53 protein-coding genes and 2 pseudogenes (1 of these 55 only partly in view) are annotated in these 51,580 nt (G+C 60.9%); 28 read left to right on the top strand and 27 right to left on the bottom strand.

The features are described from left to right. From AC07XM_RS11475 to AC07XM_RS11440, 8 genes are all read left to right on the top strand, one after another. On the top strand, positions 1-1,140 hold a 1,140-nt coding region (locus tag AC07XM_RS11475), incomplete at its 5' end, for a phage tail tip fiber protein (protein ID WP_495044706.1). After that, a complete protein-coding gene (locus AC07XM_RS11470) occupies positions 1,137-1,496 on the top strand; it encodes a hypothetical protein (protein ID WP_102690325.1) in 360 nt (119 codons plus the stop codon). The genes AC07XM_RS11475 and AC07XM_RS11470, both read left to right, overlap by 4 nt. A gap of 60 nt (positions 1,497-1,556) precedes the next feature. Beyond that, positions 1,557-1,772, top strand: coding sequence for a hypothetical protein (locus AC07XM_RS11465; protein ID WP_102689096.1), 216 nt, complete (start codon positions 1,557-1,559; stop codon positions 1,770-1,772). A gap of 58 nt (positions 1,773-1,830) precedes the next feature. Continuing rightward, a complete protein-coding gene (locus AC07XM_RS11460; RefSeq protein ID WP_102689095.1) occupies positions 1,831-2,265 on the top strand; it encodes a structural protein P5 in 435 nt (144 codons plus the stop codon). Beyond that, positions 2,262-2,792, top strand: a complete 531-nt coding sequence (locus tag AC07XM_RS11455; RefSeq protein ID WP_102689094.1) for a DUF2514 family protein — start codon at positions 2,262-2,264, stop codon at positions 2,790-2,792. Before AC07XM_RS11460 ends, AC07XM_RS11455 begins: the two co-directional genes overlap by 4 nt. A gap of 13 nt (positions 2,793-2,805) precedes the next feature. Then, positions 2,806-3,030, top strand: coding sequence for a hypothetical protein (locus tag AC07XM_RS11450; protein WP_060516456.1), 225 nt, complete (start codon positions 2,806-2,808; stop codon positions 3,028-3,030). A 73-nt stretch (positions 3,031-3,103) separates the two neighbouring features. Further along, positions 3,104-3,397, top strand: coding sequence for a hypothetical protein (locus AC07XM_RS11445; RefSeq protein ID WP_102689093.1), 294 nt, complete (start codon positions 3,104-3,106; stop codon positions 3,395-3,397). Next, positions 3,394-3,699, top strand: a complete 306-nt coding sequence (locus AC07XM_RS11440) for a hypothetical protein (RefSeq protein ID WP_102689092.1) — start codon at positions 3,394-3,396, stop codon at positions 3,697-3,699. Before AC07XM_RS11445 ends, AC07XM_RS11440 begins: the two co-directional genes overlap by 4 nt. Here AC07XM_RS11440 and AC07XM_RS11435 read toward each other — a convergent pair. Then, on the bottom strand, positions 3,618-3,869 hold the full coding sequence (locus tag AC07XM_RS11435) for a hypothetical protein (protein ID WP_158248155.1): 252 nt from the start codon (positions 3,867-3,869) through the stop codon (positions 3,618-3,620). The two genes, AC07XM_RS11440 and AC07XM_RS11435, sit on opposite strands and share 82 nt — an antisense overlap. A 184-nt stretch (positions 3,870-4,053) precedes the next feature. On the opposite strand from AC07XM_RS11435, the gene AC07XM_RS11430 reads away from it, so the two are divergent. Together AC07XM_RS11430 and AC07XM_RS11425 are read left to right on the top strand one after the other, a co-directional pair. Further along, positions 4,054-4,386, top strand: coding sequence for a type II toxin-antitoxin system HigB family toxin (locus AC07XM_RS11430; RefSeq protein WP_102689101.1), 333 nt, complete (start codon positions 4,054-4,056; stop codon positions 4,384-4,386). Continuing rightward, the gene (locus AC07XM_RS11425; RefSeq protein WP_102689091.1) at positions 4,383-5,048 is read left to right on the top strand and encodes a helix-turn-helix domain-containing protein; all 666 of its coding nucleotides are present in this window, start codon (positions 4,383-4,385) and stop codon (positions 5,046-5,048) included. The genes AC07XM_RS11430 and AC07XM_RS11425 overlap by 4 nt, the downstream gene beginning before the upstream one ends. 301 nt (positions 5,049-5,349) lie before the next feature. Here AC07XM_RS11425 and AC07XM_RS11420 read toward each other — a convergent pair whose 3' ends face one another. Further along, entirely contained in the window at positions 5,350-6,156 is an 807-nt protein-coding gene (locus AC07XM_RS11420) for an NYN domain-containing protein (protein WP_102689090.1), read from the bottom strand. Positions 6,157-6,405: 249 nt separating this feature from the next. Continuing rightward, positions 6,406-6,755, bottom strand: a pseudogene (locus tag AC07XM_RS11415) (site-specific integrase). A 101-nt stretch (positions 6,756-6,856) separates the two neighbouring features. Between AC07XM_RS11415 and trbK the strand changes: the two are divergent. The 4 genes and pseudogenes from trbK to AC07XM_RS11395 all read left to right on the top strand — a co-directional run bounded on the left by trbK (position 6,857) and on the right by AC07XM_RS11395 (position 9,336). Beyond that, entirely contained in the window at positions 6,857-7,081 is a 225-nt protein-coding gene (trbK, locus tag AC07XM_RS11410) for an entry exclusion lipoprotein TrbK (RefSeq protein WP_016486673.1), read from the top strand. A 131-nt stretch (positions 7,082-7,212) separates the two neighbouring features. Further along, the gene (locus AC07XM_RS11405; protein ID WP_016486674.1) at positions 7,213-7,410 is read left to right on the top strand and encodes a hypothetical protein; all 198 of its coding nucleotides are present in this window, start codon (positions 7,213-7,215) and stop codon (positions 7,408-7,410) included. A 612-nt stretch (positions 7,411-8,022) separates the two neighbouring features. Then, a pseudogene (locus tag AC07XM_RS11400) lies at positions 8,023-8,799 on the top strand (PAS domain-containing protein); the annotation flags it as partial. Next, the gene (locus AC07XM_RS11395) at positions 8,782-9,336 is read left to right on the top strand and encodes a methyl-accepting chemotaxis protein (protein WP_371262263.1); all 555 of its coding nucleotides are present in this window, start codon (positions 8,782-8,784) and stop codon (positions 9,334-9,336) included. The pseudogene AC07XM_RS11400 and the gene AC07XM_RS11395, both read left to right, overlap by 18 nt. Before the next feature lie 40 nt (positions 9,337-9,376). On the opposite strand, the gene AC07XM_RS11390 is transcribed toward AC07XM_RS11395, so the two are convergent. Further along, positions 9,377-9,943: a DUF1003 domain-containing protein gene (locus AC07XM_RS11390; RefSeq protein ID WP_016486677.1), complete on the bottom strand. Its 567-nt coding sequence runs from the start codon at positions 9,941-9,943 to the stop codon at positions 9,377-9,379. A gap of 122 nt (positions 9,944-10,065) precedes the next feature. Here AC07XM_RS11390 and AC07XM_RS11385 point away from each other — a divergent pair, with 122 nt between their 5' ends. The 3 genes from AC07XM_RS11385 to AC07XM_RS11375 all read left to right on the top strand — a co-directional run bounded on the left by AC07XM_RS11385 (position 10,066) and on the right by AC07XM_RS11375 (position 11,747). Then, positions 10,066-10,356 (top strand): hypothetical protein, encoded by a 291-nt coding sequence (locus AC07XM_RS11385; RefSeq protein WP_016486678.1) that lies wholly within the window; start codon positions 10,066-10,068, stop codon positions 10,354-10,356. A 519-nt stretch (positions 10,357-10,875) separates the two neighbouring features. Continuing rightward, positions 10,876-11,244: a hypothetical protein gene (locus AC07XM_RS11380; RefSeq protein ID WP_024717649.1), complete on the top strand. Its 369-nt coding sequence runs from the start codon at positions 10,876-10,878 to the stop codon at positions 11,242-11,244. A 194-nt stretch (positions 11,245-11,438) separates the two neighbouring features. Next, positions 11,439-11,747 carry a hypothetical protein gene (locus AC07XM_RS11375; RefSeq protein ID WP_102689089.1) on the top strand — a complete coding sequence of 103 codons (309 nt, stop codon included), beginning with the start codon at positions 11,439-11,441 and terminating at the stop codon, positions 11,745-11,747. On the opposite strand, the gene AC07XM_RS11370 is transcribed toward AC07XM_RS11375, so the two are convergent. The 3 genes from AC07XM_RS11370 to AC07XM_RS11360 all read right to left on the bottom strand — a co-directional run bounded on the left by AC07XM_RS11370 (position 11,734) and on the right by AC07XM_RS11360 (position 12,752). Beyond that, the gene (locus tag AC07XM_RS11370; RefSeq protein WP_096426955.1) at positions 11,734-11,964 is read right to left on the bottom strand and encodes a hypothetical protein; all 231 of its coding nucleotides are present in this window, start codon (positions 11,962-11,964) and stop codon (positions 11,734-11,736) included. The two genes, AC07XM_RS11375 and AC07XM_RS11370, sit on opposite strands and share 14 nt — an antisense overlap. 158 nt (positions 11,965-12,122) lie before the next feature. Then, a complete protein-coding gene (locus tag AC07XM_RS11365; protein ID WP_023048166.1) occupies positions 12,123-12,323 on the bottom strand; it encodes a hypothetical protein in 201 nt (66 codons plus the stop codon). Positions 12,324-12,437: 114 nt separating this feature from the next. Next, entirely contained in the window at positions 12,438-12,752 is a 315-nt protein-coding gene (locus AC07XM_RS11360; protein WP_016486684.1) for a hypothetical protein, read from the bottom strand. A gap of 231 nt (positions 12,753-12,983) precedes the next feature. On the opposite strand from AC07XM_RS11360, the gene AC07XM_RS11355 reads away from it, so the two are divergent. Next, positions 12,984-13,343 carry a hypothetical protein gene (locus AC07XM_RS11355; RefSeq protein WP_016486685.1) on the top strand — a complete coding sequence of 120 codons (360 nt, stop codon included), beginning with the start codon at positions 12,984-12,986 and terminating at the stop codon, positions 13,341-13,343. A gap of 85 nt (positions 13,344-13,428) precedes the next feature. Here the strand turns inward: AC07XM_RS11355 and AC07XM_RS11350 are convergent, their stop codons facing one another. From AC07XM_RS11350 to AC07XM_RS11340, 3 genes are all read right to left on the bottom strand, one after another. After that, the gene (locus AC07XM_RS11350) at positions 13,429-14,610 is read right to left on the bottom strand and encodes a DUF8534 domain-containing protein (RefSeq protein ID WP_016486686.1); all 1,182 of its coding nucleotides are present in this window, start codon (positions 14,608-14,610) and stop codon (positions 13,429-13,431) included. 51 nt (positions 14,611-14,661) lie between these two features. Next, positions 14,662-15,141: a VOC family protein gene (locus AC07XM_RS11345; protein WP_016486687.1), complete on the bottom strand. Its 480-nt coding sequence runs from the start codon at positions 15,139-15,141 to the stop codon at positions 14,662-14,664. A gap of 110 nt (positions 15,142-15,251) precedes the next feature. Continuing rightward, positions 15,252-16,871 (bottom strand): NADP-dependent glyceraldehyde-3-phosphate dehydrogenase, encoded by a 1,620-nt coding sequence (locus AC07XM_RS11340; protein WP_023048165.1) that lies wholly within the window; start codon positions 16,869-16,871, stop codon positions 15,252-15,254. Positions 16,872-17,350: 479 nt separating this feature from the next. Here AC07XM_RS11340 and AC07XM_RS11335 point away from each other — a divergent pair, with 479 nt between their 5' ends. The 3 genes from AC07XM_RS11335 to AC07XM_RS11325 all read left to right on the top strand — a co-directional run bounded on the left by AC07XM_RS11335 (position 17,351) and on the right by AC07XM_RS11325 (position 20,528). Continuing rightward, positions 17,351-18,505 carry a GNAT family N-acetyltransferase gene (locus tag AC07XM_RS11335; protein ID WP_102689088.1) on the top strand — a complete coding sequence of 385 codons (1,155 nt, stop codon included), beginning with the start codon at positions 17,351-17,353 and terminating at the stop codon, positions 18,503-18,505. 73 nt (positions 18,506-18,578) lie between these two features. Next, the gene (locus AC07XM_RS11330) at positions 18,579-19,697 is read left to right on the top strand and encodes a glycosyltransferase 61 family protein (RefSeq protein WP_016486690.1); all 1,119 of its coding nucleotides are present in this window, start codon (positions 18,579-18,581) and stop codon (positions 19,695-19,697) included. Between the two features lie 42 nt (positions 19,698-19,739). Next, on the top strand, positions 19,740-20,528 hold the full coding sequence (locus AC07XM_RS11325; RefSeq protein ID WP_102689087.1) for an AraC family transcriptional regulator: 789 nt from the start codon (positions 19,740-19,742) through the stop codon (positions 20,526-20,528). Here the strand turns inward: AC07XM_RS11325 and AC07XM_RS11320 are convergent. Next, entirely contained in the window at positions 20,521-21,102 is a 582-nt protein-coding gene (locus AC07XM_RS11320) for a LysE family translocator (RefSeq protein ID WP_016486692.1), read from the bottom strand. The genes AC07XM_RS11325 and AC07XM_RS11320 overlap by 8 nt on opposite strands. A 271-nt stretch (positions 21,103-21,373) precedes the next feature. Between AC07XM_RS11320 and AC07XM_RS11315 the strand changes: the two genes are divergently transcribed. Then, the gene (locus AC07XM_RS11315; protein ID WP_023048161.1) at positions 21,374-22,945 is read left to right on the top strand and encodes a TerC family protein; all 1,572 of its coding nucleotides are present in this window, start codon (positions 21,374-21,376) and stop codon (positions 22,943-22,945) included. Here AC07XM_RS11315 and rarD read toward each other — a convergent pair. Together rarD and AC07XM_RS11305 are read right to left on the bottom strand one after the other, a co-directional pair. Continuing rightward, positions 22,908-23,795: an EamA family transporter RarD gene (rarD, locus tag AC07XM_RS11310; protein WP_024717647.1), complete on the bottom strand. Its 888-nt coding sequence runs from the start codon at positions 23,793-23,795 to the stop codon at positions 22,908-22,910. The two genes, AC07XM_RS11315 and rarD, sit on opposite strands and share 38 nt — an antisense overlap. Positions 23,796-23,828: 33 nt before the next feature. Then, entirely contained in the window at positions 23,829-25,415 is a 1,587-nt protein-coding gene (locus tag AC07XM_RS11305) for an EAL domain-containing protein (RefSeq protein WP_102689086.1), read from the bottom strand. Between the two features lie 299 nt (positions 25,416-25,714). Between AC07XM_RS11305 and hppD the strand changes: the two genes are divergently transcribed. Then, positions 25,715-26,791, top strand: a complete 1,077-nt coding sequence (hppD, locus tag AC07XM_RS11300) for a 4-hydroxyphenylpyruvate dioxygenase (RefSeq protein WP_016486696.1) — start codon at positions 25,715-25,717, stop codon at positions 26,789-26,791. 22 nt (positions 26,792-26,813) lie between these two features. Here the strand turns inward: hppD and AC07XM_RS11295 are convergent, their stop codons facing one another. Both AC07XM_RS11295 and AC07XM_RS11290 read right to left on the bottom strand, forming a co-directional pair. Then, entirely contained in the window at positions 26,814-27,620 is an 807-nt protein-coding gene (locus AC07XM_RS11295; RefSeq protein ID WP_016486697.1) for a CSS-motif domain-containing protein, read from the bottom strand. 132 nt (positions 27,621-27,752) lie between these two features. Then, on the bottom strand, positions 27,753-28,439 hold the full coding sequence (locus tag AC07XM_RS11290; RefSeq protein WP_016486698.1) for a type 1 glutamine amidotransferase domain-containing protein: 687 nt from the start codon (positions 28,437-28,439) through the stop codon (positions 27,753-27,755). 182 nt (positions 28,440-28,621) lie between these two features. On the opposite strand from AC07XM_RS11290, the gene AC07XM_RS11285 reads away from it, so the two are divergent. Further along, positions 28,622-30,685 (top strand): ATP-binding protein, encoded by a 2,064-nt coding sequence (locus tag AC07XM_RS11285; RefSeq protein WP_102689085.1) that lies wholly within the window; start codon positions 28,622-28,624, stop codon positions 30,683-30,685. A 6-nt stretch (positions 30,686-30,691) separates the two neighbouring features. On the opposite strand, the gene AC07XM_RS11280 is transcribed toward AC07XM_RS11285, so the two are convergent. The 10 genes from AC07XM_RS11280 to AC07XM_RS11235 form a co-directional block, all read right to left on the bottom strand. After that, positions 30,692-32,305 carry a response regulator gene (locus tag AC07XM_RS11280; protein WP_102689084.1) on the bottom strand — a complete coding sequence of 538 codons (1,614 nt, stop codon included), beginning with the start codon at positions 32,303-32,305 and terminating at the stop codon, positions 30,692-30,694. Between the two features lie 80 nt (positions 32,306-32,385). Further along, positions 32,386-33,441 carry a HEAT repeat domain-containing protein gene (locus AC07XM_RS11275; protein WP_102689083.1) on the bottom strand — a complete coding sequence of 352 codons (1,056 nt, stop codon included), beginning with the start codon at positions 33,439-33,441 and terminating at the stop codon, positions 32,386-32,388. Positions 33,442-33,718: 277 nt separating this feature from the next. Next, on the bottom strand, positions 33,719-35,134 hold the full coding sequence (locus tag AC07XM_RS11270) for an efflux transporter outer membrane subunit (protein ID WP_016486702.1): 1,416 nt from the start codon (positions 35,132-35,134) through the stop codon (positions 33,719-33,721). Beyond that, complete coding sequence (locus tag AC07XM_RS11265; RefSeq protein ID WP_016486703.1) at positions 35,131-38,310, bottom strand: efflux RND transporter permease subunit; 3,180 nt, start codon at positions 38,308-38,310, stop codon at positions 35,131-35,133. The genes AC07XM_RS11270 and AC07XM_RS11265 overlap by 4 nt, the downstream gene beginning before the upstream one ends. Positions 38,311-38,322: 12 nt before the next feature. Beyond that, on the bottom strand, positions 38,323-39,564 hold the full coding sequence (mexE, locus tag AC07XM_RS11260) for a multidrug efflux RND transporter periplasmic adaptor subunit MexE (RefSeq protein ID WP_016486704.1): 1,242 nt from the start codon (positions 39,562-39,564) through the stop codon (positions 38,323-38,325). Between the two features lie 167 nt (positions 39,565-39,731). Next, the gene (locus tag AC07XM_RS11255) at positions 39,732-42,158 is read right to left on the bottom strand and encodes a TonB-dependent siderophore receptor (RefSeq protein WP_102689082.1); all 2,427 of its coding nucleotides are present in this window, start codon (positions 42,156-42,158) and stop codon (positions 39,732-39,734) included. A gap of 86 nt (positions 42,159-42,244) precedes the next feature. Continuing rightward, positions 42,245-43,207, bottom strand: coding sequence for a FecR domain-containing protein (locus AC07XM_RS11250; RefSeq protein WP_016486706.1), 963 nt, complete (start codon positions 43,205-43,207; stop codon positions 42,245-42,247). Further along, positions 43,204-43,734 (bottom strand): sigma-70 family RNA polymerase sigma factor, encoded by a 531-nt coding sequence (locus tag AC07XM_RS11245; protein WP_023048544.1) that lies wholly within the window; start codon positions 43,732-43,734, stop codon positions 43,204-43,206. The genes AC07XM_RS11250 and AC07XM_RS11245 overlap by 4 nt, the downstream gene beginning before the upstream one ends. A 158-nt stretch (positions 43,735-43,892) precedes the next feature. Then, a complete protein-coding gene (locus AC07XM_RS11240) occupies positions 43,893-45,479 on the bottom strand; it encodes a rhodanese-related sulfurtransferase (RefSeq protein ID WP_102689081.1) in 1,587 nt (528 codons plus the stop codon). After that, complete coding sequence (locus AC07XM_RS11235; RefSeq protein ID WP_016486709.1) at positions 45,476-46,084, bottom strand: cysteine dioxygenase family protein; 609 nt, start codon at positions 46,082-46,084, stop codon at positions 45,476-45,478. The genes AC07XM_RS11240 and AC07XM_RS11235 overlap by 4 nt, the downstream gene beginning before the upstream one ends. A 302-nt stretch (positions 46,085-46,386) precedes the next feature. Between AC07XM_RS11235 and AC07XM_RS11230 the strand changes: the two genes are divergently transcribed. Continuing rightward, positions 46,387-47,322, top strand: a complete 936-nt coding sequence (locus AC07XM_RS11230) for an ABC transporter substrate-binding protein (RefSeq protein WP_102689080.1) — start codon at positions 46,387-46,389, stop codon at positions 47,320-47,322. A gap of 139 nt (positions 47,323-47,461) precedes the next feature. Continuing rightward, on the top strand, positions 47,462-48,769 hold the full coding sequence (locus AC07XM_RS11225; protein ID WP_016486711.1) for an LLM class flavin-dependent oxidoreductase: 1,308 nt from the start codon (positions 47,462-47,464) through the stop codon (positions 48,767-48,769). On the opposite strand, the gene AC07XM_RS11220 is transcribed toward AC07XM_RS11225, so the two are convergent. Next, positions 48,763-49,953, bottom strand: coding sequence for a type II secretion system F family protein (locus AC07XM_RS11220; RefSeq protein ID WP_102689079.1), 1,191 nt, complete (start codon positions 49,951-49,953; stop codon positions 48,763-48,765). The two genes, AC07XM_RS11225 and AC07XM_RS11220, sit on opposite strands and share 7 nt — an antisense overlap. Before the next feature lie 11 nt (positions 49,954-49,964). Beyond that, on the bottom strand, positions 49,965-50,390 hold the full coding sequence (gene gspG, locus AC07XM_RS11215) for a type II secretion system major pseudopilin GspG (protein ID WP_024717645.1): 426 nt from the start codon (positions 50,388-50,390) through the stop codon (positions 49,965-49,967). A 184-nt stretch (positions 50,391-50,574) separates the two neighbouring features. Here gspG and AC07XM_RS11210 point away from each other — a divergent pair, with 184 nt between their 5' ends. Both AC07XM_RS11210 and AC07XM_RS11205 read left to right on the top strand, forming a co-directional pair. Then, positions 50,575-51,153 carry a lytic transglycosylase domain-containing protein gene (locus AC07XM_RS11210; protein ID WP_016486714.1) on the top strand — a complete coding sequence of 193 codons (579 nt, stop codon included), beginning with the start codon at positions 50,575-50,577 and terminating at the stop codon, positions 51,151-51,153. Positions 51,154-51,243: 90 nt separating this feature from the next. Then, a protein-coding gene (locus AC07XM_RS11205) for a sensor histidine kinase (protein WP_102689078.1) crosses the window boundary here: on the top strand, positions 51,244-51,580 show its beginning. Its footprint extends 1,121 nt past the window's final position; only the first 337 of its 1,458 coding nucleotides appear in the window; it begins with the start codon at positions 51,244-51,246; its stop codon lies beyond the right edge, outside the window.

Genomic DNA, 51,580 nt, shown 5'->3' with positions numbered 1-51,580 from the left:
TCGGCCGATATCTTCGCGGGCTACATGACCAGCGGGCAGATTGCCCGGATGCAAATGCAGTTCTTCGACAAGGCCGGTGCGGCCATCAGCTACTTGGACGCCTTTGCGGTGGTGTCTGGGCTTAGTTCTTTCAAAGCCTATGCCGGTCGGATCACCGCCCCGGCCGGCGCCGTATCGGCACGGTTCGTGACCCGCCTGGAACCTTCGGACGGCAGCGGCCGGGCGCTGTGGTGCAATATCGTGGCGCGCCGGGTATCGGAGGCCGAAGCCGCCACGGCGAACGCCGTCAGCAGCGTGACCAGCACCGTCAACCAGCAGGGTGAAAAGCTCACTGCCGAAACGCAGCGAATCGATGTGTTGTCCGCATCGGTAGGCAGCGCTCAGGCAGCGATTCAGAACGAGATCACGGCACGAACCAACGCCGACTCGGCGCTGAGCCAGCAACTGCAGACCACGCAGTCGACCCTGGGCGAGACGACTGCATCTGTACAGCGAGTGAGCTCGACGCTGACTCAGCTTAATGGCGTGGCAAATGCGTCAGAGGTCGTGAAGGTTCAGATGACCGCCAACGGTATTCGGCACGTCGCCGGGTTCGGCCTGAGCATCGACAACTCCAAGGGTGCTGTGCAGTCGACGTTTGCGATCCTCGCTGGCCGGTTTGCGATTCTCAACCCGTCAGGGGATGCGATCTCAAGCCCGTTTGCTGTGTACGGCAACCAGACGTTCATCAGTGATGCGTATATCCGCGATGCCAGCATAACGAACGCCAAGATCGCCAACGCTGCCATTACGGCGGCGAAGATCGGGGAGGCGGAGGTGGACACGCTGCGTATTCGAGGTAACGCAGTAACCATTCCTGTAGGCGCATTCGCATCTGCCAGCTCCGTCAGCGTGACCGTAACGCTCGACGGCAACTACCCGGTGTTTTTGCTCGGATCGCTCACGCAAACCTATTACTCGGACATCTCGATGACCAGGAACGGAGTTGCGCTGTGGGTTGAGCGACCGCAAGGGAGCAGCATCGCCAGCCGCGGAGTGATGGACTACCCAGGGCCAGGCACGCACACCTACACCCTTTCCTCAAACCACGCCGGTAACACTAACGGCGCCTCAATTCTTGCGGTGGTATGCAAACGATGAACAGATTGTCTTTGGATGGGGACGATCCGTATGAGGTCGTCTCGTACTTTGTTACAGACCAGCAGAATGTGGTTATTCAGTCGGGCACTTCCCAGCGCCTGCACCTGAATGACCATGCCCTGGACGGCGTATTGCACCTTGGCACGGCGCCGCAAGGACGCTTCAAGTATATCGACGGCGAGTTTGAGCCCTACGCACCCGATGTCAGTTATGACCTGGCGCGCCGGGACGGGTACCCGCCTGTTGAGGAGCAATTGGACATGCTTTGGCACGCCATGGATCAAGGCGCGATGCCCAAGGCTGAGCCTTTCTACACGACCCTGCAGAGGGTCAAACAGCAACACCCCAAAGCCTGAAGGTTTCACAAAACCCCATGCCCGCCGTTGAGCGGGCTTCTTTTTATCTGGAGAAAACCCATGCCATTTGTCGCCATCAACCTGAGCAATGACTACGAAGTCGCCAACAAAATCCGCTACGCCACCCAGGAGGAGGCTGACGCCCGTGCACGCGAGATCCTGACCCAGTTTCCGGCCGCCCAGGTCTGTGTCGCGCAGGTGCTGAAGGACTACAGCGCCAAGGTCACGGTAACCGTAAAAGATCCAGCCGAGCCGGCAACGGTCCCCGCGGCCTGACATAGCTGACCAATCCAAGCCCGCCTAGCGCGGGCTTTTTTTCGACTGGAGAAACCCCATGACCGCACGCGGTGTCCGCAACAAAAACCCCGGCAATATCGATTACAACCCCCGCAACGACTGGCAGGGCCAGATCGGCAAGGAGCCCGGCGGCCGCTTCGCCGTCTTCGACACCCCGGAAAACGGCATCCGCGCCCTGGGCAAGCTGCTGATCAACTACCGCGGTAAAGACGGCATGCCTGGTGTGGGCGGGAAGGGTATCGACACCGTGCTCGAAACCATCAATCGCTGGGCGCCCAGCAACGAGAACGACACCCAGGCCTACGCCTCGACCGTGGCCAAGCGCCTGGGCGTGCGTACCACCGACCCGATCAATATCAAGGACCCGGCCACGCTGCGCGGCATGGTGGTCAGCATCATCATCCACGAGAACGGCGGTAACCCATACGCGCCGACGATCATTGATGAAGGCGTTCGGCGGGCGCTGGCATGACCTGGCGGGCCGCGGTGCCCACCTGGTGCTGGTGGTTGATTGCCTTGGCTATGGTGGCTGGAGGCCAGGAAATCCGCGTGGGAGCGGGAAAGGCTGAGGCGGCCGCCGCCCGCGGTGAAACCGCATCTGCGCGCGCGGAGCTTTCCGACTACCGCCTTGAGGTATCCGAGCGCGACCGGCGCACTGCCGCCCAAGCCAGAGCAGTAGAACAGCGCCGCCAGGCTTTGGCGGACGAGGAGGGTGAGAGTGCACGACAGAAACTGGAACTGGCCCAAGGCCGCGCCGCTGCTGCTGAGTCTGCTGCTGGCGGGCTGCGCGGGGAAATCGCTCGACTGCGCGCCGGCCGAGCAGCAACCTGCGACACCATCGCTGCCCAGCAGCGCCAGGCAGGAACCTCTGCCGTCGTGGTGCTCGGGGGATTGCTTGAAGAGTCTGACCGAATGGCGGGAGACCTCGCGGCAGCGCTTGAGCGAAGCCGAATAGCCGGGCTGGCGTGTGAGTCGATCTATAATGGCCTGACCAAGTGAGCAGGGCTTCGAAGTGGACAAGCGGACGTTTATCGGAATGGTCGAGGCTGGCGAGCCGCTGATTCAGCAGGCGATCGACGCCATGCGGGAGTATCACCAGGCGCAAGATCGCGGAGCGCCGGCCGAAGAGATCGAGCGGTTGCGCCTATTGGCCGAGTCGCTGTTCCAGGTGGTGTCCGATTACCAGCTTCGCGTGATTGCCACGATGCGCGGCAAGGAACTTCCACCGCTGCACTGATCCGCTGACCGGCGATTGCCCGGCGCGAACTCCGCCTATACGATACTGTATCGATATACAGTATTGGTGCCCTATGTATTTCCTTCTTGTGCGCCGCCGCGCAAATGGCGTGGCTATCCCTTCAAATCAGCTTGAGAAGATCACGCCTCTGCGGGCCGACATCCACATCGGCGACCACCACAGCGCGCCCCTGGGCCGGATAGCCACCCAGGCTTGGGTGTTCAACCCGACCCCAGGACCGGACATCATCCCGCGGCTTCACGATGCCAAGGTCAACGGCATGGCTCAGCTCGGGATGAACATTAACGGGGTAGAGGAGGTCGACGGCGTGCTGTACGCGCAGTCTTGGTGGTGCAGGGCAGAATGATGGCCGGGATACCGCAGGCTTGGCTGGATGAGCTAAATGACCACACCGCCCTGGTAAATGATCCAGATGGCCGAGCACTGGTGCTTTCGGAGATGGCGTTTGCTGCGTACCGTCGGCGCGAGGTCGACTCGGATCAGCTTTCAGAGATGCTTGAATTTGCTGAAGCCGCCAGGTACTGGGCGCTCAATGAACATGAGGAGGCGTGGCACCTTGGCCTTTTTTACTTCCGGTCAGCGGATGAATGGGAAAGGGACGAGCCAGGACGGATCGTCGTAGGCAGAACGCCTGGGTGGGGGTGTTGAGGCTGTCTAAAACTAGTCGAAGCCTTATCGGTTTTATTCAGCGAAAGTAGCTGACCGATGAAGATGATCGAGCCGAAGGCCAGAACGATGCCGCGCGTGTGACGAGGGTCGATAACCCAGACGACGTACCAGGCCAATGCCAGAACGGCGAGGATGATGATACCGCTCATGCTTACTCCTTATCCGAGTGGCCTGACGCCGAGTTTTGACAAGACGGAAATTCGTGCAGCGGATTGCTCGCCAGTGGTGCCTCTTGGAGGCAGGCCCCACAGAGGGAGCGGCAGGTGCTGATAGGGTAGGGTTGTCAAAAATGACAACTTCGAGTATGCTTGACCGTAAAGATTAGGAATGCCCATGGACGTATTGATCAAACAGAAGTTTTTGGATGCGGCCGATCGATACCCTAACGATCGCAGCGGATTGGAGCGCTGCCTCAGGCTGTTGTTGGCAGCGACACCCCAGAGCTACAACGAATTGCAGGGCATTTTTGGGAATAACATCGACCTGTTTAAGCACCGCGCTGCCGAGGGATGGGTAGCAATTGACATTGGCGGGAACAATCTCAGACTGATAGCAGGCGTCAACTACCAGCGGCAGAAGATCTACGTGAAGCATATTTACACTCATGCTGACTACGACATCGCTACTGCGTGGTACGCCAGTAACAAGAGAGGAACAAAACCATGACCACTGTTCTTGAAAATTCGCAGAGCGTGCGCGCCGCGCTGGAAAATCTTCAAATGCTTCTGGAGCAGTTGCGCGGGCAATACGTGAACGGCATTGAGGGGCCAGAGGATTACGCTCGAGCCACTGTGCTGCTTGATGAGTTGACCGATGGGCATGACCTCAACAAATATGAGGAGCAAATCCTTATCGAGCTGGAAGACGCCATTTCGGCTTACGAACAGAAAGGCCAACAGCTCAAAGCATTTAACGATTCGATCAAGGCCAACACCACACCGGTGCAACTGATCAAAGACTTGATGCAAACGCTGGGGCTTACCGGCTCGGATCTGCCCGAAATTGGCGACAAATTCGTGGTGTCCAAAGTTCTCAATGGCGATAGAGCAATCAGCTCTAGAATGGCTTTCGCTTTGGCCAAGCGCTTCCATATGGACCCGAAATCATTTGTTTCTGATACGGCTAGACCCTCCGGAAGACCTTCGCTAAAAGTCCACACCACGCCCGGTAAATCGGAATGTAAATCTAAATCAAAGATGTCTTACAAGATGGTTGTAAAACGGCCGCCCGTAAATTTCGTATATACCGTTCACCCGATGTCTGATGACCAGAGATTAGCTGCATCGTCAAAACGGGCCCCGGCCACACCGAGGCCTTCCAAAAGTTGATAAGGTAGGCCTTCGCCGATAACTGTCCTTTGGGGGCGATCCGAAGTTGAGCCAAGCCAGTGCTGCGGCTGTCCATGGCGCCTTCGTGCAGCGCTGCAAGCGCGGGCAAAAGGGGTTCGAAATCAGTTCCAAAACTGAAACGGCGACCCTTATAGAATGCGGGTTTCAGCCCGGCAGATCGCGCTTCGTTTTGGAACTCATTTGCGCTTTAATCCCGCATTAACCGGAGATTCTTGGATCGGATTGCAAATCCGTAACTACATAAGCATTCAAGTTCCATTGAGGCTCGGGCGGCAGCGCGCTATTTGCCATAGCTAGCTGGCTCTGGCTCTCCGTCCTTGGCTGCGATACCAACCATCCAGTGACCACCTGGCTCCATGACTGAAGTCAGGAGGTCGTACGTTTTGATCATATCAACCAAGCCAGAGTGTCCGTACAAGCTCGGTGAGAAAGCAGGATCAGTACGCTTCAAATAGGCGCCCAACATGCTTGCAGCGATCATTCCTTCAGTTGCGCCACTTGCCAACAAGGACACTGCCTCGACGACGAACCTTGGTCTGCGCTTGACCGTGACAGGTGTCATCTCCTGCTTAGATGCCCCTGCTGGAGGGACACAGTCTGGATGAGCAGTTTTGGTGTTGGAATCCTGGTGCGTTACGGCAGGAGCAGGTCGAGTCCACTCGAAGAACTGATCACTAGCGTTTCTCAGCGCGTCAGGGGTCTTAGCTTCACCGACAATGCATACAGATGCCCCGCGCTCACGGAGTTTGCGGCATAGGTAGGCGAAGTCCGAATCACTCGTCACTAGGCAGAACATGTCTGCCCTATTGTCGAAAAGCGCTTCTTGTGCATCGAGCGCCAGGGCGATATCAGAGGTGTTTTTACCGGATGCGTACTGGTATTGAAGGCAGGGAGTGAAGGCCAGGCGCACTAAGGCCTCCTGCCATTTGTTGGCTAGAGTGCTGTGGTTGCCATAAGCCCGCCGCAGCACGATCCGGCCAAATTGTGCAACGACCCTAAGAGCGTGCTCCAACACCTCTGGCGAGACATTATCGCAATCCACAAGCATGGCGACGCGCACATCCAAAGCGTGTAGTTGATTGGGCATTCTAAGCATCCTTGATGAAGATCCGATTCCTTTGCGAGAGCCATTACCCTACGCGATGTTTGGACGTCGGGCCATCGTCAAATCGCGATACCAATTCTGATACCAATGATGGGGAATCGAGGGGGAATGCAGGGGCGTTTGGACCAATAAAATCAACCCTTTGTAACCGCCAAACACCGCCAAGAAACCGCATGGTGATGTTAGCGGTAGAAATCAAGTGCTTGTCCTGCGGGGGTTCCAGAGGTGTATTTAGGCCCTCGCGTCAGGTTTGGGCCAATTTTGGGCCAATTCGACTCGGGGCGGCAGCTTCTCCAGCTCCCTCCAGTCCGAGGAGGAGCTGATCCATTTCGCGTAAGTAGAGAGCAACATCTCGACGCTGTGGCGAGCTGGTTCGCAATGAACGCGGGGTTCATACCAGGCATCAGGCACAGGGTCGCATAGGTGTGGCGGGTGTCGTACTGGCGGCGCTCACGGATGTTCAGCGCGTTGAGCGCCGATTTGAAGTGGCGGATTGTAACACTTGGTTCGTTGATCCACAGCCCAACTTTGCTCGGCTGGAACACAAAGGGGCTGACCGGGTGCAGGGATTTGGACGCCATGCACCGGAGTGTGCCCGTTCGCTGGACCTGGGTGAGGGGCGTTCTTTGCGATGCTGGTCGAGGTTTGCTATAACGCCCGACCACTTCAAAGGAATGAGCTCATGTCACGCAAAGCATTGGTTTTCTTCTCTGCCGCCGCGTTCTCTGCAGTGGTTCTGGCGGGCTGCAAAGAAGATGCCGTCGACACAGCAGCCTACGAGCCGACTGGCGAACACTGTCAGCCCGACTATCTGAAAACGCTTCCAGACAACAAGGCGCGCGAAGACCTGGTCGAAAAGTGCATGACCAGTGGCGCTTACAAGAAGTCAGAGCCGAAGACCTGGTAACGTCCGTGCTTCAGTCAACGCCGCCTCATCAGGCGGCGTTTTGGTTTGAGGAAGTGCTGGCGGGCAGCGAGGTGTGGGTACATGCGGCAGGCAGCTGATATGCTTCGTCGCCTACCAAAAGGAGAGTGGTGATGCATTTGGGTGAGAGGCTTCGGGCGTTCCAGCGATGGTTCAACCCGAGGCGCAGGCGGTGGGCTGGCGTGACGCTGATCGCGCTTGGGGTGGTCGGAATGTTTCTCAACCCGGCAAGCCGGTGGACCATGGTGCTAGGAACTGGGATCTACTGGTTCTTCACCGCCTTGCCGCCCGTCCTCGGCGGCAAGCGTTGAGGCGCTGGCGGGCAGCGCCAGAGGGTGAGGCGGCTACTGCGTTTTCCAACATCGGTCCTTTGAGTCGTCCAATCACGGGGGCGAATCTGCGATAAGGCATGCGGCCGCTGGGGTTTGATGTCATATTGATTACACAGGAACATCGGCCCGTGTCCACGAGCCAGTCCTTCAGGCCTTACCTCCAGATGCCAAGCAACGTTGATTTTCGCTTCACGGCTCATCGGCAGCTCCTTGATCTGGAAGCCTGTACATCAAGGCTCATGTACCTGGTTGCTGCGGGTGAGATCCACGGCGCTATCTGGGATGATGCCGTGGTCTGCCAGATGAAATCGCATGATGCCTGGCTTCAGTTCTTGAGCCAGAGATCTCAGCCTTCGCTACCCGCGTGATCCAGAATCGCAGAGGAATCTGTGATTTTCAGCAGTGTCCCTAAACACCTGCAATGTTGTGCGTTCAGCCGCGCGTCCAAGCCTGTAGCAATTTATCTGCTGGCCTGGAATTTTTCATCACCCCGCCCGTATACCCATCATGCTGCAATTAAAAATTGACTGGATGCTCTAGAACAATGGGCCCATCTCGATAATTGCTTACCCAGCACACTTGGAGCCTGTCATGTTCAACCGCAATCTCAAAAAAATGCTGCAAGAGCAGAGCGCGGAGCTGCATCAGTTACGTCAGCAGGTCGAGCAGATGGACAGAGGCATGCTCACCATAAGGCTGGATGCACAGTTTCGTATCTGCGCATTTAACCGACAGTTCTCGGAAACCTTGGGGTATTCTGAGGAGCGCCTGCTGGGGCGCCCGCTCGCGGAGATCGTGCCGCCGTACGTTAAAGACCTGCCTTGTTTTCACGCGTTCAATCAAGCTGTAGCGCGTTTTGAACCCGTCAATGACGAATATCGCTACCTTCGCGCGGACGGCACGCTTGCTTGGTTGAAAATCTATTGGCTCCCTATTCGAGACCACGACGCGAGCCTTGGCCATGTCCAGGGTTACGGCAGTGAAATCACCCGTACCGTGGAGCAGGCGAAGGAAAATGAAGCGCTGATCCAGGCGCTGGTTCGGTCCACTGCCGTCATTGAATTTAACCTGGATGGCACCGTCATCACAGCCAACAAGCAGTTTCTCGATGCCATGAGCTACTCATTAGGCCAAATTGCAGGAAAACATCATCGTTTGTTCTGCCCTGCCGAAGAAGCGGCATCGCCCCAGTATGAAAGTTTCTGGAAGACGCTCAACCGTGGCGAGTACGTTGCAGACCGATTCAAACGCGTCGATGGCCGTGGAAGTGTTATCTGGCTCGAGGCCACTTATAACCCTGTACATGACACTGAGGGCAAGCTGTCTAAAGTTGTGAAGTTTGCGAGTGTCGTGACGGACCAGGTCGCACGCGAGCAAGAGGTAAAGGATGCAGCGGGTGTCGCGTACGCCATATCCCGGCAAACGGATTCGAGCGCGGAGCGTGGCGCTGTGGTCGTGACGCGAACGGTGGAGACCATGCGCAGTATCGCTGAACAAATGAACGCGGCAACCGAGAGCATCGAAGCGCTTGGCAAACAGTCTGCGTTGATCAGTTCTATCGTTAAAACCATTGGCGGAATTGCTTCGCAGACGAATCTGCTAGCACTGAATGCAGCTATCGAAGCCGCGCGTGCGGGTGAGCAAGGTCGAGGCTTCGCTGTGGTTGCTGATGAGGTGCGCAAACTCGCTGGTCACACCAGTTCGGCCACCGAGGAAATCGTTAGCGTGGTCCAACAAAACCAGGCGCTTGCGGATCAAGCCGTTAGCGAAATATTCAGCAGCCGGGCAAAAGCTGAGGAAGGCTTGGCATTGGCTAATGAAGCCGGCACCGTCATCCTGGAAATTCAAAGCGGCGCTAAACAAGTGGTCGGGGCAGTTGGCCGCTTTGCGAATGAGGTGAGGTAGGACGAAACAGCGCTCCGCAGGCAACTGCAGGGGTAAGGGATTAATCGTTATTACCCAAAGGCGCATGCACTGAGGACGCAAGCAAATGCGCGTGCATCTGCGATGTAAGGAGCTCAATCCGTTCACTCATTTGCTTTGTGACTTCTGTGAGGTGTGTGTTTTGCTCCAGCAACTGCAGAAGCTGCTTGCTTTGCATCTCCGCGTCCCGTTGACGTCGTTGATTGGCCATGGCAATCGCCTCTCGATGTCGCGCATCTGCTTCGGCTGTTGCTTTGTCACGGTCGGCTTGGCGGGTTTGAGCCAGAAGAATCAGAGGGGCCGCGTAGGCCGCCTGCAGACTAAACGCCAGATTCAATAGAATGAAGGGATAGGGATCGAACGCTGACAGCCCCGATAGGCTGATCCCCATCCATATCAGAACCACCAGTGACTGAGACCCTAGAAACAACGGCGTGCCAAAGAAGCGCGCGAAAGCTTCCGCCCTGCGGGCAAAAGCATCGTTACCAAACGGGTGGTGCATATGTTCATGGGCGCGGTGAAACCTGAGATGGTCAACATCTTCAAGACCTTCATGAGGGACAGGCTGCGCAGAGATTGACGGTTGCATCTGCTGGCTCCGTGGTGGATGGCCATTTCAGTCTAGACTAGCCCGCGAGCGCATACTGCAGAGGGTTGCTATGATGGCCCTCTATTGCTTTTGTCACGATCAATTCACTTAAGGAGCGTGAGATGACACGTTTATTGCTGGCTGCCTTGATGCTGGCATCGGGCGCGGCCCAGGCCGGGATTCCACTGCTGAACGCAACGTGCCCCGGCAACATTGAGGTCCATGCGGACAAAGGTGGGCCGATCTATATCAATGGCAAGGAAGGGAAGCTGAAGAAGTTCAACGATAACTACTTCGAAGCCAAAGGCAGCGGGGTGACTGTTTCATTGTCGATCAACCCCGACGGTTCGCCCGACGTATCGTATACCGGCAAGAACAAAGCCAACGGCGTATGCCAGGTAAAGGCATCGTAGAAGATCGCCACGTTTGAGCGCAGTGGCAGCCGTTGGCTGGGCATCGGTGCTGGAACGGTAATTGCTTTGCTCCTGAGACATTGATCACGCGGAGAGCGCCGACATGACTCAGGATGACCGCTATTACATGGTTTTCGTTGTGGCAACTGTACTGGTCCTGGACCTGGTGGCAACCTTGGTCTTTCTCAAGGCCATTGCCTGACCCCGAGAGTGGGTACGGTAATACTCGGGGTTGGGGGCATTTGTAGTTGCTTATGCCTATGCGACGCCAGCCGTCCTGAACCTCAGATAAAACTGCAGGCGGGGAGCGCGGCGCCCAAACTTGCAGACCTGGCGGACGCAGGACAAGCTGTAGAAGAGGACATTTATTGCGCCGCCAATGCAGCCTGAACCCATATAGCAAATGAACCTATGGCATGGCTGTCATTGAGCAGTAATATGGCTCACGACAACTAAAAAATGGCGTGCTACTTGGCAACACTTTCCTAAGTTCTCGAGGGGGCAGCAGGGGCGTGTCGCGTGAAGAGCTCAATATCGGTAGCAGGTGCATTACTCGTTTCCACGTTCGCCACATTGTTCACGGCCGGTTGCGCACAAAACCCCGACGTGCGTGATGGGCATGACTCTACCTCTGGCAGCACCGCTAAGAGCCCACCCGCGTATCTGGGGTGCGTGAAGGGTGAACTGCCCGGGAATGTGAAAACCTACGAGGTTGATGGCGATAACTCGGTGAGACTGTTCATCGAAAGCACCGACCCCAGCAAGGCAGATGGCCTTGTGGAGTTGCGCAGCACAGCAGGCCAGCATCAGTTCACAGCCTATCAACGTGATGCCTGGTACGACCATGGGAGGTTGCTGGATGCCGCGTTGATGTGTTCAAAAGCATGATCATCTAACCGCCAGAGACAAAATGCCCGCCGTCGAGAGCGGGCTTTTTGCTGGTGGGCCCTGCCGCCGTTCTAATTCGAACGTGGCAGTCCTGAACTGGGCAGTGCTGGTTTTGCATTTGCCTGCCGTGCCCGCGATAATCCACGCATTTGGATGGAGAACACTGGGTGGAAGCAAGAAGCGCAGTCGCCGAAATGTTCATTGGGATCCCGACGCATTTCTGGGTGTTGCCCGTTGCCGGCCTGGTTGCGTACTACGGGCTGAAGGGTGCCGCCAGGTTCAGCAATCGTAGCACCCTGCTGCTAACATCGACTTACCTGCTATTGTTGGCCTTGGCGGTGCTGCCCAACGGCTTTTATGCCTTGTTCCCACCCACGCCCGACCCGGATGTGCTGTTGAATCACGCGCCATTGCCCAACTACGCGGGGCGTTTCTACCTGGATGCGTTCTACGTCTTCAGTGGCTGGGCGCTGAGCAAAGTGGTGAAGCTCAGGTTGAGCTGAAGCTAGCACCTCCAATGTCGTCGATTTTTGCAGCGACAGCGCGCAACTCGTCTGCTACCACATTGATGGACCTGATGTGCGCCGTGACATCAATCTCGCTCTGCGAACTGGCACGCGCCTCCATGAACCTGGCGTGGCCACTCATGGCCTGACTGAGCTTTTCCAGATGATCGGCTGTTCTGACCAGATCGGACTTGATGCTGAGAAGCGTTTCCATGGTGCTAAAGGCCTTCCGTGTCTGTTGCTTCAACCGTTCCATGAGCATCGCCTCAGGGCAGGGTGAAACGCAACAGATTTGTGGAAAGCGCAGCCTTGCCCGAACGCTGGAGCGCTTGTGCGACCCTTATGGTGGGGCCGGTGCGGCTTGAGGGGGGCTCAGCTGCTTTCCTGCACCTGTAGCACCGAACCCTTGTCGTCGGTCACCAGCAATCCACTGGTGCGGGTGCCGTCTAAGTGTTGCTCGGCAAGTGGCACATCCGAGGACCGAAAGATGCTACGGCCCTGTTCACCGGTTTTAAGGGTGACGAGTTTGCCGTTCTGGTAGAAGAAGCGCGTGATGTTGGCGTTCTTTTGCATGGTGTGTATTTCCTGGCCGAGTCGCGGTGAGGTGCCCCATTGGCAGTTCACTTTCTCAACGTTCGGCTACCCATGCTACTGGCAGAAATATCAGGTGCCCACCAGTGAGCCCGCTCAGGCTTCGTCCTGCAACCGCCCGGGGCTGAAGAAAAACGAGGCCACCACCACCGCTGTGATCACGCCTGCTGCATCTGCAATAAACAGCAGCAGAGCACCTGGACCACCAAGCGCCAGGTGCTTGCCCAAGGCAAAGTCCACACCGTGCGGGCATGCGGCGATCGTTAGCAGCATGGCAGCCAGCAGGCCAGAGAGGAGCCTCATGTAGACGCTGCCGAATGCCAAGCCATAGGCCCAGAACACGAAAATACAGAGCACGGCCAAGCCGGTGGAGGTTGCATATTGGGCGAGTATTTCCAGCCACCAGAGCATGGGGTTCTCCTGAACAAAGCCGGCCGGTGTTGCCGTTGCCTGATGTTGATGAGAAGCAGGGCAGAATGACTTCGTTCCCTGGATTCAAACAATTAATTGCAGTGACCGGGCGCCAGTAAACAACCCGCGATGTGATGGTGTTGTCACTGGCGCGTCGTTGCTGTGTCAATGGCGCGAAAATTCACCAGCAAGACCATGGTTGGTTAGAAACTTTGGACAACCCTCGTTAGAATGCAGCGTATCCCTGACGGCCAATTGCAAATGCCTACTTTTCGTATCTTCATCGCTTCTGCGTTAGTTGCCAGCCTTGCTGGCTGCGCGACGCCCGGCAAACCCACTGCCAGCAAGCTGACCAAAAAAACGCCGCAGGTGTACGCCGCCTGTGTCCTGCCCAAGTGGCAGGTTCTGGCACCCCAGGCCACGCAGAAGTCGATTGCCCACGGGTATCGACTGACGGCATCCAGTGCGGTGGCAAGTGACGATGTACTGGACGTGGTTGACTCTCGTGAAGGCAGCCGCGCGACCTTCTACAAGGGCAGCTTCCTGTCTGGCGACAAATTGCGCCAGGCTGCCAAGGACTGCCTGGACTGAGTCAATAGCCCGGGATCCTGGGGCCGCCTTGCATCCCTGTCGCGACACATGACTGTGCCTGCCCGGGGCATGTACCGGTCGCAATTCAGCGTTCGCGCATGAAGAAACCGGCAACAAACTTGCGGAAGGTTTCCAGGCTCTTGAAGTCGGCGTAGCGCTTGAAGTTTTCGGTGTCCGGCTCGGGCCCAATCGGCTGTTCGAGGAGCGACACTGACAATACCCGGTCCTGGTCCGAGGTCATCACCAGCTCATCCATCACCTGGCCGCCGATCACCGGCCGGCGCATTTGCACCTTGACGCCCTTGCTGGCCATCCAGTCGATCAGCGACACCAGGGCCTTGAGTGGCTCGCGTTCTTCATCGCGGTACACCGGGAACAGATGCGCGCGCGATAGCACCGGCACGCTGGCCACATGGATCAGCTCATAGAAATGGCTACCGGCGCTGGTCGGCGAGTAGATCATCAGTGCCAGCAACGGCCCGCTGGTACGGCTACCGCCCCAGTACAGGTGGTGCCCCTGGAAGTCGAAGCCGTCTTCACTGCGATTGTTGAACAGCTTGCGCCCTTTGATCTGGTCGACGCAGTCCAGCATCAGCCCGTGGCGGCGATGGTTGCCGAACAGTGTGGATTCACGCAGCCGGGACTTGAGCATCATCATGTGCTTCATGTCCAGCCGGGTTTCCAGGTAGTTGCTGGCAGGTATCCGCTCCAGCAGCGGGTAGCGACTGGCCACGCTGCGCAATTCGGCAAACTGCGTGGTCAGGTCCTTCTTCAGGTGAGTGGCGTAAAGGTTGAGGCCGCTGGTCTCGATCCAGGTGAGCAGCAGCGACAGCAGGCGCTGTTGCTCGCGCCGGTCGTTGCCATCGCTTGCGGCACTGGCGGTACCGGCGCGAAAGTCACCCATCAGGCGCAGCGGCGTGTCGGGCGGCAGCCAGGCGGCAGGTGGTGCGGGATCGTCTTCGCGTTCGGCGGCTTCCCGCTCGTCTTTGGTAAACGGGCAACCAGGGGCATGCTCGGCAGTGCCCGGGTTGTTCTTGAGGAACAATGTGCCGGTATTGCCGTTAAGGGTGACATTGAGCACCGGCAGGGCGTCGTTGCGGCAGTCGCAGCCCAGCCATTGGTTGGCGTTGCGAACCTTCATCAGTAGCTGGTTGGCCTGCAGCAGGCGCGGGCCGACGAGGCTGCCGGTGGCAAAACCGACCAGCAGATCCTCTTCAGCGGGGGTCAGGCTGCGCACCTGCGCAGCGGTTTTGTCGATGATTCGCATGAAGCAGCTCCAGGCTACGAGCCTCAAGCTTCAAGCAAAGTGGCGCCGCTTTCAACTTGCCGCTGGGTTACCGCCGAACATCTTCGCTGCGCGGGCGCGAATTTCGTCAGGGCTCAGGTCCTCCTTGTGGGTCGAGACGAACCAGATATTGCCGAACGGGTCTTTCAGGGTGCCACTGCGGTCGCCATAGAACTGGTCGGTCAAGGGGTGCAACTGCGTGCCGCCAGCCGCCAGGGCTTGGGCGTAGACCTTGTCGCAGTCCTCGACATACAGGTGCAGGCCCACGCCTGCGCCGCTGAGCTTCTGGCTGGCGGTAAGGCCGCCTTCCATGTCGCAGGGGTCGCCCAGCATCAGCGACGAATCACCGATCTTGAGTTCGGCATGGCCCACACGGCCACCAGGGGCATCAAGGCGGAACATTTCGACCGCACCGAAGGCCTTCTTGTAGAACTCGATGGCCTTGGCGGCGTCGTTGATGGCCAGATAGGGGGTGATGCTGTGCTGGCCTTCGGGGATGGGTTTGACTGCCATGTTCGACTCTCCGTTGCAGTGGGCGCCGGATGGCGCCCTGTTGCTTAGAGTCGTTTGCGCCGATGGACAATCGACAATGCCGCTAGATCGATTTTCTATAAGCGCGGCCGTCAGAAGATGTAGTCGGTGGTCAGGAAGCTCGACTGGCGGTTACGGATGATTTCGCTGATCAGTTCTTTGTTGGCCTCCTGGAAGCGGGTGGCGACCAGGGTGCGGATGGAGAACACGCGCAAGGCGTCATGCACAGACAGAGTGCCTTCGGCGCTGTTCTTGCGGCCGTTGAACGGGTAGGTGTCGGGGCCGCGCTGGCACTGCGCGTTGATGTTGATGCGCCCGACCTGGTTGGCGAAGATGTCGACCAGGCTACCGATGGTCGCCGGATCGTTGCCGAACAGGCTCAACTGCTGGCCGTAATCGGAGTCCAGCACGTAGTCGATGACGGTTTGCAGGTCGCGGTAGGGCACCACGGGTACCAGGGGGCCGAATTGCTCTTCGTGGTACACGCGCATGTCGTTGTTAACCGGGTACAGCAAGGCCGGATAGAAGAACGAGCCGCGGCTTTGCCCGCCACCTTCGTTGAGCACGCGTGCGCCCTTGGCCGTGGCATCGGCGACCAGGCCGTCAAGGTAGTCGACCTTGCCGGGCTCCGGCAATGGCGTCAGCGCGACGCCCGGTTCCCAGGGCATGCCGGGCTTGAGCGCGGCCAGCTTGCGCTGGAACTTGTCGAGGAAGGCGTCGACCACGTGCTCGTGGACGAACAGGATCTTCAACGCTGTGCAGCGCTGGCCGTTGAACGACAGCGCGCCGGTAACCGCCTCTTCGACAGCGTTGTCGAGGTCGACCTGCGGCAACACGATGCCTGGGTTCTTGGCATCCAGGCCCAGCGCGGCGCGCAGGCGATGCGGGCGTGGGTGCAGCTTTTTCAGGTCGCTGGCTGCCTTGTGTGTACCAATGAAGGCGAATACATCGACCTTGCCGCTGGCCATCAGCGCGCTCACCGTTTCCCGGCCGCGGCCATAGATCACGTTGATCACCCCCGGCGGGAAACTGTCGCGGAAGGCTTCGAGCAACGGGCGGATCAGTAGCACACCGAACTTGGCCGGCTTGAACACCACGGTGTTGCCCATGATCAGCGCCGGGATCAGGGTGGTGAAGGTTTCGTTCAGCGGGTAATTGTAGGGCCCCATGCACAACGCCACACCCAGCGGCGCGCGGCGGATCTGGCCGAGGGTGCCTTGTTCCAGCTCGAAGCGGCTGGAGCGGCGGTCGAGGTCCTTGAGGGCATTGATGGTGTCGACGATGTAGTCGCAGGTGCGGTCGAATTCTTTTTCTGAATCCTTGAGGTTCTTGCCAATCTCCCACATCAGCAGCTTGACCACGGCCTGGCGCTGCTCGCGCATACGGGCCAGGAAGTTTTCGACATGCTGGATGCGTTCGGCCACACGCATGTTCGGCCAGGCACCGCGGCCCTTGTCGTAGGCCTGCACGGCGGCGTCGAGGGCCGTAAGGGCGGTGTCCGCGTCGAGCAGCGGGGCGCTACCCAGTACCACCTGGCGTTCCTCTGCGCCCTCCTTCAGCCATACCGGGCTGCGCACCGTGGCCAAGGGGCCGTCCCACTGCCTGAGTTCGCCGTTCACCAGGTAGTCGCGTTGTTCCATTGGGGCTCCCAGGCGCCAGGTTTCCGGAATGTTCTCGGCGCTGGGGAAGAGTGAATCGAGCAGACGGTCCATAGGTACTGCACCTCACATTGCGGGGCTGGTTCAAAGCAGGGTGAATCGCTTCAGCATGGAGCATGCACCGGCTGCCGGCAAAACACCAGTCTGGCTCAATCGGGCCGTGGGTGCTTGCCAAATGGCCCGGCAGGCACCGCAAAAGCGTTCAGGCATGTCGACGTTTCTTTTATGCAAAGAAGATATCAAATGCTAATTATCAATAGCCAAGTGGTAATGAAAGGCCGTGTGCGTCGGCACACTTATAGCAAACTTGCAATTGGCGTGGGTTTTCACGCAGGAAATTTGACGCCATCAAACTTGATCTAAAGTCAGCTAGAAGCCGCTTGCCAAAGCGTTTGCAGGCATCTTAAATTGTTACTGAATGTGATAAGCAAGTTTCAGGGCAAACTATAAAAATCAAAGCGTTAAGTGTTTTTGCTGATTTTTTCTCTTTTTCAGATAGACCATAAAGCCCTTCAAAGGACGTCGAAGAAAAAATGAAAGAGACCTTGACGGCTGTGGCGCGAAAGCTCCTGTCACCCTCCCAGCGCTACGAAATGAGGCTGTTGGCAAGCAAAGTGCGAGAAATGGCGGCGCGCGCCTGTTTCTGGCGCTGGGAAGTAGCGAGGTTTCGGCTACAGCAGGAGAGCCCCTACGAAATTCTTTACATCGGCCGCAAGCAACAGCGGGAAATGGCCAAGCTGCTGATCGGCGGCAAGGGCCAGGGCAGTGCTTCGATCGTAGAAAGTGCAAGTGCCACGGCGGCTGCAAACCATGTAGTGGTCATCAGCGAAATACCCTCGTCTGGGGCGCTGTCAGTGCCGCATTACCTGAGCGCTGTAGTACCGTTGGGCCGCTCGCTGGAGGACATCACGGCGCGCTACGACAGCGAACTGCGGCGCAGCATCCGCAAGAACCGCCCGCTCTACCAGATGCGACAAGCCCTGGCGGACGACGAGATCGCCATGGCAGACCGCGAGCTGCTGCGCCCCTATGCCACCGCCAGGCAAGGTATCCATGCTGCGCAGTTCCCCACGGAAGAAGTGTTCCGCATTGCCAAAAGCGTCGGCCGGCTCGACCTGATTACCTTGGGTGATGAAGTGATTGGCTGCCACTTGGGTTGTGAAGTGGTACGCGGGGGCAAGCGGTACTGGAGCACGTTGCGTTTCGGCTACTGCGAGGCAGTGTTCAGTGATGCCAAGAGGTTGCGTGAGGTGAATTCGATCACCACCTTCATGGCGCTTGAGTGGGCACTGCAGCAGGGCTTCGATTACTACGACATCGGGCTGTGCCTCGCGCGCCCGGACGACGGCCTGCTGAAATGGAAGCGCCGTCGCGGGGGAGACATCGACTCGTTGGGCAACCATGCCTATCTGTTTGTCCGCTTGCCAAAGACCGGCACAGCCAAGTTCTTGTGGGATACGCCGATGTTCGCAGTGGAGGGCGACAAACTCACGCTGCACTTGGGGTTGCCGGATGGCCCGAGCGATGAGGAGGTTGCCAGCCGGTACCACGAGATGGTGTTTGGGGGGCTGCACAAGATTTATCTCTACGGTGGCAATGGTGCGGGTGAGCCCTTCGTGGAAACCCTGCGCAGCCGTTATGCCAGCGTGCAGTCACCGCCCACCATGGAAAGAGTCACGTGCAACTGAGTGACTGCCAGGGATGCATTGATCTGGCGCTCTACGCCAGGGTTTAAACTTCGTCATCAGGGGAGGACGCTTCATGGGGAGCGACATCTCGCAGTTCAGTGCATCGTCCGCGGCCAAGCAGCACACCTGGACCTTGGCCGCCTATCGTTACATGGCGCGCAAGCGGCTGGGCAAGAATACCGCCATCGACCTCAAGAGCATCGCCACCAGGAGTTGGGACATTGCTCCAGGCGAAACCACTGTGTCCCCGGCGGCCATTTTCCTGCCTGGCCAGCTGGAACGGGTAACGGGCTGGGAGGGCAAGCGTTTTTACCCCTACGTGCACCCCGCTCGCACCATGGAGGGTGGCATCAGCACATTGCAAGGGCCAACCCGCGGCTACCTGATCAAGGATGTGTGGCTGGTCGATGGTGCGTTGTACAAAGGCAAGGCCAGCCACTGGCTGTCGCTCAAGCCAAGTACCTTCCCGACCATCATCGTTGACAACGAAATAGACCGCGCGGCCATCTACTGCACGCAAAACGGCAATTCGTGGTTCGGCACCTGGCTGATGGAAGATTGCCCAACCTATGCGCTGGCCTGCAATGAGGGCATACCGGTGACCACCGCACCCTCGGCCAGATACCCGCTGTTTACCCAGGCCCCGGCCTATGAAGACTGGCTGGGCATGAAGCCACTGCGCCTGCGCAGTGCGTTTTTCCGTGAGCTGGTGCTGTTCGATGATCAGGGCAACAACCGCAGCCGGCATGCCCGCTACCGGGCCATGGGGGATAAATTGCTGTCGCACGTGCCGCATGCCCCACATCCTGGCGTGTTCCTGCTGCGTGGCGGCGACGGCGACCTGCGCTTGTTGCGCAATGAGCTGGAGCTCGCCGAGCACCTGCGTGTCACCCGCGGTTTCCGTGTTGTGAACCCGCTCAAGTCCGATGTGCCGAGTATTGTTGCAGCCTGCGCCGGGGCAAAAGTGGTCATTGGCGTGGAGGGCAGCCAATTGGTGCATGGGGTAAATGTGCTGCAGCCCGGTGGTAGCCTGCTCACCTTGCAGCCGCCTGACCGGTTTGTGAGCTACTACAAATACCTGACCGATCGCGACCATCAGCATTTCGCTTTTGTGGTCGGGATTCCGGATGGCGATGGTTTCCGGATCGATATCGAAGAGGTGGAGCGCACGCTGGACCTGCTTCCACGGTAAACGTGTAGTATCGGTGAATGTCAGCATCAAGTGGGCAAGGGGATGATCGAGGTTTCGCGGTTCTGGCGTGATCCTGCATTGCCCTTTGTCGAAGCCCGGCGGGTAGGGGACGGGCGCCAGGTGTGCTACGCCGCGCACTCCCATGAGAGCTTTTCAATCGGCGTGATCACGGGTGGGCGCAGTACCTACCTCAACGGTGACCTGCGCATCCAGGTAGGGGCCGGTACCACCGTGCTGATGAACCCGGGTGTTGTGCATGCCTGCAACCCCATCGACGCTGAGCCCTGGTCTTACCTGATGCTGTTCGTCGATATGTCCTGGCTACAGGCGCAAGGCTTTAAATTGCCTACGCAGACCTGGAGCAGCTCGCCTGCGTTGTACCAGCGGTTGTTGCAGGGGTTCGCTGACCTGTTCGATGCGGGCGTGCCTGATCGGGAAGGCCGCTTGGCAGAACTGTTTGGCGCATTGCCGGACTTTCTCGGCGCCAACGCCCAGGCGAGGGCCGAAGGCAACCCGCGGCTGAGCGCGGCAGCAGCGTTCATACGTGCTCATCGCACCGATCCACTGAGCCTTGAAGATATCTGCACAGCGTGCGGCCTGTCGCGCGCCTATCTGATTCGAGCCTTCCGCCAACATTATGGGCTGACACCGCATGGCTACCTGCTCGACCAGCGTGTTCAGCTGGCCAGGGCGCAGTTGCGTCAGGGGCGGGCGATTGCCGAGGTTGCGCAGGAGGCCGGGTTTGCAGACCAAGCGCACTTGCAGCGGGCTTTCAAAAAGCATCTGGCGGCGACGCCGGGTCATTATCGGAATGCGGCTGGCGTCAGATAACCAGGTAGACAGCACTGCCCACCAGCAACACCGCCAACCCTCGATTGAGCAGGCGCAGGTGCCGTGGGTTGCCCAGGTACTGGCGAACCACGCTGCCAGCCCATGCCCAGCTGGCCACCGAAATGAAACAGATCGGCCCGTAGATCCAGGTGAACAACCACAGCAAGTGCTGCTCACCACCGGTATAAGCGCCGACCCCGGCCACTGCTGCCAGCCAGGCCTTGGGGTTCAGCCATTGCATCGCCGCGCCTTGCCAGGCCGAGGGGGCGGGTGTCGAGTGCATGCCGGTCAGTTGGCCATCATCGCGCGCAAGTTTCCACGCCATGTACAGCAGAAACGTTACCCCGCCCCAGTGCAGCAGCTGGCCCATCAGCGGCCAACGCACCAGCAGCTGGTGCAAGCCCAGCCCGACCAGCACCAGCAACAGGCAGAAACCCAGCGTGGCGCCAGCCACATGTGCCAGGCTGGCGCGTAGGCCATGGTTGGCGCCGCTGCTCAGGGCAATGATGTTGACCGGGCCGGGGGAAATTGACGCCGCCAGTGCGAAGGCGGCCATGGACATGGACAGGCTCATGAGAAAGATCCGGTGGTGGGAAGGAGCCATGATTTTCAGCTGTTGGCGGTCGACGGTATTGAAGAAAAGTACCTACAAAAATACAGACTCAAATTCCTTTAAGGTTTTGAAATAGTTTTGCGCTATCAGATAAACCTGCTGTGCTTGTACGATTCTTGTCCCAATTTGCTATCAAGGTCTATATGAGCACCTTCGCGGAGCCCCCCAGTTTCTGGCCTTTCAGGCCGTCCCCCCTCCGTCCTCGTGACGCTTCGCTCGTGAGTACCCGCTAATGGAATGGCTAGCCGACCCCACGGCCTGGCTAGGCCTGTTGACGCTTATCGTCCTCGAGCTGGTGCTGGGTATCGACAACCTGGTGTTTATCGCCATTCTGGCCGACAAGCTGCCGCCCCATCAGCGAGACCGCGCGCGGGTGATCGGCCTGAGCCTGGCGTTGATCATGCGCCTTGGCCTGCTGGCCAGCATTTCGTGGATGGTCACCCTGACTGCGCCGCTGTTCGAGGTGTTCGACAAGAGCTTCTCGGGCCGTGACCTGATCATGCTGTTCGGCGGTGTGTTCCTGCTGTTCAAGGCCACCATGGAGCTGCACGAGCGCCTGGAGGGCCATGTCACCCAGGCAAGTGGCACGCTGCGCCATGCCGCATTCTGGCCTATCGTCGCTCAGATCGTGGTACTGGATGCTGTGTTTTCGCTGGATGCGGTGATCACGGCGGTGGGCATGGTCGAAGAGCTGTCGGTGATGATGATCGCGGTGATTTTCTCGATCGGTATCATGATCGTTGCCAGCAAGCCGCTGACCCGCTTCGTCAACGCCCACCCCACGGTGATCATGCTGTGCCTGGGCTTCCTGATGATGATTGGTTTCAGCCTTACCGCCGAGGGCCTGGGCTTCCATATCCCGAAAGGCTACCTGTACGCAGCGATCGGCTTCTCGATCCTGATCGAGCTGTTCAACCAGTTGGCGCGTGCCCGTCGCAAGCGCAGCTTGCAGCAGCACAGGCCGCTGCGTGAACGCACCGCACATGCCGTGCTGCGCATGCTGGGCGGCCGCCGGGTCGAGGCTGACGAGGTGGGCGAGGAAATCGCCGACATGGTTGAGGGTGGCGAGGAACAGGTGCTGTTCGACCGCCGTGAACGGATAATGATCAGTGGCGTACTTAACCTGGCCGAGCGGCCTATCCGAACGGTGATGACCGCACGTGCCGAAGTCGATGTGATCGACCTGGCGCAGCCGGCCGAAGCCATCACGCAGGCCTTGGCCAATTCGCCATACTCGCGCCTGCCGTTGATTCGTGATGGCCGTGTCGACGAACCGCTGGGCTTCGTGCACAAAAAGGAGCTGCTCAAGGAGTTGTTGTCGGGCAGCCAGCCGGACCTGGAAGGCATGGCACGGGCGCCGTTGAACCTGCTGGAGAGCTTCAGCATCCTCAACGCCCTGGAGCAGATGCGTGGTCAGTCGACCCACATCGCCTTCGTGATCAACGAGTTCGGTGACTTCACCGGCCTGTTGACCATGACCGACATTCTTGAATCGATTGCCGGTGAGCTGCCAGATGCCAGCGAAGTTGAAGGCCCTGGCATTGTCCAGGAGGGTGAAGGCTTTGTGGTGAGCGGTGCACTGAACCTGAGCCAGGTACAGGCACGTACCGGCTTCAGCGCACGTGCCACCGACGATTACCAGACCCTCGCGGGCCTGGTCATGAGCCTGCTCGATCGCCTGCCGATGGTGGGTGACCGCCTGGCGTGGAATGGCTGGACGCTCACCGTGGAAGCGGTTGAAGAGCGGCGGGTGCGCCAGGTTCGGCTTATACCGAGCGGCGACGCTGGCGCAGCAGGTGCTTGAAGCCTTCGAGCACCAGTACCAGCACCGCGGCCCAGATCGGCAGGTAAGTCAGCCACTGATCCGGGCCGATGGTTTCACCCAGCAGCAGCGCGACCCCCACCAGTAACACCGGCTCGACGTAGCTGAGCAGGCCGAACAGGCTGAATGGCAGCAAGCGGCTGGCCAGCACGTAGGCGATCAGGGCTGAGGCGCTGATCGCCCCAAGGACGGGGATCAAGGCATAAAGGCCTGGGTGGGCCTGCAGGTCGCCAGACGACAGCGGGCCCTGGATCACGAAGTAGAGCGCCCATGGCAGCAGCAGGCACATGTCGCACCACAGGCCACCCAGGTGGTCAGTGCGGCAACGCCGGCGCAGTACGAAATAGATCGGGTAGCCGATCGTCACCAGCAGGGTCTCCCAGGCAAAACTGCCATTTTGGTAGAGCTCGTGGCCTACGCCCAGCGCGGCGCAGGCCACGGCGACCTTTTGCAGCCGCGACAGGCGCTCGCCATACACCAGCCGCCCGGTCAGGACCATGGCCAGCGGCAGCAGAAAGTAGCCCATCGACACTTCCAGGCTGCGCCCGTGCAGGGGGGCCCAGAGGAAGAGCCACAACTGCACGCCCATTAACCACGACGTACCGACCATGCCCAGCAACAGCACTGGCGTACGTTTTACCCGGGCCAGCAGCTCGCCTACCCGTTTCCAGTCTTTCGACACAAGCATGAACAAGGTGAGGCAGGGCAGTGTCAGCAGGGTGCGCCAGCCAAAGATCTCTTCGCCATCGAGTGGCGTGAGCAGCGAGGTATAGAAGTACATCACAGCGAACAAACAGGACGCCATGACCGATGAAACAATGCCTTTTGACACGAGTGCCTCGAATAGGGGAGTTGAGCGGCTGGATCAGCCGCGCATGATCTCAGGGGGCGCGTCTTGCGGCAACCGTGACGCGCCCGGATGTGCGGTCAGTGCCTCAAGGAACTGCGCCGCCGGCATGGGCCTGGCGAACAGGTAGCCTTGCTGGAAGTCCACGTCATGGCGGGCCAGGTAGTCGCGCTGGGTGTCGGTTTCGACACCTTCGGCAACGATGCCAAGGCCAAGTTTGGCTGACAGCTCGATGATGGTTTCGAGAATGTGCAGCGACAGCGCGTCGCCGCCGATCATGGCGACGAAGCTTTGGTCGATTTTCAGGTAGTCGACCTTGAACTGGCGCAGGTGATTGAGGCTTGACTGCCCGGTGCCAAAATCATCAAGTGCAATCATCACCCCCATGGTATGCAGCTTCTCGAACAGTTCCAGGGTCACGGGGGTGGGTTCGATCAGCTTGCGCTCGGTCAGCTCCAGGGTCAGCACCACCCGGCCGGGCGGAAAGTGCTGCAGGAAGGTGCGGCAGTCGTCCAGCAGGCGCAAGTCACGGCAGTGGTCGGCGGTAATGTTGACCCCGATGTGGAAACCGTCCCCCAGCAGCCCGGCATAGGGCGCGAGGCTCTGGGCAGTGTGCATCATCAGCGATCGGGTCATCGCGACTATCTGCCCGCTATGCTCGGCATAGGGAATGAACAGGTCAGGGCGGACCAGGCCTTCTCGTGGGTGGTTCCAGCGCATCAGCACTTCGGCACCGGCCCAGCGGTAATCGCCCTTGCGCACCACCGGCTGGAAGTACGGCAGGAATTCGTCTGCCTGCAGGGCCCGATCCAGTTCGGCGCGGGGTGAGGTGGCGCGGCGAATCTGCCAGCGGCAAGCCAGTGCGGCCACGGCACCCAGCACCAGCAGCAGGCTGAGCAGGGCAGGGTAGTGGCTGCGCAGCAGCTGTCCTTGCTTGTCGGCGCTGTAGCCGCCTTGCACGCTGAACGGGTAACGCGTCGAGCCCAACAGCACATTGGCGCTGGCGGCCGCAGGGGGCACGCCTTTGTGTACCACGCCATCCTTGCCCATCCAGGCATCGCCCACGCGTATTTGCAGGTCTTCATCGGGGCCGATCAGGCGCAGTGCTGTCAGCAGGTGGTCGCCATCGACCGTGGTGATTGCGCCGTGGTCGCCGTCGCTGGCGCGGTACACCAATAGCGGATGCCCCGGGGTGACCGAGTTGCCGTCCATCAGCCACAGTTTGCCGTCTGTGTAGTCGCTAGCGTTGACCGGCTCGTCGAATTCGCCGAACAGCGAGGTGCAATAAAGGTTGTTGTGCCTGAACAGGTTGGTCGAGCGTACGAAGGCATTGCGAGTTACCTGGGCACGCAGCATAAGCTTGGCCTGGTCGCAAGGGAGGGTAGTCAGGGGCAGGAGCGCATTGGCAGCGCCGGACAGGTTGTCGAGGATGCGTTCGAGATGCTCCACCGCTTGGCGTGTGGTGGCCTGGCTGTTGGTCTGCATCTCGCGCTCGACCTGCCAGTTCATCACGGCAAGGCCGCACAATACCGGCAGCACGCCGACGACCCAGGGCAGCAGGTTGCGCCAGCCCAGGCGGGCGCGGCGTTTAGCGGTAAGGGGCATGCTGGAATAATCTGTGTTGACGGTAACGAGAGAATAGCCGCTTGTCGGAACGGGGGGGCAACTAAAACGCGACAAACGATTTTACGCAATGTAGAATCCATTTACGAATACAACAATAAGGTCCTTCAATTCCGAAGGATCAAGCCCGCCGAGAATGGGTCCATATGACATACCATGGGTTCAAGCTGATCATAGGTGACTACCTCGCCCGCAGCGTGCGTGGTATCCCTTGCTCCCCGCCATTTCTGTTCTACATCCCGCGCAATCTATAATTTTTCGCTGCAGATGAGGACACGAACATGGCTGATATCTTTGAAAATCCAATGGGCCTGATGGGTTTCGAATTCATCGAACTGGCTTCGCCTACCCCTGGCGTACTCGAACCGGTGTTCCAGATACTGGGCTTCACCAAGGTGGCTAGCCACCGTTCCAAGGATGTGCACCTGTACCGCCAAGGTGGCATCAACCTGATCCTGAACAACGAACCCAAGAGCATCGCCTCGTACTTTGCCGCCGAACACGGCCCGTCGGTGTGCGGCATGGCGTTCCGCGTGCGCAATGCCCATGAGGCCTATGCCCGAGCTCTGGAACTGGGCGCCCAGCCGGTGGAAATCGAAACCGGCCCGATGGAACTGCGCTTGCCGGCGATCAAAGGCATCGGTGGTGCGCCGCTGTACCTGATCGACCGCTTCGACGAAGGCAGCTCGATCTACGACATCGACTTCAACTTCATCGAAGGTGTGGACCGCAACCCGGTGGGTGCCGGCCTGAAGATCATCGACCACCTCACCCACAACGTGTACCGCGGGCGCATGGCCTACTGGGCTGGCTTCTACGAGAAGCTGTTCAATTTCCGCGAGATCCGCTACTTCGATATCAAGGGTGAATATACCGGCCTGACGTCCAAGGCCATGACGGCTCCCGATGGCATGATCCGTATCCCGCTCAACGAAGAATCGTCCAAGGGCGCCGGGCAGATCGAAGAGTTCCTGATGCAGTTCAACGGCGAAGGTATCCAGCACGTGGCCTTCCTTACCGACGACCTGCTCAAGACCTGGGACGCCCTGAAAGGCTTCGGCATGCGCTTCATGACGGCGCCGCCGCAAACTTACTACGAAATGCTCGAAGAGCGGTTGCCTGGCCATGGTGAGCCGGTCGACCAGTTGCAAGCTCGCGGTATCCTCCTCGATGGTGCGTCTCAACCTGAAGACAAGCGCCTATTGTTGCAGATTTTCTCGGAAACCCTGCTCGGCCCGGTGTTCTTCGAGTTCATCCAGCGCAAAGGGGATGATGGCTTTGGCGAAGGCAACTTCAAGGCATTGTTCGAATCCATCGAGCGCGACCAGGTACGCCGTGGCGTGCTGAGCACCGACTGAACCTGCTGGAGGGGCGCCGCCATCATGCATGCTCGGTGGCCGCCCCACGCCTGTGGGCGCGTGCCCTGAACAAACCCAGGTAGACAATCGAGGCGGTCGCGATCCCTACCAGTGTCAATGATGGAACGATCTGCATCATCGACTGGTGGATTTCCTGTGCGGTGAAGCCCTCGGCGTAACCGCCTTTTACCCTGTATCCATACCTGGAAGACACCGCGCTTGCAAAGAACTCGGACTGCGAGGGGCGCTGTGCGTCACGGCTGTCGCCTTGGCTCCAGATGTAGCGGTCGTCGAACTCCAGCAGCAGTGTCAGCCCATCCTGAAAACCATCCAGTTCGCTGCGTAGCTGGGTGGCATAGGCGGTCACGATCACGCTACCGTTCATGCCCTGCAAGTGATAGTTGACAACCAGCTTGCGGCGTTTGTCGGGTTGCCCGTAGGACAGTTCGACCTGTTTGCCGGACAAGGCAAAGGACGATAGGTCTTCCAGGGAATCTGAAGTACTGCTGCAATAGGCCTTGTTACTTTCGACCAGGGTAAGCGACCTGAGCATGGAGCGGCTCATGACCTGTTCCTGCAGCATTTTTTTGACGCTGTCGCAAGCTTGGCCTGCAAGCGGCAGGGTACGCTGGGCAGCTTCATGCATGCGGTTCAGTGCCTGGTCAACGCTGAATACCGCCTCCTTGACTGAGATGGTCGCGTTTTCCGCAAGCTTCATTTCCAACTGGACAATCATCACCAGCAAACCTGAAACCACAGGCACCAGGGCCACCGTAGCAAGTAGCAGCAGCTCCCGCAGGCGACGCCCGGCGTGCATGATTTTCAACATAGCGCAATCGCTCTCCGGCCTAGCTGTTCGAGGTGTACAGCTGAGCCATGAGCCTAAGCGTTCATTTGATCGGCCGGCTGTAGTCCGCGTGCAGTTTGCGGGGCAGGAAAACCAAAAGGCTGATGTAAGGCTTTATCTACCGTCGAGTTTTGCCAGTACTTTGTCCGCGAGCAGTGCAGTGGAGGCAGGGTTCTGCCCGGTGATCAGCTGACCATCCCCGATCACGTAGGGTTTCCACGGGTCCTCATGTTTGCTGTATACCCCACCACGGCCACCTAGCTCGTTTTCTGTCAGGAACGGCACTATGTTGTCCAGTTCGACCAGTTTTTCCTCAATATTAGAAAACCCGGTCACCTTGCGGTCTTTAAGCAGCAAGCTGTTGTCGCTGAGCTTGATATTGAGCAGGCCGACTACGCCGTGGCAGACCGCGGCAACGATACCCCCTTTCTCGTAGATCCTGCGTGCCACCTCTTGCAGCGGCTGGTTATCGGCGAAGTCGTACATCACACCGTGGCCGCCGGTGTAGTAGATGACGCTGTATTCGTCGGCTTTTACCTGGCCAGGGCTCAAGCTTGTGCCCAGCCGCGTCATGAAACGCTTGTCGTCATACCATTGCCAGTCCAGGTCGGGGGCCATCTGCAGGCTGTGTGGGTCGACAGGGACGTAGCCACCCTCAGGGCTTACATAATCGACCGTGTAGCCGGCCTTTTCGACTTTTTCGACAAAGTGCACCGCTTCACCCAGCCACAGCCCGGTCGCCCGATTCAAGGTCGGATACTTGGCTGTATTGGTCAGCACTACCAGCATTTTCTTGCTCATGACCATGCTCCTGTCGGCAACCTGAATGGGCCGTTGCTCCCTGGCCCAGGGGAAAACCTAATCAGCATAGCTGCCAGGCGCAAGTCCGCCATCGTGCGCAGCTTGTGCTGTGCTAACGTGAACGAACCCCTCCGGGGCAGCCTCGGAACCGAGGTAATCTACGCATTGGTGGAGTAACGCTATTGCCCGCACACGGTACGCCGCGCAAGCCTGCGCGGGAGCTCACCTTGAAAACGCCCGTATCGGCACCGCTCGATCTGATGAGCCAACGAATTGCGCAGTTCGACTGGGGGCACACATCACTTGGGCCGTTGCCACGTTGGTCGGCCTCGTTGCGCATTGCCGTCGACATGATGCACTCGTCACCGTTTCCTTGCGCAGTGGTCTGGGGGGCAGACCTCTGCGTGGTGCACAATGATGGCTACCGGGCGCTGCGGGCCGCCAGGCCGGATGCGCTGGGCAATGCGTTCGATGCGCTCTGGAGTGACCTCTGGGAGGCGATGGGGCCCTGGGTATTCAAGGCGCTTGAAGGGCGTTCGAACTTTGTCGAGGACCAGCCCCTGCTCGTCTGCGTCGAAGGCAGCGAGCCGCTGTGGTGCGCGTTCGGTTATGCACCCCTGCGCGATGAATTTGGAAACGTGGCGGGGTTTCTGCACAAGGTGATCGAGACCACGGCCAGCGTGGAGGCGTACCATCATTGGCGTGAGCAGGTGCAGGGCTATGAACGACAGATAGCGCGCCATGTGGCCGAGCGCGAGCAGATCTGGCAACTGTCCCCGGATGCAATGATGACGGTTACCCCTGAGCTCAAGCTGCATGCCGTCAACCCCGCCTGGTACCGCATTCTGGGCTGGTCCGAGGAGCAGGTTCACGATGTGCCGGTGCTGGAGCTGGTGCATCCGGCGGATCGCGCCGAGGTACAAGTGGCAGTCTCCGGGTTCCTGCAATACCGCAATACCGAGCAACTGGAGACGCGCTTGCGTCACTGCGATGGCCATTATCACTGGTTCCGCTGGAGTGCCCGGTTCAATGGCAGCCTGTTGACGGCAGTCGGTCGGGATATCACCGAAGACCGCGAAGAGGCCGCGCGTAAGTCTGAAGCGCTGATGCGCAATAGCGAACGCATGGAGGTGGTTGGCCAGTTGGCCGGCGGCATGGGCCATGAGATGAACAACCTGCTGTCTGGCATCGGTGGCAGCCTGGAACTGCTGCAGCGGCGCCTTCAGGATGGCCGCCTGGAGCGTGTTGACGCCTATTTGGAGGTCGCTCGCGAATCGGTCTTACGCGCCATGGAACTGACCCATCGCCTGCTGGCATTCTCTCGGCATCAACCGCTTGCACCCAAGCCCCTGGACTTCAACCGGCAGTTGCGGCTAAGCGAGCCGTTGCTATTGAAGACGCTGGGCGCAGAGATGCGCTTGCACTGGCAACTGGATGTCGCGCCGTGGGCCGTATGCCTTGACGTTACCCAACTTGAAAATGCCTTGGTCAACCTCTGCGCCAATGCCCGGGAGGCCTGCCTGGAACGTGGCAATGTCACTGTACGCAGCGTCAACGAGCGGTTGACGGCCAGCTTCCCTGATGAAAATGGGCTGCCGCCAGGCGACTACGTTGCCTTGCATGTGGAGGACGACGGCCACGGCTTTTCGACGCGCGACATTACCAGGGCTTTTGAGCCGTTCTTCACCACCAAGCCCATCGGCCGTGGTTCCGGGCTTGGGCTATCGATGGTGTATGGTTTTGTCGGTCAATCGGGGGGATACGCCTGGATCGAGTCGAGCCCGAATCAGGGGGCCAGGGTTTCCATGCTTTTCCCAAGGTGCCACGACCCGGCACCCGAAGCGCCGAAGCCAGTGCAACGTTCCCAGCGCATGGCCCAGGGTGAGCGCCTGTTACTGGTCGATGACGAGCTGAACTTGCGTGCCGTGATGCGCGAGTACCTGACTGAACGCGGTTTTGTGGTCACTGATGCGAGTGACGCCAATGCTGCGCTGGAGCGCTTTCGCCTTGATGGCCCCTTCGACCTGGTGATTACCGACATCGGTTTACCCGGCGGCTTCAGTGGCCGGCAAGTGGCCAAGGCCATGCGCATGCAGCTTCCTTCGCAGAAGATCCTGTTCATCACCGGCTACGCTGACCATCCTGTTGAAGCGCAGCTGCTTGATCAGCCGGGAACGGCATTGATGAACAAGCCGTTTTTGCTGGCGGACCTTGCCGATCAGGCGCTAAGCATGCTCGAACAATGACGGGGTTCAGGGGCGGCCCAGAATCTGCGTGACCTGCGTCTGCAAGTCTTTCAGTTCGAATGGTTTGCAGATCAAGTGCATGCCCGTGCCCAAAAAACCCTCGCGGGCCATGGCCGTTTCCGCGTAGCCGGTGATGAACAGCACGGGCAAATGTGGATGCAGGCTGCGGGCAATTTCGGCCAGTTGACGGCCATTCATACCGGGCAGGCCGATGTCGCTGACCAGCAAATCCACGGGCTGAGAGGAGCGCAACACCTTGAGCCCTTGGGTGGCGTTGGCCGCGCTGCGGCAGGGGAAGCCGCTCTCACGCAGTGCCTGGCACAACAATTGGCGCACATGGGGGTCGTCTTCGACCACCAGCACGTGACGGCCCCGGCTCTCCTGCACAGGTATCGGCTTGCTTGGTGCCGTTGCCTGGCCGATATGGCGCGGCAGGTACAGGTCTACCCGAGTGCCCAGGCCAATCTGGCTGTGCAGTGCGAGATGCCCGTGAGACTGCCTGCTGAAGCCGTAGACCATCGACAGGCCGAGGCCGATACCCTGGCCGATCGCCTTGGTACTGAAAAACGGCTCGAAAGCGCGCTCAAGGGTGCTTTGCGCCATGCCCTGGCCGTCATCGATGATGCTCAGGCGCAGGTAGTCACCAGGACACAGAGCTCCACTGGTGAACTGCTTGCTGGGGATATGCTGGTTGCTTGCCTCGACTCGCAGCTGGCCGCCACTGGGCATGGCTTCTGAGGCATTGAACAGCAGGTTGTCGAGGGCTTCCTGCAACTGTTTGGCATCAGCTTCTACGGGCCACAGGTCTTTGGCGGTATGCACGTGTAACGTTATGGCAGGGTTGAGGCAGGTTTTCAGGCGTTTCACCTCGAGCAGGCCGTGCAGGTCGACACGCTGGCTGTTCAGCGATTGACGGGAGGAGAAGGCCAGCAAGCGGTGGGTCACGCGAGCGGCGCGTGTTACTGCCTCACGTCCCATCCGCAGTACGCTGTCAAGGCCATCGCTGCGGCCTTGATGCAGGCGCCGTTCAATCAGTTCGAAGCTGCCGCCAATGCTGGTAAGCAGGTTATTGAAGTCGTGAGCAACACCCCCGGCCAGTTGGCCAATGGCTTCCATCTTGCGTGTCTCGTAGCAGGCGAACTCGCTGGGTTTGTGTTCCTTCTCTGGCGGCGCTCCCAGTGAGTTCAGGCGCTGCTGCAGGTCGTGCAACTGGTCGCGTGCAGCGTATTGCCGTCGTCGGTTGCGCAAGGCGGATCGGGTCATGTGCAGCAGTTGGTCGTTGTCGAACGGGGCGACCAGCAGCAAAAGATTGCCCACTGGGTGGTTGCCTGCACAAGCGGCCGACCAGGCACCCTGCATGAGCAGCACGATGGGCAGGTCCGACCAGCTCTGTTGCTGGTCGATGAATGCTTGCAGCAACGCACTGGGGCCGTTGTCGAACACTTGCTCGGCAATGATTGCCAGGCCTGCGCCTTCTGCCAGGCAAGTCTGCAGGTTGGACAGGTCAACGGTGCACAGGCTATTGATGCCGGCTGAGGCGAGCAGGCGCGAGGTATCCGCCGCTAATGGCGGGGGTGCCAGGATCAAGGCACGTTCATCCAGCGCCAATGAATGGGACAAAACGACTCTCCTGCAGGGGTGGCCTGATACCCAACGGACCCTTGGCAAACGGCCTGGGTTCAACAATAGTCAGATATTGCCTATAGGCCTTGCTGCAGTGCGGGGTCGTCCGGGTTCTGCCGTTCCAGCTCGGCCAATAGCACTTGAACGTTCTGCAATTGCCCGGTCTCTTTCCAGTACTGGATCAGCAGCACTCGAGCGCGGCGGTTGGCCGGCTCCCGGTTGAGCACGGTTTCCAGCTGCTTTTGGGCTGCGTCGAGTTGTTCCAGTTCGTGGAGAGTGACTGCCAGCGTATAGCGGTAATCGGCGTTGTCCGGGTCCAGTTCGACGGCGCGGGACAAGGCAAGCAAGGCGTATTCACGTTGCTCGTGGCGGATCAGCCAGAGCCCAAGCTCGTACTGCAGGAAGGCTGAGTCGGGGCTGAGTGCCAAGGCTTTGCCCAGTACCTGGCGCGAGGCATCGTGCTGGCCCTGACGCTCCAGCAAACGCACCTGGGTGGCCAAGGCGTCGAGGTTGCCGGGTGCAACGTCCAGCGCGCGCTGCAGGGCCGCGGCTGCCTGGGCGTAGTCGTTTTCGTGCAGGTACAGGCGTGCCAGGTGTATCTGGGCGTCGGCATCCTCGGGGTGTTGCTCGAGCGCCTGCTGGTAGTGTTCAAGGGCTGCCTGCAACGGGCCGAAATACAGGCCGATGGCATCGGGGCTCAGGCCCAGCAGGGCATCCACGGCAGCAAAGCGCACGCTTTGTTCGTCGTCGTCCAGCAGTGGGCCGAGTACCAGGCTGCGCTGCGCTGCCGGCAGCAGGCGGCGGATACCTGCAATAGCCGCACGGCGCACCAGCGGGTCGGCATGCTCCAGGTCCTGGCGGGCAAGTTTCAATGCCTGGGGAGAGGGGTAGTTGGGTAACTCGGCATAGAGGGCAGCGCGGCGGATAGGGGGCAGGTCGTCGCGTTGCAATTGCTGGTACAGCACGCGCGCAGCGCCGGGTTGGCCGTCATGGGCCTGGCGCAGCGCCTTGGCATAGCTGTGTGCAGGCAAGGTCGGCGGGGCTGGCTGCTCATCGCGCCACAGGTAACCGAACAGGGCCGATACCAGGATCAACAGCAGCAGGGCGATCAGGTAGCGGTTGCGTCTGTGCATCGGACGGTCCGTGGTGGCGGGAAGGGCAGAGCTTGGGCCAGCCGGGGGGCAAATGCAACCGAGTGCAGGCACCAAGGCGGTCGCGCGCGTATCTCGCAGGTTTCGATTGGCCCGAAACAAACGTAGGAGCGAGCGCAGCTCGCGATGCGCCGCGCGGGCGGCGCTCGATCTCGCAGGCGCTGAAAATTCAACGACATAAAAAAGCCCCGCCGACCAAGGCCTGCGGGGCAAACGGTTGGGGGAGGAGCCAACCAAAGGAGTCGTTTGAACGGGTGTATCAGCGTGCGCTGGCCACCGTCTGCGGTTGCCAGCCGCCGCCCAGGGCTTTGTAGATGGAGACGATGCCGCGGTACAGATCGACCTCACCCTGGGCCTGCGCATCCTCAGCGCTCAGCCGCTCGCGCTCGGCGTCGAGCAGTACCAGGTAGTCCACCGTGCCTTCGCGATAGCGAATCGAGGCCAGCTCCGCTGCCTTGCGGCTGGCGTCGCTCTGGCGCATCAGCGACAGCAGGCGCTGCTGGGTCTTGTCGTAATCGCTGAAGGCGTTGGCCGACTCTTCCAGGGCCAGCAATACCTGCTGTTCGTAGTTGGCCAGGGCCCCTTCGGCATCGGCTTTGGCACCGCGCAGGCGGGCCCGCACGCTGCCCAGGTCGAAGGCCGCCCAGGTAATGCTGGGGCCCAATGCCCAGGCATTGGCTGCCGAGGAGCCGATCTGCGAGCCGCGAGCGGCGGTAAAGCCAAGGAAGCCACTGAGGCTGACGCGAGGGAACAGGTCTGCCGTGGCCACGCCGACATTGGCGGTGGCGGCAGCCAGCTGGCGTTCGGCGCTACGGATGTCCGGACGACGGCGTAGCAGCTCCCCCGGGTCGCCCACCGGCAATGCCTTGGCGATGGCCGGCAGGGCCTTGGGCGACAGGTCTACGCTGAGCGCGTCAGGGCGCTGGCCGAGCAGGGTGGCGATGCGGTGCCGCGCCCGGGCCTGTTCGGCCTGCAGTTGCGGCACGGTGGCTTCGACCCCGGCCAGGCGTGCATCGGCACGCACGACATCGAGGTCGTTGCCCACACCGGCATCGCGCAGGGTTTCGGTAATGGTCCGCGACTCCTGCTGGGTCTTGAGGTTTGCCAGGGCGATTTTCTCGCGCAGTTGCGCACCGCGCAGCTGCCCATAGGCATCGACCAATTCGGCGATCAGGCTGACCTGCAACTGTTGCAGGTCGGCGGCAGCTACCGCTTCCTGGGCCTCGCTGGCTTCGATCTGACGCTGGATGCGGCCGAACAGGTCAAGCTCCCAGGCCATGTCCAGGCCCAGGTCGTAGCGCTCGCTGTTCACCCGCTGCGTGGTCTGGCCGGGGATCTGGCCCTTGCCGATGTCGCTGCTGGCGCGGCTGGTCACGACCGGGAACTGGTCGTTCTCGGCGTCTTCGCGGATCGAACGGGCGGATTTCAGACGGGCGAAGGCCACGCGCAAGTCACGGTTGCCGTCCAGCGAAGCCTGCACCAGCTGGTTGAGCACCGGGTCGTCGAACTGCTTCCACCACAGGCTTTCGAAGCGGCTACGGTCATAAGCTTTGGCCTGCACATCACTGTTCAGTTGTGCAGGTTCGGTGGCCGGGGCCTGGTAGTCCGGGCCTACCGCACAGGCCGCCAGGGCCAGTGCCAGCAGGCTTGGGGTCAGGGGTTTGAGCAGGTTCATGCATGGTTCTCCAGCACTTGAGCGTGTTCGGCCTTGCGGGCCTGGCGGCGCTCGACGAAACGGCGGATCAGGAAGAAGAACACCGGGGTCAGGAACAGGCCGAACACGGTCACGCCAATCATCCCCGAGAACACTGCCACACCCATGGCATGGCGCATTTCCGAGCCGGCACCGGAGCTGAACACCAGCGGAACCACACCCATGATGAAGGCAATCGACGTCATCAGGATCGGCCGCAGGCGCAGGCGGCAGGCTTCCAGTACCGCAGCCAGCGGATCAAGGCCTTTGGCCTGCTCATCCTTGGCGAACTCGACGATCAGGATCGCGTTCTTGCACGCCAGGCCCACCAGCACGATCAGTCCGATCTGGGTGAAGATGTTGTTGTCGCCACCTGACACGATCACACCGGTAATGGCCGACAGCAGGGTCATCGGTACGATCAGGATCACCGCCAGCGGCAAACTCCAGCTTTCGTACTGGGCGGCCAGCACCAGGAACGCCAGCAGCACGCACAGAGGGAACACCAGCAGCGCGGTGTTACCCGAGAGGATTTGCTGGTAGGTCAGGTCGGTCCACTCGAAGGTCATGCCGTTGGGCAGTTCCTCTTTCAGCAGCTTCTCGATGGCAGCTTCGGCCTGGCCAGAGCTATAACCCGGGGCTGCTGCACCGTTGATTTCTGCGGTGATGAACCCGTTGTAGTGCATGACGCGGTCTGGCCCAGAGGTGTCGCTGACCTTGAGGAAGGTCGCCAGCGGAATCATCTCGCCGAGGTTGTTGCGCACTTTCAACTGGCCGATCTGCTCGGCATCGAGGCGGAACTGCTGCTCAGCCTGGACGTTGACCTGGTACGTGCGGCCAAAGCGGTTGAAGTCGTTGGTGTACAGCGAGCCCAGGTAAACCTGCAAGGTGTCGAAGATGTCGGTGATCGCCACGCCGTGGGTCTTGGCCTTTTCCCGGTCGATGGCGGCATCAACCTGCGGCACGTTGACCTGGTAGCTGGTGAACAGGCCCGCCAGCTCCGGCACGTTGTGGCTTTTGGCGATGATGTTCTGGGTTTCTTTGTACAGCGCTTCGTAACCCAGGTTGCCACGGTCTTCGATTTGCAGGCGGAAGCCGCCGATTGTGCCCAGGCCCTGTACTGGCGGCGGCGGGAAGATCGCGATGTAGGCGTCCTGGATATCGGCGAACTGGGCATTGAGTGCAGCCGCGATGGCAGCGGCCGACTGGCTCGGGTCCTTGCGCTCATCAAACGGCTTGAGCGGGGTGAACACAATGCCGCTGTTCGGGCTGTTGGTGAAACCGTTGATCGACAGGCCAGGGAAGGCCACCGAGTCGGCCACGCCAGGTTGCTTCAGGGCAATTTCGCTCATGCGCTTGATCACCGCCTCGGTACGGTCGAGGCTGGCGGCGTCAGGTAACTGGGCAAATGCCACCAGGTACTGCTTGTCCTGGGCCGGCACGAAACCGGTCGGCGTGGACGAGAAGCCGAGGTAGGTCAGGCCCATCAGGCCGGCATAGACGAACAGGGCGATGCCGCTGGAGCGGATGACACGGCGCACGCCACCCACGTAGCGGTGGCTGGCGCGGTCGAAGAAACGGTTGAACGGGGAGAACAGCCAGCTGCCCAGCAGCTTGTCGAGGAACCGTGAGAAACGGTCCTTGGGCGCATGGTGGTCCTTGAGCAGCACGGCAGCCAGGGCCGGCGACAGGGTCAGCGAGTTGAACGCCGAGATCACGGTGGAAATGGCGATGGTCAGGGCGAACTGCTTGTAGAACTGCCCGGTAAGGCCCGAAATGAAGGCCGCAGGGACGAACACGGCGCACAGCACAAGGGCGGTGGCAATGATCGGCCCGGTCACTTCGCTCATGGCTTTTTGCGTGGCTTCCAGCGGTTTAAGGCCCAGCCCGATGTTGCGCTCGACGTTTTCCACCACGACGATGGCGTCGTCCACCACGATGCCGATGGCCAACACCAACCCAAATAGCGACAAGGCGTTGAGCGAGAAGCCAAACAGGTGCATCACCGCAAAGGTGCCGATCAACGATACCGGCACAGCCAGCAGCGGAATGATCGAGGCACGCCAAGTCTGCAGGAACAGGATGACGACCAGCACGACCAGCACCAGGGCTTCAAACAGGGTGTGCACGACTGCTTCGATGGAGCCGCGCACGAAGATGGTCGGGTCATAGACGATGCTGTAGTCCATCCCTTCAGGGAAGTCCTTCTTCAGTTCGGCCATTTTCGCCCGCACTTCATCGGAGATCTCGATGGCGTTGGAGCCTGGGCGCTGGAAAATCGGGATCGCCACCGCTGGCTGGTTGTTCAGCAGCGAGCGCAAGGCGTACTGGCTGGAGCCGAGCTCGACCCGGGCGATATCTTTCAGGCGCGTGATCTCGCCATCGGCACCGGCACGGATGATGATGTTTTCGAACTCTTCCTCGTTGACCAGACGGCCCTGGGTGTTGATCGACAGCTGGAAGCTGGTGGAACCGGGGGCGGGCGGGGCGCCCAGCTGGCCGGCGGCCACCTGGCGGTTCTGCTCGCGGATGGCCGCGACCACATCGCTGGCGGTGAGGTTGCGCGAAGCGGTCTTGTTCGGGTCCAGCCACACGCGCAGCGAGTAGTCGCCCATGCCGAACAGCTGCACATCGCCAACGCCGCCCAGGCGTGCCAGCTCGTCCTTGATGTTGAGGATGGCGTAGTTGGACAGGTAGAGCATGTCGTAGCGGTTGTCCGGTGAGGTCAGGTGCACGACCATGGTCAGGTCGGGCGAGGCCTTGTCAACGGTGATACCGATACGCGTCACTTCTTCAGGCAGCTTGGGCTGGGTACGGGTGACGCGGTTCTGCACCTGCACCTGGGCGTTGTCCAGGTCGGTGCCCAGGGCGAAGGTGATGGTCAGCGTCAGCTTGCCGTCTGCGGTGGACTGGGAAGACATGTACAGCATGTTCTCCACACCGGTAATGGCCTGCTCCAGCGGCGCGGCAACGGTTTCGCCAATGACCTTGGGGTTGGCGCCCGGGAAGTTGGCACGCACCACCACGGTGGGCGGCACCACCTCGGGGTATTCACTGATCGGCAGCTGGAACAGCGAGATCGAACCCGCAATCAGCAGCACCAGCGACAGCACCGCGGCGAAAATCGGCCGGGTAATGAAGAATTTCGAGAAGTTCATCGGTAGGTTCCCTTAACCGCGTGGCGCCTGGGCGCTGGCGACTTTCACGTTGTTGCCCGCCACCTTCGGCGCCGGGTTGCTGGCCTCCAGTGCCTGGCGCTGCTGGGCGAGGGCAGCGAGGGTCTGTTCGCTGGCCATCTGGGTTTCTTCCGGGGTGACCGGCGAGCCTGGGCGCACGCGCTGCAGGCCCTTGACCACGATGCGGTCATCCTTGCCCAGGCCGCTGCGCACGATGCGCAGGCCTTCCAGCTTTGGCCCCAGTTCCACGGCGCGGTAGGCGGCCTTGTTGTCCTTGTCCATGACCAGCACGAACTTCTTGCCAAGGTCGGTGCCCACAGCTTCGTCATTGATCAGCACGGCGTCGTACTGCGCGCTGCCCACCAGCTTCAGGCGTGCGTACAGCCCCGGGGTGAACTGGCCGTCGCGGTTGTCGAAGACTGCACGGCCGCGGATGGTGCCGGTGCGCGGGTTCACCTGGTTGTCGACGAAGTTCATCTGGCCCAGGTGCGGGTTGCCGGTTTCGTTGGTCAGGCCCAGGTACACGGGGGTGCTCTGGCCACGCTGGCCTTCGCGCGCCAGCTGGGTGTACTTGAGGTACACGCGCTCGTCGGCGTCGAAGTAGGCGTAGACCTTGTCGGTGGACACCACGCTGGTCAGCGGGGTGACATCGGCAGTGACAATGTTGCCGGCAGTGAACTGGGCGCGGCTGACGCGGCCACTGATAGGCGCGGTGACGCGGGTAAAGCTGAGGTTCAGGCGCGCCAGGTCGAGTTGCGCCTGGATCGCGTCGACGCCGGCGCGGGCTTCGGCGGCAGCGCTGCTACGCGATTCTGCAAGCTCGGCAGAAATGGCGTTGCTGTCGCGCAGGCGCTCGCCACGGCGGGCTTCGTTGGCGCTGCGAATGGCGGTGGCTTTGGCTTGTTGCAGTTGGGCTTCGAGGCGGCGGACTTCAGCCTGGAACGGGCGCGGGTCGATCTGGAACAGCAGGTCGCCTTTTTTGACCTGGGCGCCTTCGGTGAAGGCGACCTGATCGATCTGGCCAGCGACCCGCGGGCGAACTTCGACCGTTTCCGGGGCTTCGAGGCGGCCGGTGAACTCGTCCCATTCGTTGATCGGTTGCTCGATCACCTTGGCCACAGTGACCTTCGGCGCGGCGGGAGCCTGCACGGCGTCTGGGGTTCGACCGCAAGCGCTGATCACCACCACTGCCAAGGCAGCGAGGGGAAAGCGCAAGGGTTTGAGAGATTGTTCCATGGAGAACTCCGCCAATGTATTAGTAGTGGGCGGAGTGTGAGTGTCTTGCGCGTGAGGCACGAATCGAACGGGACGAAGGTTAATATCACGCTGAATGATATGTGTGGATCATTCATCGATGGCGGGCATGATGGGGCTGCCCGGCAGCCCCGTTCGCGTGCATTCCCTCAGAACCGCCAGCGGGCATTCGCCACCAGGTTGCGTGGCTCACCATAAGAGCCGGAGCTGAACGTGCCCAGGCCGTCGTAGTACTTCTTGTCGAACAGGTTGTTCAGGTTCAGCCCCAAGCTCAGGTGTTCATCGAAGGCATAGTTGGCCAGCAGCCCGACCACGCCATAGTCACGCTGGTGCGCCTTGGTGCCCAGGTCTGAATTGACCGCGTAGATATCGCTTTGCCATGTCATGTTGCCGCCCACTGTCAGCTTGTTCCAGTCACCGGGCAGGCGATAGGTGGTGGCCAGCTTGAACAGGTTCATCGGCTGGTTGGTCTCGACGCGGTTGCCCTCCTTGTCGTGGGACTCGCGGTAGGTGTAGCCGCCAAATAGATTCCAGCCTGGCAGTACCTCGCCGGAAATTTCCGTCTCGATGCCGCGGGTGGTGGTGCCGGCAATGGCCCGGTAGATTTCCTGGGGGCCACTGTCATCCACCAATTGCGGCGTGTTCTTCTGTTTGACTTCGAACAGTGCGGCGCTGGCGTTCAAAGCGCCGTCGTAGAACTCGCCCTTGATGCCAAGCTCGTAGTTGTCGCCTTCGAGCGGGTCCAGCGAGGTATTGCTGGCGGTCTTGTAATAGGTCTGTGGCAGGAAAATCTGCGTCCAGCTGGCGTACACCGAATACGTGTCGTTCAGGTCCAGCACCACACCGGCGTAGGGCGTGACCACGCCGGACTTCTTCGTCCGGTCGCGGCCAGTGACCTCGCCGGTCAAATCATCGCTGCTGTCGTCCTTCTGGTTCCACCAGCTGACCCGGCTGCCGAGGATGATCGACAGCGGATCATACGGCTTGAGGCGCACGGCGGCGTAGACACCGGACTGGCTCAGGCGTGACAGGCTCTCTTCGGTCTTGGCCAGGTGCGGTTTGCCATGGGGGTTGCCATCCCACTCATAGATGTTGTCGACCGCAGGGAAGCCGCGTTCGTAGGTGGGGTAGTTGAGGTGGGTGTAGGCCAGGTTGCTGCCCAACACCAGCTCATGTTCGCGGCCACCCAGCTGGAAGGGGCCGGTGGCGTACAGGTCGAAATTGTCCTGGGTCTGGTAGCTGTCCAGGCGGTTGATATACATCGATACGCCGCTGCCGGTAAGCGGGTCGGGCGTACCGGCGCTGGCGGAGCCGGTGACGCCACGGCGGTACGCGTACTGGTGGCTGTATGCGGCCTTGGCGACCCAGTCGTTGGCCAGCTTGTGCTCCAGCATGCCGGTGAAGTTGTACTGGGTATTGTTCAGGTAGCTCCAGCGTGCGGCCGGGTTGAACGACCGCGAGAAGTTTGTTGCGCTGCCATCGCTGTTGAACAAAGGGATGTGCCCGAAGCTGACGCCGTCGGCATTGTTGTTCTGGTAGTCGAGGCTCAGGCGCAGCAGGGTGTCTTCGCTCAGGTCGATGTCCAGGGCGCCGTACATCACGCGCTTGTCGGTCTTGTACCAGTCAACGAACGAGTTGGCGGTTTCGTACACCCCGACCAGGCGGCCACGGATGTTGCCGGCTTCGGTGAGCGGCCCGGAGACATCGGCCTCGGTGCGGTAGCGGTCCCATGAACCGACTTCGCCAGCCACCGTCGCCTGTGCATCCTCCGTAGGCCGCTTGCGCACCAGGTTGAGCGTGGCTGACGGCGTGCCTGCGCCACTGAGCAGGCCGGTGGCACCTCGTACCACTTCGACTCGGTCATAAATTGCCATGTCGGCCAAGGTACTGGTGAATTGCTGCGACTCGTTGGCGATTTGCGCAGGGATACCGTCGTACTGGAAGTTCTGGATCTGGAAGCCGCGGGCGTAGAAGGTATAGCGTTCGCTGTCACGATGGTTGCTGGAAAGCCCCGGTGTGAACTTCACCACATCGTCGATTGAGGCCAGGTGGTGATCATTCATCACCTGGCGCGTGACCACGCTGACCGACTGCGGCGTTTCGCGCAGTGACAGGCCCAGCTTGGTTGCGGTACGGGTACGCCCGGTGGTGTAGGCACCGGTGTTCTCGGTGGTTTCGCCCAGGCCATCGCCCACCACACTGGTCGCGCCCAGCTGCACGGCATTGCCGGTTTCGGCTGGGTACAGCACATAGGCACCTTGCTCGGCAGGCGCAACGCCCAGGCCGGTGCCAGCCAGAAGAGTGGCGAAGCCCTGTTCGACACTGTAGGTGCCTTGCAGGCCGGCACTTTGCTTGCCAGCAGTGAGCTGGCTGTCGAACGACAGCACAATCCCGGCCGCGTTGGCGAAGCGGCCGAGCACCGTGCTCAGCGGGCCGCTGCTGATGGCGTAGGTCTTCTGCGCGTTGGCTGCCTGGGCCACGGCTGCACCGGGTAGCAGCGGCGGAAGCAGGGCGAGCGAGGCGCCGAGCAAGGCAAACGTGAGTGCTTGGCGGGGTGGTGAGATAAGGCGGCGCATACGGGCTTCCTGGGCGTAGGGTTTTCGGTGTATTGCCAGGGAGGCGAATGGGCGAGGGCAAATCGACAATGCCCTGTGCATTTTTTTCAGGCATTGCCTCTCAATGGCTCCACGCGTGTCCAGAAGCGGGTATGGCGCACCAGCTTTACCGGCAGCGAGCGGGCAACGGTAGCCAGGGTCAGGTCAAGATCGGTGAGCGAATAGGCGCCGGAAACCCGCAAGTGGCCGACGGCCGTGTCGCAGCCCAGGTAGCCGCTGCGGTACCGCTGTAATTCTTCGAGCAGGTGATCCAGGCGCCAATCGTCCACCACCAGTTGGCCTTCGGTCCAGGCCGCGTCGGTACTGGCCAGTGGCATGCGTTGCAGGATGCGGGTTTTGTCGAACAACAGGCCATGGCCACTGTCCAGGCGGGTTTGCTCGCCACCCGCGTTGATCGGGTTCACGACGACGGCATGCTGGTAAACGCATACGCGGGTCTGGTGGTCCTGTTGCCTGACGCTGAACCGGGTGCCCAGCGCCCTGATGTGGCCTTCGGCAGTGCTGACCATGAACGGGCGGTGATCGGCGGCAGTTTCGACAAAGATCTCCCCGGCACGCAGCCGTAGCTGGCGGGTGTCGTTGCTGAAGGCAATGTCCACCGCACTGCCGGTGTTGAGGATCAGGCGGCTGCCGTCACTCAGCGTCAACCTGCGCTGTTCGCCGATGGCGGTGCGCACATCGGCCAGCCACGCCGGCGCATCGCGATAACCGCGCCAGCCCAGGGCGCCAAGCCCCGCGCCCAGCAACAGCCCCTTGAGCAGCATGCGCCGCTGCAGCGCCGGGCCCTGCTGGCCAGCACGCTCCAGCACGTCATGGCCCAGTGCGCCTTGTGCTTGGTTCAGTTGAGCCTGCAACATGGCCACCCGTTGCCAGGCCCACTGGTGCTGCGGGTCGGCCGCATGCCAGGCCTGCCAGCGTTGCTGCAGGTCCGGGTCGGCAGGGGCCTCGCCCAGCCGGGCAAACCACTGCGCGGCGGCGCTCAGTGCCTGTCTTTGGGGCAGCGGGCTCACTGGGCGTGTTCCAGGGCAAACAGCAAGCAGTGCTCGGTGGCGCGGGCAATGTACTTGGTGACCGAACTGACTGATACGCCCATCTGGGCGGCGATGTCCTTGTAGCCCAGGCCACGCAACTGCGATAACAGAAACGCCTGCTTGACCTTCTTGCCCAGGCCTTCAAGCATCGCATCCAGTGCTTGCAGGGTTTCTACCAGCATCCAGCGTTCCTCGGGGGAAATCGCATACTGTTCGGGCTGTTCGGCCAACAGTTGCAGGTAGGCCTGCTCCAGTGCCCGGCGGCGGAAGCTGTCAATCATCACGCGCCTGGCCATGGTGACCAGAAAGTGGCGTGGCTCGCGCAGTTCACTGAGCAAAGGCTGGCTGCGGTCGGCCAGCAGTACACGCACGAACGTGTCCTGGGCCAGGTCGGCGGCCTGCTGCGAACACTGCAGGCGGCCACGCAGCCAGTTCACCAGCCAGCCATGGTGGTTGGCGTACAGGCCGGCCAGGCTGTGTCCGGTCGAGGGGAGGGAGTCAGGCATGGTGCTGTTGCGCGCTAATGAGAATTAGTCGCAATTTATTTCAATTACGCACATTCAGCAATGGCCCAGCTACAAAGGTGAGGGGGAAGAGACGCTGCCCGGAACAGGCAGGGGCGGTGATGTGTTGCGAAAAGGGGCGCAACGCGCCCCCGGCAATCTCAGCTCAATACGTTGAACCCGTGGGTGCCATCCCGCTCTAGCTGGGCAATCAGCCCGAACTCCCAGTCCAGGTACCCCTGCATGGCCTCCCGCGGGTTATCAGTGCCTTCATAGGGCCGGCGATAACGGTCGGTACGCGCCACCGCCAGGTGCGTTTCGCCACTTTCCAGCGGCTTGCCTGCCGCAATCCACCGCGCCGTGCCGCCCTCCAGTACGTACACCGGTGTCTGCGTAAGCGCCCGCAAGTCTACCGCCGCAAAGCGTGCCAGCAGGCTGCTGCCGCAGGTCAGTACATAGCGCTCGGCTACTGGCAGCTGTTCCAGCACCTGCGGCAACTGCGCGCGAATTGCCCAGTGGGCACCCGGAATGTGGCGTTTCACGTAGTTGGCACTGGTGGTGAAGTCCAGCAGCACGGTGCCTGGCGTTTGCAGCCAGTCGTCCAGCTGCTCGACCCCGATTTCGGAGACTGCAGGCAGTGGAGGTTGGGGGGGCTGCCAATCGCCGGTCTCGCTGAAATCTTGCGCCGACAGGCCATCGAGCACGGCGACCTGCCAGCCCATTTGCGCCAGCCATGAAGCACTCATGTTGGCCCGCACGCCGTCATCATCCACCAGCACGATGCGCGCCCCGCGCACGCTGGCGACGTGGTCGGTTTCCTGCACCAGTTGCCCGCCCGGTACACAGCGGCTGGCCGGCAGGTGGCTGTGGGCATATTCCTCGGGGGTGCGCACATCGAACAGGTAGGTGGTGCGCTGGGTATCGGCCTGCCAGGCGGCCAGGGCTTCGCGCTCCAGGCGCAGCACACCGGCACGGTCGGCCACATTGCGTGCGCGTTGGGCGGCGTTGGCGCGGGTGTTGTCGCTCACCTCGGCGAAGCGGCGCTCCTGGCCGTGCGCCAGCGCTTGCCCGGCCAGGGTCCAGCCGATGGTGCCGTTGCGCAGGGCAGCCACGGGGTTGGGGATGCCGGCGTTGACCAGCGACTGGGTGCCGATGATGCTGCGGGTGCGCCCTGCGCAGTTGACGATGACCTGGGTAGCGGGGCTTGGCGCCAGTTCGGCAACCCGCAGTACCAGCTCGGCCCCCGGCACACTGATGCCCCCCGGGATGCTCATGGTCTGGTATTCGTCGAAGCGGCGGGCGTCGAGCACCACCACATCGGCGTTGTCGTCCAGCAGCGCCTGCACCTGTTCGGCCGCCAGCGACGGGGTATGGCGCACGCTTTCAACCAGCTCGCCAAAGGCCTTGCTCGGCACGTTCACGTCACGGAACAGCTCACCACCGGCGGCGCGCCAGCCGGCCAGGCCGCCTTCGAGCAATGCGACATCGCTGTACCCTAACGCCAGCAGGCGTTCGGCGGCCTGATGTGCCAGGCCTTCACCGTCGTCATACACCGTAATGCGGGTGTCGCGCCGTGGCACGCGGGCGAAAATCTCCAGTTCCAGCTTGGACAAGGGGATGTTGGCAGTGAACAGGGGGTGTGCCTGGGCGAACGGGTCTTCCTCGCGCACATCGATCAGCGCCAGTTCTTCATGGGCCAGCAAGGCCTGGCGAATGTCTTGGTAGGAGCGGGTGGCAACGGTACTCATGGGGCAGGGTTCTCTTTGGACAGGTCCCAGATGTTGGGCAGAAGGCTGTTGGAATAGCCGGAAATGAACGGTTTTTCGCTGCCGTCGGGCGAGTACACCGCGCGGCTGACGGCACCGATGTTGGCGCCATAGACGTGGATGCTGATCGACACCCGGTCGTCGAACGCATTGCTGACCTGATGCACATCGCCGATGCGCGGCGAAACGGCCTCTACGTGACCGGGCTCGAGGCGCACGGGCGCGCCTGCTGGTAGTAGGGCGCCGTGTTCGCTGCGGGCAAAGCCTTGCGAGTATTCGGCGCCGCGCAGCATGCCGATCAAGCCCCACACCCGATGGTCGTGAATGGGTGTCTGCTGGCCTGGCCCCCAGACGAAGCTGACGATGGAAAAGCGCTGGCGCGAATCGCAGTGCAGCAAATATTGCTGGTAACGGGCCGGGTCTGGCTGCGCCAGTGCCTCGGGCAACCAGTCGTCATGGGCGACCAGGCTGCGCAGCAGGCCTTGGCCGTGGTCGAGGAGGGTGGCTTCGTCGGTTTCTTGGTCCACCAGTTGCGCAAGCGCGTCAATGAAAGTGCGCAGGCGCTCAAGGCGCAGGGGTTGGCTCATGATTCAGGCTCGGCTGACGGTTTGGGCTAACCCTAGCAAATGCGCTGAATATTCTCAAAAGTAAAAATATGAATAAGCTAATATGCAAAAAACGCATTTACAGAGTGACTGATCTGTTTTGAAATGTGCGCATGGGCAAAGCATTAGGTTATGCCCAAAACGAATTTCACGGCACTGCGCTTAATCGATAACTTATAAGCATTGCGTTATTTATATTCAAAGTGAATATGAAAGCCCCATGCCCCCACGAGACCGCACGCGCGGATCGGCCTGATGTACCCCGACGGTACCTGGAGACGAACGTGCGATATCTAAAACAATTGGCCGCCTGTGTGCTGGCCAGCTCCCTCAGCCTGACCGCTGCCGCGCAAACCCTGGTGGTCGGTGACCAGAGCTTCAATGCCCGGGCGGTGATGGAAGCGGCCGGCGTGCTCGACGACCTGCCGTATACCCTGGAGTGGAAGCAGTTTACGGCCGGCTCGCCGGTAGCCGAGGCGCTGAACGTGGGCAGCCTGGACATCGGCCTGTTGGGCGATGCGCCACCGTTGTTCCTGGGTGCCCTGGGCGCGCCGATCAAGGTGATTGCGGTGAGCCGGCAGAACCTGGATGGCGTGGCGATTCTGGCGCGCAAGGACTCGAACATTCGCAGCCTCGAAGACCTGCGCGGCAAACGTGCGGCGATCTGGAAGGGCTCCTGGAGCCAGCAGTTGCTGTTCAGCGCGCTGGACAAGGCCGCCGTGCCGCGTGATGCCTTGGAGCTGCGCTACCTCAGCGCCCTGGACGCCTCCCATGCCCTGGATGGCGGTTCAGTGGATGTGATCGCGACCTGGGAGCCCTATGTCACCCAGCAGGAGCGCCAAGGGGCGCGCGTGCTGGCCACGGCCGAAGGGTTGATACCGGCGCAGAGTTTCGTGGTGGCCAATGCCAAGGCGGTGGAGGCCAAGCGGGCGCAGATCAGTGATTTTCTGCAGCGTCTGAAAAAGGCCCGTGACTGGACCCTGAGCGACCCGGCCCATACCGAGGCTTATGCCGATGCCTGGGCAAAACGCACCCGTGCCGATCGCGACATTGCGCGCGCCTGGTTTGCCCGCGCACGTACCGATGTGGCACCGCTGAACCCGCAGGTGATCGTGGATGCGCAGAAGACCGTGGACTTTTTTGCCGGGCTGGGGCTGATCAAGAACTATCCGGCGTCGAGCCTGTTCGATACCTCGTTCGCGGCTGCGTTCGACCACTGAGTTCTCCTGCCGTGGCCCAATCGCCGGCAAGCCAGCGGCCACAGGATCACCACAGCCGTGGGTTCAGTGGAAAACCTGTGGGAGCTGGCTTGCCGGCGATTGGGCCGGTACAGGCAACAACTGTTATGAGGAGCTGTACATGACCACCCGCAAAATCAAGCTTGGTGCCCTGACCATGGGCTGCGGCGGCCCAGGCCGGCACAACCTGTGGCTGGACCCGGAGCTGCCCGCCGATGCCAGCGTCAACATCGACTGGTACATCGACATCGCCCGCCAGGCTGAAGCGGCGCTGTTCGACCTCATCTTCATCGTCGACAGCCAGTACATCACCCCCGGCTCACCGTCGCATTATCTCAACCGCCTGGAGCCGTTGACCCTACTCTCGGCGCTGGCAGTGACTACCCGTAACATCGGCCTGGTCGGCACCCTGACCACGTCCTACAACGAACCCTTCAACGTCGCCCGCCGCCTGGCCTCGCTGGACCTGATCAGCAAGGGCCGCGCTGGCTGGAACGTGGTCACCAGCGGTGATGCCGGTACCGCCGGCAACTATGGCCGTGACGAGCACTACGACTATGACACCCGTTATGCCCGTGCCCAGGAGCACGTGGCGGTGGTTCAGGGCCTATGGCAGTCCTATGAAGACGGGGCGTTCCCGCGCAACCGCGCTACCGGTCAATTCCTCGATCCGGGCCGGATGCATGCCCTTCACCACAAGGGCGAACACTTCTCGGTCGTAGGGCCATTGAATATTCAGCGTTCCCCCCAGGGCCAGCCGGTCATTTTCCAGGCCGGCGATTCGCAGCAAGGGCGCGAGCTTGGGGCCGCCACGGCAGATGTCATCTTCACCCATGCTGCCAGTATCGAGCAGGGCCAGGCGTTCTACCGCGATGTGAAAGGCCGCGCTGCGCGGCTGGGGCGTGACCCGGAGCAACTGCTGGTATTGCCCGGTGCCGAGATCTATGTGGGTGACACCGACGAACACGCCCGCGAGATCGAACGCCACTACCACCAGCAGGACCATAGCTTCGAGCTGGCGCTCAAAGAGTTCGGGCGCAACTTCGGCTGGCACGACTTCAGCCAGTACGACCTCGATGCACCGTTCCCGCAGGAAAGCCTGGAGCATGCGCGCAGCAGCTTTTTCACCAATGCCAAGCGCATCGCCGACCAGGCCCGGGAGCAGGGGTTCAGCCTGCGCCAGGCGGTGGAGTTCGGGCGTAAGCTGCGCCCAGGTGCCTTCGTTGGCTCGGCCGAAACGGTCGCGGCAAAAATGACCGAGTGGTTCGAGGCGCGGGCGCTGGATGGCTTCAACATCTACATCGGCCACCCCGGGCAGTTTCGCCGGTTTACCCAGGAGGTGGTGCCGCTGCTGCAGGAGCGCGGGGTGTACCGCACGGCTTACGAGGGCAGCACACTGCGCGAGAGCCTGGGCCTGGCCATTCAGTGAATGCTCGAGGCCAGTTCGAAGATCGGCATGTACATCAGGATCACGATCAGGCCGATCAGCAGGCCGATGAACGTCATCAGCAGCGGTTCGAACAGTTTCACGAACCATTCCACCCAGCGGCCGATTTCCTGGTCATGGAAGTCGGCGCAGCGTTCCAGCATTTCCCCCAGGTTGCCGGACTGCTCCCCGGCCCGCAGCAGGCGCAGCGACACCGGGGTAACCAGGTGGCCGGCTTCCAGCGCATCGGACAGTGGCAGCCCTTCGCCCACCCGCTGGCTGGCCTGGCCCAGGCCCTGGGCTGCTGCGCTACCGAGCAGGCCGCGGGCCATGCCCATGGCGGTCAGGATGGGAATGCCGCCTTGCAGCAAGATGCCCAACGAGCGGTAGAAGCGCGCCAGCTCGTACATCATCAAGCGTTGATGCAGCGCCGGCAGGCGGCGCAACTGGCAGGAGGCCCAGCGCCGTACCCGTGGGTGGCGGCGCAGCAGCCACAGTGCCGTGACCCCACTGAGCGTGCCCAGCGCCAGCGGCAGTTGCTGGGCGTGCAGGAACAGCCCGATCTGCATCAATACCCGTGACAGCCAGGGCAGTTCGGTGCCCATGCCCTCGAACACCTGGCTGAAACGCGGCACCACATAGCCGAGCAGGAACAGCACCACGCCGCCCCCCACCAGCAACAGCAGCAACGGGTAGACCGAGGCCCCCACCAGCTTTTGCCGAACCAGGTCCAGGCGCTGGCGGTAGCTGATGTAGCGCGTGAGGGCATCGCCCAGCGCCCCGGTGCGTTCGCTGGACTGCACCAGCGCCACATACAGCGGCGGAAATATCCGCGGCTGCTGGCCCAGGGCCTGGGACAGCGATCGGCCTTCGTACAACTGGCGTACCAGCTCGGCCAGCACCTTGCGGGTGGTGGCTGCAGGCGCCTTTTCCGCCAGGCTCTCCAGTGCGTCGATCAGCGGCAGCCCGGCATTTAGCAGGGTTGACAGTTCCTGGCTGAACAGCACCAGGTCAAAGGCCGCTTGGCGCCGCCAGGCCATGCCGCGCAGGGCACCGCCGTTGCTGCGCAGGCTGAGCACACGCAGGCCCTGATCCGCGGCCTGGCGGCGGGCCTGGTCGGCGTCCTCGGCGTCGATCTGCAACTGCACCACGCCCTGTCTGCCCAAGGCCTTGAGGCTATAGCGCATGGCCACTCTCCTTACTGCCAGCTGGTGATTTCGGCGTTTTCCCCGTCACCCCCGGGCTGGCCGTCCTTGCCCATCGACAACAGGTCGTATTCACCGCCGTTTTCGCCAGGTTGCCGGTAGATGTATGGGCGGCCCCAGGGGTCCTGCGGCACGGCCTTCTGCAGGTACGGGCCGGTCCAGCGCGCTTCACCATTGGGGGCGATGACCAGGGCCTGCAGGCCTTGCTCACTGTTGGGGTAGTGGCCGACTTCCAGGCGATACAAATCCAGCGCCTTGCTCAGCCCTTCAATCTGCGCCCGCGCCACTTTGGCTTCGGAGCGACCGAGCTGGCTGAAGTACTTGGGCGCGACGATGCCGGCCAGCAGGCCGAGCACCACCAGCACCACCAGGAGTTCGAGCAGGGTGAAGCCACGTTGCGGTTTGGTTCTGCGCTGCATGGTGAAGCCCTCCACTGCATGGGGACACAGGTTGACAGGCACCATGCAACAGCCGTGCACGTCTGCCTCGGGGCCTTGCGCCATGCGGTGCCGGAAGCGGCACAGTGCTTGCGTCGTGGTCATCGACCTCGGGTTTCCGGGGCATTTCCCCCACTTCGGGGGCCACGACGAAGAGGCGACCGTCATGCGTGGACTCATCCTCGGTTTGATATGGCTGGCGGCAGGTGTCGCCCAGGCTGATGTGTACATCTCCATCGATGCCAAGGGCGGCTACGTACTGACCAACGTCCATCGGCCTGGGCGCCATTATGAAAAGGTGATCAACGAGCCGTTGGCACAGGCCGGCCCGGCCAATGCGCAGATGATCACCGGCCGACCCTACGCTGAACTGGTCGCTGCCGCCGCGCGGGCCCACAACGTCCCTCCAGCGCTGTTGCATGCGCTGATCAAGGCCGAATCTGGCTACAACCCCAAGGCCCGGTCGTCTGCGGGCGCGGTAGGGCTGATGCAGTTGATGCCGGATACAGCACGTGAAATGGGTGTGGAAGACCGCCTGGACCCCGAAGACAACGTGCAGGGCGGGGCACGCTACCTCAAGCAGATGCTTACCTTGTTTGACAACGACATCACCCTGGCTGTGGCGGCTTACAACGCCGGCCCGGATGCCGTAATGCGGCGCGGCGCCGTGCCGCCGTTTGCCGAGACCCGGCGTTATGTACCCACCGTGCTGCGCGAATATCGCAAGTTACAGGGGTTGGAGTAATACCCTTCGGCGGATGCCATCAATTCAGCACTACGGCTTCCCCAGGTCTGGGCTATAACCTTCTGAAGGTGCCCAGCTGTGGAGCCCACCATGGACATCGCCCCTCGTTCCGACGCCATAGAAGTGCCTGCCGGTAACGAACTGGCAGCCCCACGCAAGCCATTCAACCTGTTGCGCTGGTATGCCTGGGTCAGCCTGGCCATCATCGTTTCGGTGGCTGCCGGACTTGGGTTGATATCCAGCCGTTTCATCATTGATGAAAGCGTTGAGCGCGATGCCTTGCTCACGGCACAGTTCATTACCTCTATCGCCGACGCCGAAGTGCGCCATGTGTCGATCCCCAACGTGCGCACCATGGGCGAGTTGCTGGACCCGCGCACCGACCCTGGCAACCTGCCGGACGTCGACCCGGATGCCCGGCGCAAGG

The organism is Pseudomonas sp. GW460-LB5 (assembly GCF_059423245.1).
The sequence above is the reverse complement of the archived record's forward strand: the minus strand, read 5'-3'. Positions and strand labels throughout refer to the sequence as shown.

Coding starts and splice junctions, on each gene's coding strand:
- AC07XM_RS11470 (WP_102690325.1), top strand. CDS start 1,137: ATGAACAGATTGTCTTTGGATGGGGACGATCCGTATGAGGTCGTCTCG.
- AC07XM_RS11465 (WP_102689096.1), top strand. CDS start 1,557: ATGCCATTTGTCGCCATCAACCTGAGCAATGACTACGAAGTCGCCAAC.
- AC07XM_RS11460 (WP_102689095.1), top strand. CDS start 1,831: ATGACCGCACGCGGTGTCCGCAACAAAAACCCCGGCAATATCGATTAC.
- AC07XM_RS11455 (WP_102689094.1), top strand. CDS start 2,262: ATGACCTGGCGGGCCGCGGTGCCCACCTGGTGCTGGTGGTTGATTGCC.
- AC07XM_RS11445 (WP_102689093.1), top strand. CDS start 3,104: ATGTATTTCCTTCTTGTGCGCCGCCGCGCAAATGGCGTGGCTATCCCT.
- AC07XM_RS11440 (WP_102689092.1), top strand. CDS start 3,394: ATGATGGCCGGGATACCGCAGGCTTGGCTGGATGAGCTAAATGACCAC.
- AC07XM_RS11435 (WP_158248155.1), bottom strand. CDS start 3,869: ATGAGCGGTATCATCATCCTCGCCGTTCTGGCATTGGCCTGGTACGTC.
- AC07XM_RS11430 (WP_102689101.1), top strand. CDS start 4,054: ATGGACGTATTGATCAAACAGAAGTTTTTGGATGCGGCCGATCGATAC.
- AC07XM_RS11425 (WP_102689091.1), top strand. CDS start 4,383: ATGACCACTGTTCTTGAAAATTCGCAGAGCGTGCGCGCCGCGCTGGAA.
- AC07XM_RS11420 (WP_102689090.1), bottom strand. CDS start 6,156: ATGCCCAATCAACTACACGCTTTGGATGTGCGCGTCGCCATGCTTGTG.
- trbK (WP_016486673.1), top strand. CDS start 6,857: ATGTCACGCAAAGCATTGGTTTTCTTCTCTGCCGCCGCGTTCTCTGCA.
- AC07XM_RS11405 (WP_016486674.1), top strand. CDS start 7,213: ATGCATTTGGGTGAGAGGCTTCGGGCGTTCCAGCGATGGTTCAACCCG.
- AC07XM_RS11390 (WP_016486677.1), bottom strand. CDS start 9,943: ATGCAACCGTCAATCTCTGCGCAGCCTGTCCCTCATGAAGGTCTTGAA.
- AC07XM_RS11385 (WP_016486678.1), top strand. CDS start 10,066: ATGACACGTTTATTGCTGGCTGCCTTGATGCTGGCATCGGGCGCGGCC.
- AC07XM_RS11375 (WP_102689089.1), top strand. CDS start 11,439: ATGTTCATTGGGATCCCGACGCATTTCTGGGTGTTGCCCGTTGCCGGC.
- AC07XM_RS11370 (WP_096426955.1), bottom strand. CDS start 11,964: ATGGAAACGCTTCTCAGCATCAAGTCCGATCTGGTCAGAACAGCCGAT.
- AC07XM_RS11365 (WP_023048166.1), bottom strand. CDS start 12,323: ATGCAAAAGAACGCCAACATCACGCGCTTCTTCTACCAGAACGGCAAA.
- AC07XM_RS11360 (WP_016486684.1), bottom strand. CDS start 12,752: ATGCTCTGGTGGCTGGAAATACTCGCCCAATATGCAACCTCCACCGGC.
- AC07XM_RS11355 (WP_016486685.1), top strand. CDS start 12,984: ATGCAGCGTATCCCTGACGGCCAATTGCAAATGCCTACTTTTCGTATC.
- AC07XM_RS11350 (WP_016486686.1), bottom strand. CDS start 14,610: ATGCGAATCATCGACAAAACCGCTGCGCAGGTGCGCAGCCTGACCCCC.
- AC07XM_RS11345 (WP_016486687.1), bottom strand. CDS start 15,141: ATGGCAGTCAAACCCATCCCCGAAGGCCAGCACAGCATCACCCCCTAT.
- AC07XM_RS11340 (WP_023048165.1), bottom strand. CDS start 16,871: ATGGACCGTCTGCTCGATTCACTCTTCCCCAGCGCCGAGAACATTCCG.
- AC07XM_RS11335 (WP_102689088.1), top strand. CDS start 17,351: ATGAAAGAGACCTTGACGGCTGTGGCGCGAAAGCTCCTGTCACCCTCC.
- AC07XM_RS11330 (WP_016486690.1), top strand. CDS start 18,579: ATGGGGAGCGACATCTCGCAGTTCAGTGCATCGTCCGCGGCCAAGCAG.
- AC07XM_RS11325 (WP_102689087.1), top strand. CDS start 19,740: ATGATCGAGGTTTCGCGGTTCTGGCGTGATCCTGCATTGCCCTTTGTC.
- AC07XM_RS11320 (WP_016486692.1), bottom strand. CDS start 21,102: ATGAGCCTGTCCATGTCCATGGCCGCCTTCGCACTGGCGGCGTCAATT.
- AC07XM_RS11315 (WP_023048161.1), top strand. CDS start 21,374: ATGGAATGGCTAGCCGACCCCACGGCCTGGCTAGGCCTGTTGACGCTT.
- AC07XM_RS11305 (WP_102689086.1), bottom strand. CDS start 25,415: ATGCCCCTTACCGCTAAACGCCGCGCCCGCCTGGGCTGGCGCAACCTG.
- hppD (WP_016486696.1), top strand. CDS start 25,715: ATGGCTGATATCTTTGAAAATCCAATGGGCCTGATGGGTTTCGAATTC.
- AC07XM_RS11295 (WP_016486697.1), bottom strand. CDS start 27,620: ATGTTGAAAATCATGCACGCCGGGCGTCGCCTGCGGGAGCTGCTGCTA.
- AC07XM_RS11290 (WP_016486698.1), bottom strand. CDS start 28,439: ATGAGCAAGAAAATGCTGGTAGTGCTGACCAATACAGCCAAGTATCCG.
- AC07XM_RS11275 (WP_102689083.1), bottom strand. CDS start 33,441: ATGCACAGACGCAACCGCTACCTGATCGCCCTGCTGCTGTTGATCCTG.
- AC07XM_RS11270 (WP_016486702.1), bottom strand. CDS start 35,134: ATGAACCTGCTCAAACCCCTGACCCCAAGCCTGCTGGCACTGGCCCTG.
- AC07XM_RS11265 (WP_016486703.1), bottom strand. CDS start 38,310: ATGAACTTCTCGAAATTCTTCATTACCCGGCCGATTTTCGCCGCGGTG.
- mexE (WP_016486704.1), bottom strand. CDS start 39,564: ATGGAACAATCTCTCAAACCCTTGCGCTTTCCCCTCGCTGCCTTGGCA.
- AC07XM_RS11255 (WP_102689082.1), bottom strand. CDS start 42,158: ATGCGCCGCCTTATCTCACCACCCCGCCAAGCACTCACGTTTGCCTTG.
- AC07XM_RS11245 (WP_023048544.1), bottom strand. CDS start 43,734: ATGCCTGACTCCCTCCCCTCGACCGGACACAGCCTGGCCGGCCTGTAC.
- AC07XM_RS11240 (WP_102689081.1), bottom strand. CDS start 45,479: ATGAGTACCGTTGCCACCCGCTCCTACCAAGACATTCGCCAGGCCTTG.
- AC07XM_RS11235 (WP_016486709.1), bottom strand. CDS start 46,084: ATGAGCCAACCCCTGCGCCTTGAGCGCCTGCGCACTTTCATTGACGCG.
- AC07XM_RS11225 (WP_016486711.1), top strand. CDS start 47,462: ATGACCACCCGCAAAATCAAGCTTGGTGCCCTGACCATGGGCTGCGGC.
- AC07XM_RS11220 (WP_102689079.1), bottom strand. CDS start 49,953: ATGCGCTATAGCCTCAAGGCCTTGGGCAGACAGGGCGTGGTGCAGTTG.
- gspG (WP_024717645.1), bottom strand. CDS start 50,390: ATGCAGCGCAGAACCAAACCGCAACGTGGCTTCACCCTGCTCGAACTC.
- AC07XM_RS11210 (WP_016486714.1), top strand. CDS start 50,575: ATGCGTGGACTCATCCTCGGTTTGATATGGCTGGCGGCAGGTGTCGCC.